43 protein-coding genes (1 of these 43 running past the window's edge) are annotated in these 57,671 nt (G+C 47.7%); 20 read left to right on the top strand and 23 right to left on the bottom strand.

Annotation, left to right across the window (positions count from 1 at the left end; genetic code table 11):
• The 3 genes from cmk to pfkA all read left to right on the top strand — a co-directional run.
• On the top strand, positions 1-397 hold the 3' portion of the coding sequence (cmk, locus tag RDN79_RS12250) for a (d)CMP kinase (RefSeq protein WP_298549657.1). Its footprint begins 302 nt before the window's first position; the window shows 397 of its 699 coding nt (coding positions 303-699); the start codon falls outside the window, past its left edge; the stop codon is at positions 395-397.
• Complete coding sequence (locus tag RDN79_RS12245; protein ID WP_298549656.1) at positions 394-1,266, top strand: 4-hydroxy-3-methylbut-2-enyl diphosphate reductase; 873 nt, start codon at positions 394-396, stop codon at positions 1,264-1,266. Before cmk ends, RDN79_RS12245 begins: the two co-directional genes overlap by 4 nt.
• A 96-nt stretch (positions 1,267-1,362) precedes the next feature.
• Complete coding sequence (pfkA, locus tag RDN79_RS12240; RefSeq protein WP_298549655.1) at positions 1,363-2,343, top strand: 6-phosphofructokinase; 981 nt, start codon at positions 1,363-1,365, stop codon at positions 2,341-2,343.
• 69 nt (positions 2,344-2,412) lie between these two features.
• Here the strand turns inward: pfkA and RDN79_RS12235 are convergent, their stop codons facing one another.
• From RDN79_RS12235 to RDN79_RS12220, 4 genes are all read right to left on the bottom strand, one after another.
• Positions 2,413-4,824: a PQQ-binding-like beta-propeller repeat protein gene (locus tag RDN79_RS12235; protein ID WP_298549654.1), complete on the bottom strand. Its 2,412-nt coding sequence runs from the start codon at positions 4,822-4,824 to the stop codon at positions 2,413-2,415.
• A gap of 85 nt (positions 4,825-4,909) precedes the next feature.
• A complete protein-coding gene (meaB, locus tag RDN79_RS12230; protein WP_298549685.1) occupies positions 4,910-6,010 on the bottom strand; it encodes a methylmalonyl Co-A mutase-associated GTPase MeaB in 1,101 nt (366 codons plus the stop codon).
• Positions 6,011-6,026: 16 nt separating this feature from the next.
• Entirely contained in the window at positions 6,027-7,142 is a 1,116-nt protein-coding gene (locus RDN79_RS12225; protein ID WP_298549653.1) for a DUF1573 domain-containing protein, read from the bottom strand.
• Between the two features lie 25 nt (positions 7,143-7,167).
• Complete coding sequence (locus tag RDN79_RS12220) at positions 7,168-7,545, bottom strand: DUF1573 domain-containing protein (protein ID WP_298549651.1); 378 nt, start codon at positions 7,543-7,545, stop codon at positions 7,168-7,170.
• Between the two features lie 40 nt (positions 7,546-7,585).
• Here RDN79_RS12220 and RDN79_RS12215 point away from each other — a divergent pair, with 40 nt between their 5' ends.
• On the top strand, positions 7,586-7,906 hold the full coding sequence (locus tag RDN79_RS12215; protein ID WP_298549650.1) for a hypothetical protein: 321 nt from the start codon (positions 7,586-7,588) through the stop codon (positions 7,904-7,906).
• On the opposite strand, the gene RDN79_RS12210 is transcribed toward RDN79_RS12215, so the two are convergent.
• The 3 genes from RDN79_RS12210 to RDN79_RS12200 form a co-directional block, all read right to left on the bottom strand.
• On the bottom strand, positions 7,893-13,577 hold the full coding sequence (locus RDN79_RS12210) for an alpha-2-macroglobulin (protein ID WP_298549648.1): 5,685 nt from the start codon (positions 13,575-13,577) through the stop codon (positions 7,893-7,895). The two genes, RDN79_RS12215 and RDN79_RS12210, sit on opposite strands and share 14 nt — an antisense overlap.
• 132 nt (positions 13,578-13,709) lie before the next feature.
• Positions 13,710-14,207 carry a dihydrofolate reductase gene (locus RDN79_RS12205; protein WP_298549646.1) on the bottom strand — a complete coding sequence of 166 codons (498 nt, stop codon included), beginning with the start codon at positions 14,205-14,207 and terminating at the stop codon, positions 13,710-13,712.
• Between the two features lie 55 nt (positions 14,208-14,262).
• Positions 14,263-15,057, bottom strand: coding sequence for a thymidylate synthase (locus RDN79_RS12200; RefSeq protein ID WP_298549644.1), 795 nt, complete (start codon positions 15,055-15,057; stop codon positions 14,263-14,265).
• Between the two features lie 137 nt (positions 15,058-15,194).
• On the opposite strand from RDN79_RS12200, the gene RDN79_RS12195 reads away from it, so the two are divergent.
• Positions 15,195-16,331: an aldose epimerase family protein gene (locus RDN79_RS12195; protein ID WP_298549642.1), complete on the top strand. Its 1,137-nt coding sequence runs from the start codon at positions 15,195-15,197 to the stop codon at positions 16,329-16,331.
• Between the two features lie 464 nt (positions 16,332-16,795).
• Positions 16,796-17,161 (top strand): hypothetical protein, encoded by a 366-nt coding sequence (locus tag RDN79_RS12190; RefSeq protein ID WP_298549640.1) that lies wholly within the window; start codon positions 16,796-16,798, stop codon positions 17,159-17,161.
• 207 nt (positions 17,162-17,368) lie between these two features.
• Here the strand turns inward: RDN79_RS12190 and RDN79_RS12185 are convergent, their stop codons facing one another.
• From RDN79_RS12185 to hemW, 4 genes are all read right to left on the bottom strand, one after another.
• Positions 17,369-19,615 carry an excinuclease ABC subunit UvrA gene (locus RDN79_RS12185; RefSeq protein ID WP_298549638.1) on the bottom strand — a complete coding sequence of 749 codons (2,247 nt, stop codon included), beginning with the start codon at positions 19,613-19,615 and terminating at the stop codon, positions 17,369-17,371.
• A gap of 125 nt (positions 19,616-19,740) precedes the next feature.
• Positions 19,741-19,911 carry a hypothetical protein gene (locus tag RDN79_RS12180; protein WP_005637232.1) on the bottom strand — a complete coding sequence of 57 codons (171 nt, stop codon included), beginning with the start codon at positions 19,909-19,911 and terminating at the stop codon, positions 19,741-19,743.
• Entirely contained in the window at positions 19,904-20,479 is a 576-nt protein-coding gene (locus tag RDN79_RS12175) for a zeta toxin family protein (RefSeq protein WP_008154394.1), read from the bottom strand. Before RDN79_RS12175 ends, RDN79_RS12180 begins: the two co-directional genes overlap by 8 nt.
• Positions 20,480-20,652: 173 nt before the next feature.
• The gene (gene hemW / locus RDN79_RS12170; RefSeq protein ID WP_298549632.1) at positions 20,653-21,780 is read right to left on the bottom strand and encodes a radical SAM family heme chaperone HemW; all 1,128 of its coding nucleotides are present in this window, start codon (positions 21,778-21,780) and stop codon (positions 20,653-20,655) included.
• Between the two features lie 213 nt (positions 21,781-21,993).
• Here hemW and RDN79_RS12165 point away from each other — a divergent pair, with 213 nt between their 5' ends.
• Entirely contained in the window at positions 21,994-24,150 is a 2,157-nt protein-coding gene (locus RDN79_RS12165) for a translation factor GTPase family protein (protein WP_298549630.1), read from the top strand.
• 106 nt (positions 24,151-24,256) lie between these two features.
• On the opposite strand, the gene RDN79_RS12160 is transcribed toward RDN79_RS12165, so the two are convergent.
• The 9 genes from RDN79_RS12160 to RDN79_RS12120 form a co-directional block, all read right to left on the bottom strand.
• Complete coding sequence (locus RDN79_RS12160; protein ID WP_298549628.1) at positions 24,257-25,540, bottom strand: O-acetylhomoserine aminocarboxypropyltransferase/cysteine synthase family protein; 1,284 nt, start codon at positions 25,538-25,540, stop codon at positions 24,257-24,259.
• Positions 25,541-25,603: 63 nt separating this feature from the next.
• A complete protein-coding gene (locus tag RDN79_RS12155; protein WP_298549626.1) occupies positions 25,604-26,932 on the bottom strand; it encodes an MATE family efflux transporter in 1,329 nt (442 codons plus the stop codon).
• Positions 26,933-27,020: 88 nt separating this feature from the next.
• The gene (locus tag RDN79_RS12150) at positions 27,021-28,763 is read right to left on the bottom strand and encodes a TonB-dependent receptor (RefSeq protein ID WP_298549683.1); all 1,743 of its coding nucleotides are present in this window, start codon (positions 28,761-28,763) and stop codon (positions 27,021-27,023) included.
• Between the two features lie 9 nt (positions 28,764-28,772).
• Complete coding sequence (locus tag RDN79_RS12145) at positions 28,773-31,772, bottom strand: tetratricopeptide repeat protein (protein WP_298549624.1); 3,000 nt, start codon at positions 31,770-31,772, stop codon at positions 28,773-28,775.
• Positions 31,773-31,852: 80 nt separating this feature from the next.
• Entirely contained in the window at positions 31,853-32,368 is a 516-nt protein-coding gene (locus tag RDN79_RS12140; RefSeq protein ID WP_298549623.1) for an NUDIX domain-containing protein, read from the bottom strand.
• Positions 32,369-32,471: 103 nt separating this feature from the next.
• The gene (locus RDN79_RS12135) at positions 32,472-33,434 is read right to left on the bottom strand and encodes an ROK family protein (RefSeq protein ID WP_298549622.1); all 963 of its coding nucleotides are present in this window, start codon (positions 33,432-33,434) and stop codon (positions 32,472-32,474) included.
• A 119-nt stretch (positions 33,435-33,553) separates the two neighbouring features.
• Positions 33,554-33,931 carry a VOC family protein gene (locus RDN79_RS12130; protein WP_298549621.1) on the bottom strand — a complete coding sequence of 126 codons (378 nt, stop codon included), beginning with the start codon at positions 33,929-33,931 and terminating at the stop codon, positions 33,554-33,556.
• A 41-nt stretch (positions 33,932-33,972) separates the two neighbouring features.
• Complete coding sequence (locus RDN79_RS12125; RefSeq protein WP_298549620.1) at positions 33,973-34,695, bottom strand: MBL fold metallo-hydrolase; 723 nt, start codon at positions 34,693-34,695, stop codon at positions 33,973-33,975.
• A 79-nt stretch (positions 34,696-34,774) separates the two neighbouring features.
• The gene (locus tag RDN79_RS12120; protein WP_298549619.1) at positions 34,775-35,164 is read right to left on the bottom strand and encodes a helix-turn-helix domain-containing protein; all 390 of its coding nucleotides are present in this window, start codon (positions 35,162-35,164) and stop codon (positions 34,775-34,777) included.
• A gap of 198 nt (positions 35,165-35,362) precedes the next feature.
• Between RDN79_RS12120 and RDN79_RS12115 the strand changes: the two genes are divergently transcribed.
• Complete coding sequence (locus RDN79_RS12115; protein ID WP_298549617.1) at positions 35,363-35,776, top strand: hypothetical protein; 414 nt, start codon at positions 35,363-35,365, stop codon at positions 35,774-35,776.
• Positions 35,777-36,068: 292 nt separating this feature from the next.
• Here the strand turns inward: RDN79_RS12115 and RDN79_RS12110 are convergent, their stop codons facing one another.
• Both RDN79_RS12110 and purT read right to left on the bottom strand, forming a co-directional pair.
• Positions 36,069-36,458 (bottom strand): helix-turn-helix domain-containing protein, encoded by a 390-nt coding sequence (locus RDN79_RS12110; RefSeq protein ID WP_186930084.1) that lies wholly within the window; start codon positions 36,456-36,458, stop codon positions 36,069-36,071.
• A gap of 182 nt (positions 36,459-36,640) precedes the next feature.
• Positions 36,641-37,822, bottom strand: a complete 1,182-nt coding sequence (gene purT, locus RDN79_RS12105; RefSeq protein WP_298549616.1) for a formate-dependent phosphoribosylglycinamide formyltransferase — start codon at positions 37,820-37,822, stop codon at positions 36,641-36,643.
• 421 nt (positions 37,823-38,243) lie between these two features.
• Here purT and RDN79_RS12100 point away from each other — a divergent pair, with 421 nt between their 5' ends.
• From RDN79_RS12100 to RDN79_RS12070, 7 genes are all read left to right on the top strand, one after another.
• The gene (locus tag RDN79_RS12100; protein WP_298549681.1) at positions 38,244-38,927 is read left to right on the top strand and encodes an ABC transporter ATP-binding protein; all 684 of its coding nucleotides are present in this window, start codon (positions 38,244-38,246) and stop codon (positions 38,925-38,927) included.
• The gene (locus tag RDN79_RS12095; RefSeq protein ID WP_298549614.1) at positions 38,920-40,185 is read left to right on the top strand and encodes an ABC transporter permease; all 1,266 of its coding nucleotides are present in this window, start codon (positions 38,920-38,922) and stop codon (positions 40,183-40,185) included. The genes RDN79_RS12100 and RDN79_RS12095 overlap by 8 nt, the downstream gene beginning before the upstream one ends.
• A 111-nt stretch (positions 40,186-40,296) precedes the next feature.
• Entirely contained in the window at positions 40,297-41,559 is a 1,263-nt protein-coding gene (locus RDN79_RS12090) for an ABC transporter permease (RefSeq protein WP_298549613.1), read from the top strand.
• 46 nt (positions 41,560-41,605) lie between these two features.
• Positions 41,606-42,727, top strand: coding sequence for an efflux RND transporter periplasmic adaptor subunit (locus RDN79_RS12085; RefSeq protein ID WP_298549612.1), 1,122 nt, complete (start codon positions 41,606-41,608; stop codon positions 42,725-42,727).
• Between the two features lie 14 nt (positions 42,728-42,741).
• Positions 42,742-44,094, top strand: a complete 1,353-nt coding sequence (locus tag RDN79_RS12080) for a TolC family protein (protein ID WP_374044514.1) — start codon at positions 42,742-42,744, stop codon at positions 44,092-44,094.
• Positions 44,095-44,261: 167 nt separating this feature from the next.
• Positions 44,262-46,256: a glycoside hydrolase family 97 protein gene (locus RDN79_RS12075; protein WP_298549609.1), complete on the top strand. Its 1,995-nt coding sequence runs from the start codon at positions 44,262-44,264 to the stop codon at positions 46,254-46,256.
• Positions 46,195-47,394 (top strand): glycoside hydrolase family 97 catalytic domain-containing protein, encoded by a 1,200-nt coding sequence (locus RDN79_RS12070; RefSeq protein ID WP_298549607.1) that lies wholly within the window; start codon positions 46,195-46,197, stop codon positions 47,392-47,394. The genes RDN79_RS12075 and RDN79_RS12070 overlap by 62 nt, the downstream gene beginning before the upstream one ends.
• On the opposite strand, the gene RDN79_RS12065 is transcribed toward RDN79_RS12070, so the two are convergent.
• Complete coding sequence (locus RDN79_RS12065; RefSeq protein ID WP_298549680.1) at positions 47,365-47,958, bottom strand: RNA polymerase sigma-70 factor; 594 nt, start codon at positions 47,956-47,958, stop codon at positions 47,365-47,367. The two genes, RDN79_RS12070 and RDN79_RS12065, sit on opposite strands and share 30 nt — an antisense overlap.
• A gap of 134 nt (positions 47,959-48,092) precedes the next feature.
• On the opposite strand from RDN79_RS12065, the gene RDN79_RS12060 reads away from it, so the two are divergent.
• From RDN79_RS12060 to RDN79_RS12040, 5 genes are all read left to right on the top strand, one after another.
• Positions 48,093-49,118, top strand: coding sequence for a FecR family protein (locus tag RDN79_RS12060; RefSeq protein ID WP_298549605.1), 1,026 nt, complete (start codon positions 48,093-48,095; stop codon positions 49,116-49,118).
• 234 nt (positions 49,119-49,352) lie between these two features.
• On the top strand, positions 49,353-52,619 hold the full coding sequence (locus RDN79_RS12055; protein ID WP_298549603.1) for a TonB-dependent receptor: 3,267 nt from the start codon (positions 49,353-49,355) through the stop codon (positions 52,617-52,619).
• Positions 52,620-52,624: 5 nt separating this feature from the next.
• Positions 52,625-54,256 (top strand): RagB/SusD family nutrient uptake outer membrane protein, encoded by a 1,632-nt coding sequence (locus tag RDN79_RS12050; RefSeq protein ID WP_298549601.1) that lies wholly within the window; start codon positions 52,625-52,627, stop codon positions 54,254-54,256.
• Positions 54,257-54,317: 61 nt separating this feature from the next.
• A complete protein-coding gene (locus tag RDN79_RS12045; protein WP_298549598.1) occupies positions 54,318-56,867 on the top strand; it encodes a GH116 family glycosyl-hydrolase in 2,550 nt (849 codons plus the stop codon).
• 4 nt (positions 56,868-56,871) lie between these two features.
• On the top strand, positions 56,872-57,438 hold the full coding sequence (locus tag RDN79_RS12040; RefSeq protein WP_298549596.1) for a hypothetical protein: 567 nt from the start codon (positions 56,872-56,874) through the stop codon (positions 57,436-57,438).
• The last annotated feature ends 233 nt before the right edge of the window (positions 57,439-57,671 follow it).

Here is a 57,671-nt window from a genome sequence, read left to right as displayed (position 1 = left end):
CCGGGTAAGCCCGATTGCCGCTTTAGGTTTTGTGCGCCGTGCGATGGTTGCCAAGCAGCAGGAGATGGGAAAAGCGAAAGGGATCGTGATGGATGGCCGGGATATCGGTACGGTTGTATTCCCGGATGCCGAATTGAAGATTTATGTGACTGCCAGCCCGGAAGTGCGTGCCCAACGGCGTCTGGACGAACTGAAAGCCAAAGGGGAGGCGGCTTCTTTTGAAGAAGTCCTCGAAAATGTCAAGACGCGTGACCATATCGATATGACGCGTGCCGAAAGCCCGCTCCGTAAGGCGGACGATGCGCTGGAGCTGGATAACTCGCATCTGACGATTGCCGAACAGAAGGCCTGGCTGTTGGAACAGTATGAAAAAGTAGTGGAGACGGATTCATTATGATAGAAGTCGAGATAGATAAAGGTTCCGGCTTTTGTTTCGGGGTGGTGACAGCTATCGAAAGTGCCGAACGTGAATTGAAAAATACGGACAGGCTGTATTGTCTTGGAGATATCGTGCACAACAGTCTGGAAGTGGAACGGTTGGAAACGTCGGGCCTGAGGACGATCGAGCACGACGAGTTTACCCGCCTGAAAGGCGAAAAGGTCTTGCTTCGGGCGCATGGCGAGCCGCCGTCGACTTACGAGATCGCCCGGCGGAACAACATCACGATCGTGGATGCGACCTGTCCGGTGGTGCTCCAATTGCAGCGTAAGATACATAAATGCTATGTGGATACGCGCGACAGCCATACGCAGGTCGTGATCTATGGAAAGAAAGGGCATGCCGAGGTAAACGGCCTGGTCGGACAGACGGAAGGTACTGCTGTCGTTATCGAGAAGGTGGAGGATCTCGACCGGCTGGATTTTAACCGGAATATCTGCCTCTTCTCACAGACGACCAAGTCGCTGGACGGCTTCCGTGAAGTGGTGGCTGAAATCCGGCGGCGTATTGCGAACGGAGTTCAGTTCGAGTATTTCGATACGATCTGCCGCCAGGTGGCGAACCGGTTGCCGAACATCAAGACGTTTGCCTCCAAGCATGATTGGGTGTATTTTGTTGCCGGAAAGAAAAGTTCCAATGGCAAGATGCTGTTGGAAGAATGCAGGAAGGCAAATCCGAATACGGTCTTTATCTCGGAAGCGAAGGAAATTACCGAGCCGTTGCCGGAAGGGGTGAGCAGTGTCGGGGTGTGTGGGGCCACATCTACCCCGAAGTGGTTGATGGAGGAAGTGGCTGTGCGTATCCGTGGGTTGAATGCCAACCGCTGACCTTTCGGGTTAAGATTTGATGAAGTTTTGGAAAATAGACAGCTTTTTGGCAAATAATTATTACTTTTGCCGCGAACATATAAAATATAAGACGCTATGTCTGCAGTTAAGTGTATTGGCATTTTAACGTCCGGAGGTGATGCTCCCGGAATGAACGCTGCTATTCGTGCAGTGACACGTTCCGCTATTTACAACGGAATGTCCGTTAAAGGTATCTATCGTGGATACAAGGGCTTGATAACCGACGAAATTGAAAATTTCAAGACTCAGAATGTAAGTAATATTATTCAGCGCGGCGGTACTATCCTGAAGACGGCCCGTTGTGCAGAGTTCAAGACACCGGAAGGCCGTAAGCAGGCTTACGACAAACTGATGGAGCACGGCATCGATGCTTTGGTTGCCATCGGGGGGGATGGGACGTTGACCGGCGCCCGCATCTTTGCACAGGAATTTAATTATCCGATTGTCGGCCTGCCCGGTACGATCGATAATGACCTGTATGGTACGGATATCACGATCGGCTATGATACGGCTTTGAATACAATCATGGAATGTGTCGATAAAATCCGTGACACGGCAACTTCCCATGACCGTCTGTTCTTTATCGAAGTGATGGGGCGTGATGCCGGATTCCTGGCTTTGAACGGTGCGATTGCGTCGGGTGCGGAAGCGGCTATCATTCCGGAGATATCGGTGGAGAAAGACCAGTTGGCCGAGATGATCGAAACCGGTTTCCGTAAGTCGAAGAACAGCAGTATCGTTCTTGTTGCGGAAAGTGAAGTGACCGGTGGCGCTATGGGCGTTGCCGAACGTGTGAAGAAGGAATATCCGCAGTTCGACGTGCGTGTTTCGATTTTGGGACATTTGCAGCGTGGTGGTTCGCCGACAGCGCAGGATCGTATTTTGGCTACCCGCATGGGAGTTGCCGCAGTCGATGCATTGCTGGACGACCAGCGTAATGTGATGATGGGAATTCAAAATGATGAAATCGTGTATGTTCCTTTCTCGAAAGCAATCAAGAATGACAAACCGATCAATCGTGATCTGTTGAATACGTTGCGTATTTCTTCCATTTGATTTGTTCTTGACAAGGATATAAAAAGCCCTGCGGAAGAGTTTCGCGGGGCTTTTTATATCCTTGTCCGACTATAATGATCCGTTACACCTGAATGCATAAACATTGCCTCCGAAGTCGGTAGCGAAGATCATGCGTCCGTCTGTTGCCAATGTCGAGAACAGAGGTGCGCCCGTTTTGTGTTTCCAGACCGTTTGCCCGTTTTCCGGATTGACTCCATAGATAATGCCGTCGGATGCACCGAAATAAACCGTTCCTCCGACAAACAGGGGACTTGTTTCGATCGTAGCGGCGGGATGGCGGGAGTAAGGAGCAGTATAAACCAGGGCCGGTGAAGTTTGAGCTTTCCATTTGACTTCAAATGTTTCACGATCGAGTGCTACCAGACCGTCCGTTTGTGTACCGAACATAATCAGGTTGTCCGTTATTAATGGAGTGGAGTTGACCTGTACATTGAATGGCAACTCTTTACGGACCACCACTTTCCCCGAACGGCTGTCGATGATAAATAAAGACTGGCGCGAAGCGACATAAAGCAGGTTGCCGGCATAGGCCGGTGTTGCGCCTCTGTCCGTGATCCCGTCTTTATCGAGTTTCCAAAGCAATTCTCCCGTTTGTGCATCGTTGCCGTAGAAGCCTCGCCAGTTTGCACCTGAAACAACAACTCCGTTTATCAGCAGGGGAGTCGATGTCGTGGCTTCTCCTTGCGGCCAGCCTTTGTTCAGCCAGACAGCTTCGCCCGTTTTCCCGTTATAGGCCCCGAATGCCTTTCCGCTTCCGGCATAGACGATGCCATTGGCGGCTGTCAGTCCGTCTACAAGGACAGGGAGGCCGGCGACATTCATCTTTATATCCCATTTCAGTTTGCCCGTCTGTGCGTCGATGGCGTATAAGTAACCTTCCGCATCTTGTGCGAAGACGGTCCCTTCGTCAACGGCAATCGTGTTTTTGATGGAGTTGCGTACCGGATACTTCCACTGTAATTCACCAGTCTTTGCATCCAGAGCAAATATCGCGCCTTCTCCCTTCAAATCCTCATCGAGAGAAGCGACATACACGTTGCCACCGGCAACGACCGGAGATGAAAAGTAAAGGTTGGCATTTACATTCCGGATCCACGCCAGTTGAGGAGTTTCGCCAATCTCTTCCGGCTGGTACAAAAATGAGGAACGGCTGACTGTTATTTCTCCATTGTCGAACAACGCTTTTGCTGTTATGAAAACCCGTTTGCCTTTACAATCTGCCGGGAGATTGGCCTTTCCGGACCAGTTCCAATCTGTATTTTGAGTAAGCTGTGTTTCCGGCTGGACAATCTTGCCGTCCACGGCACAACTATAAGTGACACGCACGGCAGGAGCAACCGCATTGTATGTGTTGACCGATACGGGAACCTTTCCGTCTGCCGTCATTGCACATGCCTCATTCGCGATCGAGGCGATTTCAATGGACTTATTTATATATGTATAGCGAAGGGAGGTCCGGATATCTCCTTTCCGGTCTACGTCCACCACGCGGAAGGCGGAAGTCGAGTGGTCGATTCCTCCTTTGTCAAGCGTTGCTGTCGATATCGTTAATACTTCTCCTTGTTTGCGAACGAAATGGTTATGCCAATGCCCGTATAACCAGGCTTTCAGGTTATGTTCGTTCAGGTTGATCTGTTCGTTTCCGTCGATACCGAAAACAAACTCGTTCCCGGAAGTCAGCAAATCGTGATTAAACACCATGATTGGTTTTCCGGCCGGAACCTGTGCCAAGTCGTTCTTCAGCCAGCGGTAAACGTCTTCTTTTGTATAGCCGGGCTGATGATCGCCTCCTGCCATCGGGGTAACGACATAGTGGACATTCCCGAAGTCGAAGGAGTAATAGACCGGGCCGTAAACATTTTCAAAAACTTCTTCCCCGTATTTTCCTTTTACAAGATCATGATTGCCGATACAGTAGAACATCGGGCAATCCATGTTCGACGTGTTCATCAGATGGATATGGTTCTTCAATCCGTTTTCATAGCAGATATCGCCGGTATGGATGATAAATGCGATGTTCTCATTGGCTGCATAATCCCGGACGTTATTCGCCCAGTCTTCCTGGTTCTCCGTGTTGAATATCTCGGTGTCGGAAATATGGATGAACTTGTGGCTGCCATCCGGCCTGATGCGTCCTTTCCAGGTTTGCAGGCCGAAATCGTATGTTTGCCCTGTGCCGTTGATCCGCCGGTAATATTGATTGTCTGTCCTGTAGCCGGAAGGAGTGGTGATGAAGATAAACCGTTCCCGTTCGTGTCCGGGAAGTGTGTAAAGACCTTCGGCATTCGTTTTGACAACGTTTAATCCGTCGGAAACCCGGATGTCTTTTAAGACTTTCTCTCCTTTGTCGTAGATTCCGTTCCGGTTGGAGTCTACATACACGCGGCCTTGGTAGGCTGCATGAGCCTCCGTGATTACCGCACAACTTAGCAATAGCAGTATAAGTTTTTTCTTTTCCATGATAATTCAGATAAAAAACGAGTGCCTCAAAATGAGCCTTTGAGACACTCGTGAACCGGATAAGACCGGTATTGTGTGTTTATATTTATTTCTTTGCAGACAGATTCTCCAAGAACAGATCCATCATCCGTTTGGCGGCAACGAACGAGCTGATCTCGTTATTCAATACCTGTTGCTCCGTGAAGTTCAACATGTTTTCTACCGCCGGATTGTGGTAGAACGTTTCGCGGAGCGTGTCGTTGATACTTTCGTACATCCAATACTTGGCCTGTTCGTTGCGCTTGTAATCGAAGTAACCGTTCTTTCGGGTGAATTCCATATATTCTCCGACCATGTCCCAGATTTCTTTAATCCCCAGGTTGTAGTAACCCGAATAGGTCAATACTTTCGGGAACCAGCCTGATTCGGGAGCCGGGAAGAGATGCAGGGCGTTACGGAACTGCGCGGCTGCCAGTTTCGCTTTTTCCAGGTTGTCGCCATCCGCCTTGTTGATGATGATCCCGTCCGCCATCTCCATGATGCCGCGCTTGATGCCTTGCAGTTCGTCTCCGGTACCGGCAAGCTGGATCAACAGGAAGAAATCGACCATCGAGTGGACAGCCGTTTCGCTTTGTCCGACACCGACTGTCTCGACAAATACCGTGTCGAACCCGGCGGCTTCGCAGAGCACGATCGTTTCGCGTGTTTTACGGGCAACGCCACCTAAAGAACCCGCCGATGGCGAAGGGCGGATGAAAGCGTTCTTTTCACGGGACAAGGCCTCCATTCGGGTTTTATCGCCGAGGATGCTGCCTTTCGAGCGCTCGCTGCTGGGGTCGATCGCCAGCACGGCCAGTTTACGTCCTTCCCCTATCAGATGCATACCGAACGCATCGATCGAGGTACTTTTACCGGCGCCCGGCACGCCGGTGATACCGATGCGGACCGACTTTCCTGCATGTGGCAAGCATTTTTCGATAATCTCTTGTGCCACTTGCTGGTGTTCGTATTTGGAGCTTTCCACCAGCGTCACTGCCTGGCTGAGGATCGTAATGTTCCCCTTCAGTATGCCTTCCACAAATTCGGCGGGCGTATATTCTTTACGTTGAATCCTTCTTTTCAGATAAGGATTTACCGTCGGCACATCGGCTACGCCTTTGTTCACCTTTAATCCTCTGTACAGATCGTCGTTTTCGGGATGTTCCATCATTTTAGACAATTGGTTATTTATTGGCGGTTACCTTCACAAGCCGTACCGGACCGTTCGGGTCGTTGCATACGAAATTGATGAGGGCTTCCAGTTTTGTTTTTATCTCTTTCGGGCGTACTGTCACTTTGAAAGTGGCTGTCGTGCCCGGTTTGATTTCTCTTTTGCCGCCGGAAACAGCGACACGTTCGTCATCGCAGGTCGCACTATAGATGACAAGCGGCGATTTCCCGGAGTTGGTGATTTCGATCGTCCCGCTCACCCTTCCGCCGACCAACGGGATAAAGCTGCTTTTATCGGGCAGTTTGCCGAAGTCGAGCAAGGTGCCCGATAGCTGGGCTACCGGAGCTTTCGCCTTCTCCGAGGCAGTCAGTTTGCTGAAGTCGTCTATGATATTGGCTGCAACATGCAGTTTGCCTTCTGTTCCTTTCTTCTGACCGATACTTTCGACCGTTACCGGAATTTCGGCTGTCATGCGGCCTTTCCGTTTTGCCTCTTTCGCATTCATCAGGATGGATATTTCGCCTGTTTCACCCGGAGCCAGTTTTGTAGGATTGGCTACGACGTTCAGATAATGAGGCGTTTTTCCTAAATGGATGTTCAGGGATGTTTTTCCTTCATTGATCAGGTTGATCTTTTCTCCCAATGTTTCTTCGGGGCGGATCGTGCTGTAAAGAATATTTTTTGTTTGCAGTTTCAGGTCGCCGATGCTATACGGATAAATCAGTATGGGTTGAGCTTCTTTAGGGGTTACGTTTCCTTTGATACCTAAGGAGAAACTGCCTTTTTTTCCGTTACTGTAGATCGCTATAGTTTTGTAAAAAGGGCCGGGACGTCCTTTCGGGTTGTAGGTTACTTTTACTTCTCCGGTCTTTCCCGGAGCGATGGGCTCTTTGGTCCATTCGGGCTGCGTGCAGCCGCAGGATGCCGTGATCCGCGTGATGACAAGCGGGCCGTTACCTGTGTTTTTGATCGTAAATACGTGACTTGCCAATCCATCGGATTCCCCTATCGTTCCGAAGTTATGGATCAACTCGTCTGCACTGATTTGGGCGTTATTTTGTGCCGATATACTGCTTATTGCAAACAGTATACCGGCAAGAATAAAGACCAGTTTGTTTCTGTTCAACATTCTTTATCGTTCAGTTTTCCTGTTATTATTCTACTTCTCCCCGGATTGTCAGGATAAAACTACCGGTTTTCCCGTTGCTGTATACGGAAATAGTCTTGACAAAGGGGCCGGGACGGTCTTTCGGGTTGTAAGTGATTTTAATATCGCCTGTTTTACCCGGGGCAATCGGTTCTTTGGTCCATTCCGGTGTCGTGCAGCCGCAAGAGGCGATGACACGTGTCAGGACCAACGGTGCTTCGCCTGTATTCTTTATTTTAAAAGTGTGCGACACATTGCCGTTCGCTTCCTTGATCGTTCCGAAATCGAAAGAGGTTTCATCTGCCGAGATTACAGCCTTGTTCTGAGCTGATGCCATTCCTGTTGCCAACAGGATCGCCATGAAAATAAAAATAATCTGTTTCATCTTCTCTTTTTATTTAGCTATTGTTTAGAATGCAAAGATAATGTTTACTACTGAATTAGTTTCTTTAAAAAATAAAATTCTGCTTCCGCCGGGAGCCGGGGAGGCCGGATTTGCGTGCAGCTACCGTCGCCGGGAGCCGGCAGAGCCGGATTCACATGCAGCTGGTTCCGCAGAGAGCCGGCGGAGGCAGATTCACATGCAGCCGGCTTTGCCGGGAGCCAGCGGAGGCAGATTCACATGCAGCCGGCTTTGCCGAGAGCCAGCAGGACCGGATTCACGTGCAGCTATCTTCGCCGGGAGCCGGCGGGGCTGGCTGCACATGCGTTGTCTTCTGCCGGGAGCTTCGCTTAATCCACCTTGACGATGTTTCCTTCCGTATGCGAGACGAATTCCGGCGCATAGAGGCATTGGATCGTACTGATTCCGCCTGCATATTCACCGGTGCGTGACACGTATACGGCATATTCCAGTACAAAAGTCCCCTGGGGCAGGCGGTCGAAGAAGAAATTCTCCGAAACATCTGTCGGCGACTGGTAATACCCGACTCCGTCCCTGTAGACAGAACCGGAAAGTTGGGCAGCCGGTTCAAAGCAGCCGGCACGAAGGTCTTTCAGGAAGACATAATCCATTTCGCGATCGGTACGGACCACAAGGCGGACGGTCACTTTGTCGCCGACACGAAGCGGTTCATCCGGGGTGACGGGACGAAGTTGTTGTTCCGTTCCGTTATTCGTTTCTACGAATAGCTTCTTTTCTACGTTCAGGATACCTTTCTGCTTTTTCACATCGTTGATATTCTGGAAATATTGCTCGTAGACAGCTCCCCACGCAGGCGCTGCTCCTTCCTTCCGGATGGAGATGGAATTTCCTTCGGATGCAATTCTTTTTTCATCCGATACGGTTACTTTCAGGTAGCCGGTGGCCGATTCTCCGGTTGTGGTGCTGTATGTTTGCTTGCCCCACTTGGCGGTACAGGTGTTGTTGGCGTCCAGCCAGTCGCTACCTGTCAGGAGTAAAGCATAAATTGCGTTGACCGTAGCCGGGACGGATTCCCAGTTCTGTGTCTGCTTCTGGCTGAGCAACCATTGTTTCATCCGGTCCGTTTTCTGTTTGTCGGGCGAAACTTCATTAAAGAGAGCCATCAGCAGGCAATGGGTGTCGATCGGGGAGACAAAGAAGTTTTCCCCTCTCCGGTTGTTTGCCCAGTACATGCCTTTGTCTGCTGAAGTGGATGCTGTTTTACGCAACCAGGCAAGGATGTTACCGGCGGTTTCTTTCTTCCCGTTGCGCCACATGAGCCACGCTATTTCTCCTTTTCCATAGATGGATTGTTTGCTCCATTGTTTTTCCGCCAGGTTCGTGTAGTAGCGGATCGCTTCACGTGCCGAACCTAACTCAGGGATGTCGCGGTACTGGCTGCGGACAAACAGGTATTCGATTTCCAATGGAGAAATTTCATTTTTCTGCCAGTTCTTGATCTTTTGTAATGCCTCATAATCGGACTGGATGTGTTTGTCCACGAATGTCAGGGCTTTTATCTGCATCTCTTTTTCCTGCTGGTTATATTCGACAGCATTCAACTCGGTCAGTTGGTTCATCCCTTTCAAAATATAAAGCGTGATCTCCTGGCTCGGATACATGCCTTTGAACCATCCCCAGCCTCCATCCGGCGTTTGCAGGTCGAGAAGATGGCGGAGGGCGATCTCCCGTTGTCCGGCTGCCCGGTTCAGATCGAAAAGGAGGGACAAACGCTGTTTTTGTTCCGTTTCATTGTCCGCTTCCAATACCCAGGGTGTTTCCTGTAGAAGGATGTTTTTCAGTTCTGCATTCTTTTCCAGGTTGGAATAGAGCGTAGAGGCGTTTCCGCCTTGTGCTTTCCATTGGCTGATGACCTGCTGGATGCGGGGGTGGGCGGTGGCGATGTAGCTTGCCAACGTATTGCTGTAATAAGAGGCGAACCAGGAAATGACGTTGTCGTTTTCCGGTTGGGTGAGAGTCGGCAGCGCCTGTACGGCATACCAGATCGGGTTGGCGGTCAGCTCCAGTGTCGTGCGGAATGGTCGGATACCTTTGTTGTCTTTCAGGCGGATCACTTCTTCGCTCTTGTCGAACAGGTAGAACGGGGTGCTTTCCGTCACTAATATCTCGTTCGAAAGAACCGGGATTAAATGCTGTTCGCCGTCACTTCCTTTATCCGAATCGGCCACGATACGGCAACCGATGACGCCGGCCGCAGAGGCCGGAACCTTGAATGACCAACTGACAGTCGTGGTGCTGTCTGCCCCCAAGGTGAAAGGTTTCTGCGATTTGGTGAGGCAGATCACCGGCTGGTCGTTGTCCGGATCGAATAGTTCCAGGCTGGCGCGTCCGTCCATAGTGGCGGAGGACTGGTTGCTGATTTGCGTCGTGATGGTCACTTCATCGCCCTGACGCAGGAAACGCGGTAGGTTGGGAGTTACCATCAACGGCTTATTGGTGATGATCTCGCGGGACAGGTAGCCGTATTTCAGGTCTTCCGTCTGTGCTAACAGTTGCATTTTCCAGGTCGTGTTGCTTTCGGGCATTGTGAAGCTGAACGCTACATCGCCTGCTTCGTCGGTCACTAATGCCGGATAGAAGAAGGCGGTTTCGGCGAAGTTTTCACGAAGTTCGATCGAGTTATTCGGGAAGAAAGGTTTTCCGCTTTCTTCCACCTCTTCTTCTGCAATGATATTAGCGACACCTTGGTCCGCTTTTATTGCCGATTCTTCCAACGGCGCACTGTCGTCGGTGATGCTGAGAACTTCGGCTACAGCCGGGGCGGCTGCCGATTTCATGACGGCTCCGGTTGCAAAGACCTGGTTGCTGCGTCCGTAGCGATATCCCAACGACAAAACGCCTTGCCAGTCGAGGCGGTCGTATTGGTATTGCGGGACGTTCAATCCTTTCCGGTCTCCTGTTTCGTACCGGCTACTGTTTGTGAATGCGGTTCCTTCCGAGAAGCGCGGTGCATGTAGGTAAATATCTCTTTTAGGAGAAAACGACCACTTGAAAGGCAACAGCTTATCCAATGAAGCATCGTACATGCTCGCCAATATCTCTGCGGAGACAGTCGAGGAATCTGCATCCGTAATACGGAATTTCCAGTTTTCCTTGCTTCCCGGCAATAAATGATCGCGGAATGTCTCGGTTTGGATCGTCAATCTCCGGTCCGGCTGGCGGCGGTAGACCGGGACTTGCGTCACATACGCCTTGCCGTCTTTGACAAACGTGAAAGACACGGTGAAACCTTCCCCGTCCGTTTCCTTGAACGGAATGCGGAATGTCCGGTTTTCATCGCTCAACCGGATCTGTTTACGTTCCATACACTTGTTGGTAGCTGAATATACTTCATATAATATATGGGTGTCTTTGTCGGAGGTCCCGAATATGAACGCAGCCTCTTCTCCCGGAGCGCAGGTCGTGTGCTCATTAATCAGCCAGGTGTGCATAAATACGGGCGGTCGTTTGTCCCGGCGGCTGTACAGGATGAAGTCTTGATTGGCGGAAACTTCTTTCCCGTTAGAGTCGGTCGATTTCACTTCCAGACGATAGCGTCCGGCGGGAAGTTTGCGGAATACGGTAGGTGATATTTCGTCTCCCGTTATGAAAGTTCCCACAGCTACCAGTTCATTGATTTTGTACCGGTCTGCACCGAACATATCCTTTTCCGGCTTTTCGTCCGACAGGGAGTAAATCGTGTAACTTCCTTCCGCAGATGTTTTCTGTCTGTTCACCGTATAGGCCGTTATCACTGCTTTGGCGGAATCGCTTTCCATTTCCTGTCCGGGCATTTGGATATCCAATAGGATACCTGTATCGCCGACGGAGAATGTATAGCTTGCTTCTTGTGTCTCTCCTTTGCTGTCGGTCAGGGTTGCCGTTACTTCGTAGCTCTGGAAGGCAGGGCGCATATCCGAAGTTCCCGGCCGTTCGGGTACGAAGGAAATCGTGAAATTGCCTTTGTTGTCAATCTTTGCCGTTCCATTCGCAACCTGTTTGTATGTGAAGTCGAACGGGTCCGGCATATAAAAACGTGCCCAGAACGGGCGGCGGGTGATTGTCCAGTTTACCTCGCCGGTCTGGAGGTCGATACCGGAGAAAGTCTGCGCCTCACCTGTGATCTTCACAGGATGGCCGAAGGAGACTTCTTCCTGGATTGGCAGGAAGCTGACTTTGAAAGTCGGGCGTTTATATTCTTCTATCCGGATGTTTGTGCGGGTCCGCTCCGAAACAAGCGTGAAGTTTCCGCTCAAGGTCTGTGCCGGGATGGTAAATTCTCCGTTGAAGGAACCGAACCGGTCTGTCTTGAATTCTTTGCTGGCCACTTCTTTGTAGTTGGCATCCCGCAAGGTGACGGTATAGGTTCGTCCGGCCACTACATGCGGGTTGTCCGTATCTTTTACATAAGCGATTCCTTTGAAGAATACGTTTTGTCCCGGCCGGTAGATGCCCCGGTCGGTGAAGAGCGACAAATCGACTTTTTCTTTTTTCTGGTCGGAGCGGGAAGTTCCGTACGGATATATATTTGTAATGATGGAAGAGGTGTCTTCGCGGAATACCGGACGTATGTGTTCGATCTTCTTTTGGGTGGGAAGGACGGCGATCCCTAACCGGTCTGTCTTGACTTCTCCCTGAGGCTGGATTGTTCCGTTCATCATATTGGTTTTGTAATAGATGACGGTCGCCCCTTCGATTGGTTTGCCGCTTTCGAGGTCGGTGACAAGTACTTCCGAATTGTTTGTCTGGCTACGGGTAAGGGCTGCCAGACGGCTGACGCTGAAACGGTTGGAAACGGACAGTTGTCTACCGGGAACCGTAATCACATATTCGTACAATCCCAATTGGTCCATCGGAATGGTCAGTGTGGAATCGGCTTCGGTGTATGAATTGGCGAGATCCATCTTGAATGTGACCTCTTTTACCAGCTTTCCCCGCATGCTTTTACTGTTCTTGTAGTAACTCCGCCAGGCATCTTCCGGTTGGCGAAGGCTTTTGTAGATGCGCACAACTAATTGAGGCGTGTTGACATACTTGATTTGCAACGTGAGATCCTTGCCCGGATACACATTGTTGTCGGATTGGATATTCAAGACCGGCGTTTCCATTTCGTTCAGTTGGTTCTTGAAAATGTTAACCCGGTCGTATTTGGGATATTGTGCAATGCTTTCTTTGCAAAGCGTATAAATGAGCGCCTGGATGGAATCCTGATGAGCCTTGTTGCCTTGATAGCGTTCCCGTTGGAGAAGGTTCATGCCGGCAATTCGTATTTCGGCGGCAAACGGTTCTTTTTCATATACCTTATATAGGCTGTCCAACGCGTTTCGGTAGTCGGTCGTATTTGCTGCCTGGTTGTCGTATTTATATTGCCAGTAGTCCAGTTCGTCCAGTAATAATGCTTTCTTATCCGGTTGTGTCCGGCGGAAAGCAATCAGATCCTCGTACCATATTGCAGACGGTTGTATGTCGATCGCCCGGAAAGCAAGGAAATCATATAGGGTAGGACGAAGTTGAGGCATGTCTTTTCCTTTCTTCAGGATCAGGTTATACTGGCTGACCGGTGTCTGTTGCAGCAACTGCGCCGGTTGGAGAGATAGTGTCAGTTCCTGTTTGATCTTTTCCTTGAAAAGGTTGGAAGTCCATTCCCGGATATCATCGGGGACGTAGCCTGCCAGTTCGGTCCGCTGGTTGATGTTCCAACGGTTTTGCATATAATAGTTGTTATACATCTCCGCAATCATGGAGTGGAGTACGGCCACGGATGCAGAATCGGGGCATGTACCGGCATAAGTCTCGATCTCTTTGATCAGTTCGGGGAATGTGTCGGCGTCTTTCTCCAGTTGGTTTTTCATCCGGGTGATAAGCGACTGGATCAATGCCGGGGTATTTTTTGTCTGGATGGCTTCTATGATAGCCTTTTCGTTGGTGGATACCCGATTTGCCTTCACGTAGGAGATAGCAGATACTATTCCGCATGCGATCAGGGTTAAAACAATAATTGCTCTTATCTTCATATCTTTCAGATTTATGATTCCAGATTTATGAAGTAGGACCGGTAAGTCAAAATCATAAATCCGAACCCGTTTCTTATATAGATACAAAGAAAGAGCAAAAAGTTGCAAAATTACCGTTAATTAGGAGTAATTTTATTTTTTACGAACGTAAGTCAGGAATGTGTAGGGGTACGGATTTTTCTCGTCGGCAGGAAATTCCTGTCGTTCCACCTCTTCCCACAGATCCCAGTTGACAACGGGGAAAAATGCATCTGCATCCGGAAACTCTCCATGAATGCGGGTCAGGTACATCTTGTCGGCAATCCCTAATCCTTGTCTGTAAACCAGAGAACCTCCGATGATGAAGATGTTTTCTTCTTTTTCACAGATATCCAGTGCGTCATGCATGGATTCGCAGGCAAAGCAATTGATGAAACCTGCTTCCGGCATGGTCGTCAGCACGACATTTTTACGGTTGGGCAATGGGCCTTTTGGTAAAGACTCGAAAGTTTTACGTCCCATTATTACGGCGTGGCCTGTTGTCAGGTCTTTAAAACGCTTCATGTCTGCCGGCATGTGCCAGAGCAGACCCAGATTCTTCCCAATCGCATTATTGTCGGAAATAGCTGCTACAATTGAAATAGTACTCATTGCCATTTATGATTTATAATTTATAATTTATAATTTATCATTTATCATAGATCTCTTATACGGCCACTTCACCTTTGATATGAGGATGAGGGTCGTATCCCGTCAGGTTGAAATCTTCGTACCGGAAACCGAATATGTCTTTCACTTCCGGGTTGATTTCCATCCGGGGAAGAGGGCGCGGATCACGCGTCAATTGCAACTTCACCTGTTCAAGATGGTTGGTATAAACATGTGCATCGCCAAGCGTATGGACAAAATCTCCGGCTTTCAGTCCGGTTACCTGTGCCATCATTTGTAATAACAATGCATACGAAGCAATGTTAAAAGGTACACCCAAGAAAATATCGGCACTGCGCTGGTACATTTGCAGGCTCAGGCGGCCGTTTGCCACATAAAACTGGAAGAAAGCGTGGCAGGGAGGCAGATTCATATTGTCCAGATCCCCTACATTCCAAGCGCTGACGATGATACGGCGCGAATCCGGATTATGCTTGATTGTCTCTACCGCCTCACTGATCTGATCGATGCTTCCGCCTTTATAGTCCGGCCATGAACGCCATTGGAAACCGTAGATATGTCCTAAATTGCCATCCGGGTCGGCCCATTCGTTCCAGATCCTCACTCCATGTTCCTGCAAGTATTTTGCATTTGTATCGCCTTGAAGAAACCAAAGTAATTCATATATAATGGATTTCAAATGCAGTTTCTTTGTTGTGAGCAGGGGAAAGCCGTCTTCAAGATTGAAGCGCATCTGATGTCCGAATACACTGTATGTACCGGTTCCTGTCCGATCTTCTTTCTTAACTCCTTCACGGAGGACACGATCGAGTAATTCTAAATACTGTTTCATTTTTCTTTATTATGACAGACAAAAGTACGAAAGTGATTTGTATTAAACAACATTATCCTACAGCATCGTTTGTTTTTGACAATAATAGCGTATATTTGCTGCCTATCTAACAAACATTTAATTTATTAGTATCGAAAATGAAGAGACTATGTATGGCTGTCATGGCAATGTGTGTTTTGTTGTCATGTACTGAGAAAAAAGAGGAAGCCACTCTTTCTGGACTGATGAAATCAGATTTCGTATCAGAAGTGCAGGGGAAACCGACTGCATTATATGTGTTGAAGAACCAGAATGGTGCGGAAGCCTGTGTGACGAACTGGGGCGGACGCCTGGTGTCGGTCATGGTTCCCGACAAGGATGGCAAAATGACGGATGTCGTCTTGGGATACGATAATGTCCAACAGTATGTGGACAATCCGAACAATAACTACGGCGGGTTGATCGGTCGTTACGGAAACCGTATCGCAAATGGCAAGTTCTCGTTGGACGGTGCTGAATACCAGCTACCGCAGAATAACAACGGACACTGCCTGCATGGTGGTCCGGAAGGTTATCATACGGTTGTTTGGGATGCCAAACAGGTAAATGACCAGAGTGTGGAACTGACGTATCTCTCCAAAGACGGTGAAGCCGGTTTCCCCGGAAATCTGAACCTCAAGGTTACATATACATTAACAAACGACAATGCCGTCGATATCAAATACGAGGCTACAACGGACAAGCCGACTGTCGTGAACCTGACGAACCATAGCTATTTCAACCTTTCCGGTGTTCCGGGTTCGCAGATACTGGATCATTCGATTATGATTGCGGCAGACACCTATGTCCCGGTTGATGAAACGTTGATCCCGACCGGTACGCTTGATCCGGTAGAAGGAACTCCAATGGATTTGCGTACGGCTGTTGCCGTAGGCGCACATATCGATGATCCGTTCGATCAGCTGGTGAGAGGCAAAGGCTACGATCATAACTGGGTGTTGAATAACAATTGCGACATCAATGTCCTGGCTGCAAAAGTTGTTTCTGCAAAAAGCGGTATCGGCCTCGAAGTGTACACGAACGAGCCGGGTATCCAGTTCTATGCCGGAAATGCAATGACGAAGGATGGAGATAAAGGAAAGTTAGGCGTGATCTATCCGCATCGCGGTGCTTTGTGTCTTGAAACACAGCATTATCCCGATTCTCCCAACCAGCCGGGCTTCCCAAGCGTAGTGCTGCGTCCGGGCGAAAAGTATTTCAGCGAGTGTCTTTATAAATTCACGGTTGAAAAGTAAGATACATATTATTTTTAGGGGGACTTTCCGGCAATCGGAATGATGGGAAGGGGCGGCTGTAAGAGGCCGCCCTTTTTGTTATCAAAAATCTTTGATTTATATCTGTTAATGTTTCTTTGTAAACAATATAGTTTGCCGTTTTTGTATATCTTTGCGATTGACATAGGGCTGCCGGAACTTTGACTTTTCGGCTGTCCTGTCGATGGATAACGTTAAGCGTTTAAGATATTATCTTTGGAACTGAAAATCGCCAACTTTCAAGTCGGACAAAGATAATAGACAACTGGACGCTCACGCTTGTTATATATACCCGTGTATATAGAATAGAGCGTGGGCTGTTGTTTATTATTTGTCCGATGGGTGTTTGGCGATACCTCAGTTTCAAATAGTAAATTAACAGTTCCCACGCTTTTTATTATATAGATGCCAAACATCGGGGAGCAGGGCGGCACCATAATTTGAGTATGAGCTCAGGAGAATCGGAAAGAATTGCAATCTGTTGTGTATTATTGGATATAGTGGAAGCTATGGGTACAAGTGCCGATATAAAGAGCTGCCGCCACTATCAATCGTTGAGAGATAAAACGGATATTACCGATTCTGACTTTGAAGGGGCACGTTCCGTGTCTGTATTGTCCAGTCTGGTAACTTTGAAGGGAATGCATTACAACAAAAAGATGTTGCTGGCATTGACCGTATGTGATCTTTATTCCGGGCACACGCCTGTCTCCCTTAGTTTAAGGATTGCATTCGAAACATTGATGAATGCCATCGAATGGCCGATCTCGTTTTCCGAGATATTGACGATCAGCCGGACGGAGCAAAGGTGATTTAATTACAATTTGTTAGTATGAAAAGACTCTGTGCATCCGGGTGTAGCCGTCCCGAACATCCGGATGTAGGAAGCGGCAACATCCGGGTGTAGGAAGCCGGAAGATGGGCGTGTTTCTGAACATTTCTGCTTGCTTTCCGCTCTTTTCCTGCTTGCTTTCTTCCACTTTGGGAACTTAAACCTCGTTTGTCTTAGGGAACATCGGTTAAGGCAATTCTTTCTTTAGATATTCCGCCGTAACGGACTGTCCACATACAAGCATGTCTGCCGGAATTCCGGAAAAGAGCAGTTCGCCACCCATTTGTCCACCGCCCGGACCCAGTTCGATCACATAATCGGCCGCTTTCAGAACATCCAGGTTATGCTCTATCAGGAAGACGGAGTTGCCTTGGTCTACCATCGAATCGAAAAGATGGATGATTTGATGTATGTCTTTGACATGAAGCCCGTCGGTCGGTTCGTCCAAGATAAAGATTTTACCCTTGTTGTCGAGGTAGGAGGCCAGTTTGACGCGTTGCAGTTCGCCACCGGAAAGGGTGGAAAGAGCCTGGTTGAGGTGCAGGTAACCCAATCCGACTTTCATCAGGGGTTGCAACTTCTTTTCTATCTCTGTTCCGGCAAAACGGAGCGATGCTTTCCGTACGGTCAGGTCCATCACTTCTGCGATATTCAGTCCGTCGACGGTATATTGCAGCGCTTCTTGTGAATAGCGTAATCCGCCGCAGGCTTCACAGACGGTTTCGATCGAATCCATAAAGGCCATGTCCGACACGATCACGCCTTTTCCACCGCATACCGGGCAGCCGCCTTTTCCGTTAAAGGTGAACATGCTCAATCCGGCTTTGCTATTCCGGGCAAAGAGTTTGCGTATATCGTCCGCTACCCCGATATAAGTGGCGGGGGTGGAGCGCAGGCTGATACCGATATTTTTCTGGCTGATGTAAATCACATCTTCTCCACAGGCTTGACGGAAGCATTCCATCAAGGAGCTTTTTCCCGAACCGGCAACTCCCGCGATCACCGTAAACAGGCCGAGCGGAAAGCGGACTGTCAGATCCTTTAGGTTATGCTCCCTCGCATGTTCGAGTGTAAACCAGCCGGACGGCCTACGGATTTCCGTTTTCAGTGGCGATTTCTCTGCGATCATCGATCCGGTTTGCGTGCCGCTTTCCAATAACCCCTTATAGCAGCCTTCATACAGGATATTGCCGCCGTCCATGCCGGAGCCGGGACCCATGTCGACGATATGGTCTGCGATCTGGATCATTTCCTTGTGATGCTCTACTAAGAGAACCGTGTTGCCGTGGTCGCGCAACTTCCGTACGGATGCTTTGAGCAGGCGGATGTCGTGGCTGTGCAGTCCGACACTGGGCTCATCGAGCACATACAGCATGTCGGACAGGGCTGAATTAATATATTTGGCTATCTTGCAACGTTGCGCTTCGCCTCCGGAAAGCGTTCCCATATTACGGTCGAGTGTCAGGTAGCCCAACCCGATCTCTTCGAGGGCGGACAGGCGGTTTCCGATGGCCTGCTTCAGGTCATCCGCCAAAGGATCGTCGATATCCTGCAGCCAGTCAAGGATATCGGGAATGGCGAGACGGGTGACTTCGGCAATGTTTTTCCCTCCGATCCGGCAGGAAAGGACGGTCCGGTTGAGTCGCGAGCCTCCGCAATCGGGACAAACGCCCATCGTTACCATCGGTTCCAGTAACTTCTGATGCAATTTCCCCTCTTCCGAATTGATGATGCTGCGGTACATACGGGTTACCAGTCCCTCGTACTTGGCGGTCCGGGGCCAGTCGGCCGGCGGGTTCTTGAGCCGTATCTGGGGGGAATAGAGAAATAGTTCCAACTCTTCCGGCGTATAGTCTTTAATCTTTTTGTCCAGATCGAACAGACCGCTGCAAGCATACCGTATCCATCGCCATCCGCCCCGGTGGAAAGCGACGTAATGGATCGTGTCTTCATCATTCAATGATTTGTTGAAGTCGACCAGTTTGTGGACATCCAATTCGCGCACTTCTCCCAATCCGTCGCAGCGAGGGCATCTCCCTTGCGGATGGTTGAAAGAGAATGTGTCGGAATAGCCGACAAAGGGTTGCCCGACACGTGAGAACAGTAGCCGGAGCAGGGAATAGATGTCCGTATAGGTTCCCACGGTAGAGCGGGCGTTGGGCGCCGGTTTCTTTTGGTCTATCACGATGGCAACCGGGAGATGCTCGATCTTGTCTACATGCGGGCGACCGTATTTCGGCAGATATTGTTGGACGAAACTGGGAAAAGTCTCATTCAGTTCACGCCGGGAACTGGCGGCGATGGTGTCCAGCACCAGAGACGATTTACCGGAACCGGAAACTCCGGTGAAGATAGTGATCCGTTTCTTGGGAATTTCCAGTGAGATATGCTTGAGGTTATTCTCGTAAGCACCTGTTACTTTGATATTTTCCATATTTCTAATTCTTCCTTTTGGGCAGAGTCAAAAGTAATCATATAATTTGGAAGGGGAAACGTCCGGATACAAAAAAGGCTGATGAATCTGATTCACCAGCCCCTTTCGTATATCCAATATGATAGTTAAAACATTCCTTTTTCTAAATCAGCAGCTTTTACGCGGAAGATGTATCCGTTGCGCGAGAAGACTAATTCACCGTCTTCTTTCTTTTTCTGGTTGACTAATCGCTGGAAAGCGATATTGGCACCTTTAACTATATTCTCTTCAAATTCTCTAACTTCTTGTTCACTCATGATGCTCAAGTTTTGTATAAATATCCGAATTATATATCTCTTTTTTATCACTCCTGAAGCCTTTGGCGATTACTTCCATCGGCGACATAGAGTTGTCTGCAATCATCCAATAATCACAAATGGGGATATATAGTTCAAAGAGATTGTGAATACCTGCCTCGTAACGACGGCGTATAGTACTTTCCGGAATGTTATGTCCTCCGGCGGCCACTCTCATCTTAACTCGTTCCACTGCCAAATCCGGTGTATTCAACCAAAAATATAACAATGTCACATAATATCCTTCCCTTTGTGCTTCCCGGATCAGGTTTGCACCTGAACGGGTGGCCAGTGTAGTCTCCATTGCGAACGTTTCGCCCGAAGCGATCAGTTCTTTGATGCGTTTATACATAATACGACTGGCTTCAACGGCTACCGCGATACTATCAGAATTAAAAGGGGAAAGCCCCTTAGCAATCTCGTCGGAATTAACAAACTCTTTACATTTCAACATCTCTGGAAGAATTGTAAAGGAAGCTGTCGTTTTCCCTGCCCCGTTGCATCCCGATATTATGTATAGATATGGCACTACTTACTGTCTTTTGTTGGGGCAAATATAGAGAATAGTTTAATACGTTGGTTAATTTTATTCTCAAAAATAGTAAAAATGTGCAGAAAATGTACGGATAACCCCTCGGTTCGTTGTGAAAACAGGCTGTTTGGTGTAATTTAATGGCTTTGTCAAACGTCTGCAACATACCTTTATATCCATAAAAGGTCGCTCATTATGCCGTCGGAGATGAAAATGCCTTCCTTCGAGAGCCTTAAAGTGTCGTTTTCACGGATAAGCAACCCTTTATGTAGATAAGCGGCGGCCTGCCGTTCGAGATAGGCTTGCTTTTCTTCTCCGAACCGCTCCCTGATGTCGGTTGTCCGGATTCCCCACATCGTGCGTAGTCCGGTGATAATAAAGTCGTTGTATTTTGTGTTGATATCCAATTCTTCTCTCTCCATATCGGGAATGCCTGCCCTGATCCCTTGTAAGTAGCGGGGAAGGGAAGAAATGTTCCATTGCCGGCTCTCTCCATCATAAGAATGGGCGGAAGGTCCGATGCCCAGATATTTCTTGCCGGTCCAATAGGAACTGTTGTGCCGGGATAGGTGGCCGGGGCGGGCGAAATTGGAAATCTCGTAATGGAGATATCCGGCTTCGTTCAGCTTATAGATTAATGTAGAGAAAAGGGCGACGCTCAACTCTTCTTCAACAGGAGTGACTTTTCCGGTTTCCATCAATTTATATAGGGCTGTCCCTTCTTCATATATTAAATGGTAGGCGGAGATATGGGGAATATCCAGGCGGATCGCGTCATCCAGATTCTCTTGCCACTCTTCCAAGGTCTGTCCGGGCAACCCGTATATCAAGTCGATGCTGATGTCTTGGATGCCGTTTTCTTTGCAAAGCCCGACTGCACGCAAAGCCTGTTTGCGGTCATGGCGTCGGTTCAGGAAACGGAGGTCTTTTTCTTTGAAGCTTTGTACCCCCATGCTGACCCGGTTGAAAGGCAGGTTGCGGAGGGAGGCCACATATTCCGGCGTCATATCGTCGGGATTGGCCTCGAGCGTGATTTCCCTGCAGTCACTTGTGTCGAATAAACGGTTTGCCGCCTCGAATATCCGTTCGAAGTCCCCGGCTTGTAATTGCGAAGGTGTGCCGCCTCCGAAGTAGATCGTTTTGACCGGCTCCTTTCCTATATATTCCTGTCGCAATTCCATTTCCCGGATAATCGCATTGATATACGGCTCCTTGAACTTCATCTCCGTATTGGAAAAGAAGTCGCAATACAGGCACCGTTTGGCGCAAAAGGGGATGTGGATGTATAAGCCTGCCACTTTGTTCTGCTTTTTATGGAGACAAAGATAGCAACATTTTATCTCTATCTCTCTTTCTTTCCGCTCTTTATCTTTGAACTGTTAAATAACATAGTTCTCAAACACTGGGCTTGAAATTGCTTTTCTCCTTTACAATCTCTAATTTGCGGTCCCGTGAATAAAGGGTTTGCGGGGCGATCTTTATTGTTAAACACAAATTAATACCTTGATATCATGAAAGTATACCAAACAAACGAAATCAAGAACATCTCTATCTTGGGAAGTTCGGGCTCTGGGAAAACCACTCTCGCTGAAGCGATGCTTTACGAGGGTGGAGTTATAAAACGTCGCGGAAGTGTGGAATCCGGAAACACTGTGAGCGATTATTTCCCGGTTGAGAAGGAGTATGGTTACTCGGTATTCTCGACCGTTTTCAGTGTAGAATGGCAGGACAGAAAGTTGAATTTCATTGATTGCCCGGGTTCAGACGACTTTATTGGCGGGGCGGTTTCTGCTCTGAACGTGACAGACACGGCGCTGATGGTACTGAATGCGCAGTATGGCGTGGAAGTCGGTACGATCAACCAGTTCCGGTATACAGAACAATTTCATAAGCCGGTTATTTTTGTCGTAAACCAACTGGATAACGACAAGGCTGATTATGACGGGACAATTGCCCAACTGCGTGACCAGTGGGGAGGTAAGATCGTTCCCATCCAATATCCGGTTTCTACAGGTGCGTCTTTCAACGCGGTTGTCGATGTGTTGAAGATGAAAATGTATCGTTGGAAGCCTGAAGGCGGTGTCCCCGAAGTATTGGAAATTCCGGCGGAAGAAATGGATAAGGCGATGGAGCTTCACAAAGCGTTGGTGGAATCGGCAGCCGAACATGACGATATGCTGATGGAAAAATTCTTTGAAGAAGGTACATTGAGTGAAGACGATATGCGTGCCGGTATTCGTGCCGGTCTGGTTATCCGGGGAATGTTCCCGGTATTCTGTGTATGCGCAGGCCGTGACATGTGCGTCCGCCGTACGCTTGAATTCTTAGGTAATGTCGTCCCTTGTACGGATAAGATGCCGCGCCCGGTTACAACAGAAGGGGTGGAAGTGACTCCCGACTCCAACGGACCGACCAGTTTGTTCTTCTTCAAGACGACTGTAGAACCGCATATCGGTCAGGTTTCTTATTTTAAAGTGATATCAGGTAAGGTAAAAGAAGGTGACGATTTGCTGAATGCCGATCGTGGTTCGAAGGAGCGTATTGCCCAGTTGTTCTCCGTTGCCGGACAAACCCGCAATCCTGTGACCGAGATGGTCGCCGGTGATATCGGTGCCACCGTTAAGCTGAAAGATGTTCGTCGTGGTAATACATTGAACGGTAAAGGATGCGATTATCGTTTCGACTTTATCAAATATCCGGACCCGAAATATCGCCGTGCCGTGAAGCCGGTCAATGAAGCAGACGCTGAGAAGATGATGGAAATCCTGATGCGTATGCGTGAAGAAGACCCGACATGGATGATCGAACAATCCAAAGAATTGAAACAGACAATCGTTTCAGGCCAGGGAGAATTCCATCTCCGTACATTGAAATGGAGAATCGAGAACAATGATAAATTGCCGATCGAGTTCTACGAACCGAAGATCCCGTATCGTGAAACGATCACGAAGGCTTCCCGTGCGGACTACCGTCATAAAAAACAGTCCGGTGGTGCAGGGCAGTTCGGCGAAGTTCATCTGATTGTCGAACCGTATTACGAAGGTATGCCGGCACCGGATACATATCGTTTTGGCGGACAAGAATATAAGATCAGCGTACGTGATACGCAGACTATAGATCTGGACTGGGGTGGAAAGCTGGTATTTATTAACAGTATCGTGGGTGGAGCCATCGATGCCCGTTTCCTTCCGGCTATCCTGAAAGGTATTATGGCTCGTATGGAGCAGGGACCGTTGACCGGTTCGTATGCCCGTGACGTGCGCATCATCGTCTATGACGGAAAGATGCACCCGGTAGACAGTAATGAAATTTCTTTCATGCTGGCAGGCCGTAATGCTTTCAGTACCGCCTTTAAAGAAGCCGGTCCTAAGATCCTGGAACCTGTTTATGATGTGGAAGTATCGGTTCCGGCTGATTATCTGGGCGACGTGATGAGTGACCTGCAGGGACGTCGCGCCATCATTATGGGTATGAATAGTGAAAAAGGCTACGAAAAGCTATTGGCTAAAGTGCCTTTGAAGGAGATGTCTTCGTACTCGACATCTTTGAGTTCCATCACAGGTGGACGCGCTTCGTTTACCATGAAGTTCTCCAGCTATGAACTGGTTCCGTCGGATGTCCAGGATAAGCTGTTGAAAGCTTACGAGGCAACTCAGGCAGAAGATTGATTTGGATTTTCTATAAATTGAATGAAGGCTGCCCCTGTGAAGGAGTGGCCTTCATTATTTTCGATGCGGCTACGGCAAAATGAGCCGGTTGGCGGTGATTTATCCGTTACTTTTCTTTCAACGCCTGCTCGATATCCGCAATAATGTCGCCTGCATTTTCGATGCCGACAGACAAGCGGATCAGGTCGGGAGCTACGCCTGCTTCGATCAGCTGTTCGTCCGTCAACTGGCGGTGCGTATGGCTGGCAGGGTGGAGGACGCAGGTACGGGCATCGGCTACGTGGGTCACGATGCAGATCATCTTCAGGTTATCCATAAAGCGGATCGCATCTTCACGGGATCCTTTCAGGCCGAAAGCGATTACGCCGCAAGTCCCGCCCGGCATATATTTCCGGGCCAGTTCATAATACTTATTGCTCTTCAAGCCGGGGAAGTTCACCCAGGCGACCTGCTCGTTTGCTTCGAGCCATTCGGCAACCTGCTGGGCGTTCTTGCAATGTTGCGGCATACGCAGGTGCAAGGTTTCAAGCCCTAAATTCAAGAGGAAGGCGTTCATCGGAGCCTGGATAGAACCCAGGTCGCGCATCAACTGTGCCGTTGCCTTTGTCATATAAGCCATCTTGCCGAAAGCCTTTGTATAGGTCAGGCCGTGATACGATTCGTCCGGAGTGGTCAGGCCGGGGAATTTGTCGGCATGCGCGTCCCAGTCGAAGTTGCCGCTGTCCACGACCGCACCGCCTACGCTTGTCGCATGACCGTCCATGTACTTGGTTGTTGAATGCGTCACGATATCGGCTCCCCATTCGAACGGGCGGCAGTTGATCGGCGTCGCGAATGTGTTATCCACGATCAGAGGCACGCCATGACTGTGGGCGATACGGGCAAACTTCTCGATATCGAGTACGCTCATGCCCGGATTGGACAAGGTTTCGCCGAACAAAGCCTTTGTGTTCGGACGGAAAGCGGCCGATATTTCTTCTTCCGAAGCATCCGGATCGACGAATGTCACTTCGATGCCCAACTTCTTCATCGTCACGCCAAACAGGTTGAACGTCCCGCCGTAGATCGTGGACGAGCAGACCATATGGTCGCCGGCCTGGCAGATATTGAATACGGCATAGAAATTGGCTGCCTGACCGGAGGAAGTCAGCATCGCGCCTACGCCCCCTTCCAAAGCGGCGATCTTGGCTGCGACAGCATCGTTTGTCGGGTTTTGCAGGCGGGTGTAGAAATATCCGCTCTCTTCCAGGTCGAACAGCTTGGCCATCTGTTCGCTGGTGTCATACTTGAATGTCGTACTCTGATAGATGGGCAGGACGCGCGGTTCTCCCTTTTTCGGTTGCCAGCCTCCCTGCACGCAGAGGGTTTCCGGCTTTAATGAATTGTTCATTATGATAATGTTTTACTATGTATTTGTTATTATCCGGCAAAAATAAGGAATAGTTTGTTTGTATCACAATATCTTCTTCTGTAAAATACGGAACCAGACGAATGCAACGATTCCTTTCAGCATACTGGAGATACTGATCGCCCACCAGACGCCGGCCACGCCCAGCCCCATTGCCGTCAGTCCGATCGCCATCGGGATGCGCAGGCTGTTGAACGTGATGCTGATGATGGCGGGCGGAATCGTACGGCCTGTACCGTAGAACAATCCCTGCATCGTTATCTCCAACATCATGAACAGCATCGAGTAGCCGTCGATGCGGAGGAAAACGCCTCCTGCCTCATAAGCCTCTTTTTCGGGTATGATCAACGAGAACACTTCGCTGCCGAAGAACACGAAAAGCAGTGTGCAGAAAACTCCGAACAGGGCCGTCATTTTCAGTGTCGTATGGTAGGCGCCTAAGACACGTTCTTTTTTCCGGGCGGCATAGTTCTGCGCCACAAACGTGCTTAGAGCCGTGCTGAATCCTTGCGAGGTGTTCCAGGCGATCGCTTCGATCTGTCCGCCGGCCGTCATCGTCATCAGCCCGATATGCCCCCCATAGGTGGATGCCGTGCGGGCCATCATCAGGTTGATAACGGCAAACAGGCTGTTCAGCAATGCTACGGGAAGTCCTAACTGGAAGATCCGTTTGCTATAGCGTCTTTTCAACCGGACGAGGAACGGGAATCCTCCGAACAGCCGGTTTTTCTTTTTCAGATAGTAGATAAAAATGGCCAGCACAGTCGCTTCCGACAGCCAGGTCGCACAGGCCGCCCCGTTCGTCCCCATCCCGAATCCGAATATAAACAGCGGGTCGAGCACCATATTCATAATCAATCCGCTGCCGCTGACATAGAACGGGATTTTGCTTAATCCCGCCGCATTATAAATTCCTGTGCAGGCAGCCGACAGGAAAATGAGCGGAAATCCTGTCGCCACAATCCTGAGATAAGACACTGCTTGGGTGGAAATCTCCGTGTCGAGCTTGAAGAAACCGATGACGGGATGTGCCAGGACGAACAGCAACAAGCCCCAGCAGATGGAGAGTATCAAGGCAATCGTCAGGTTATGGGAAGCAAAAGCACGCGCTTCTTCTTCCTCACGGGCTCCGATGCTTTGTCCTACGCTGACTTCCGAACCTACTTTATTCAGATAGGAGATCGAAGTCGTCATCCAGGTCAGGATCCCGACTGCCCCGATAGCGGCTACCGCTTCGCTGCCCAGACGTCCCACCCAGGCCATGTCGGTGATGCTGTAGGCCATTTGGATAAAAGAGGTTCCCATGATGGGAAGCGCCAAGTTGAACAGTTGCTTTTTTATAGGCCCTTCCGTCAGATTTTTTGTCCCTTGCATATTCATTTGTTTTATCGGGGACAAAGATACGATAAATAAAAACAGCCTGTCGCGAGGGCGGCAGGCTGTTCAATTGAAAAAAGTAGTATCAGAAATTGATGTTCACTCCGATCATCGCGCTGAAACTCTGCAGCGGATAGCCGTAGTAGAGTTCGTATTTCTGGAACAGGACGTTGTTCAGCTTCAGATACAGCCCGAAAGTGTCGTTCAGGGTGTAAGTCCCGGTCAGGTTGAGTTCGTTGATGTTTTTCATCTTTTCACCCTCCGGTTTCCCTAAGAAAGTCTTGCGCCCGGTTGCTAAATAATAATCCAAGGAAGCGGTAATCTGGCTGATCGGGCGGACGGTGACACCGGCTGTCAATTCCATTTCGGGTTTGCCGTAAGCATCTCCGATATCATCGACGTTCCAATTATTGTAAACGCCTTTCAGGTTGATGTCGAATAATTGCTGGTAACTATATTTCAGATTGACACCGCCGAACGCATGTTTCGCGTTTGCTTGCAAAGCCAGACTGGTGTTGGCAAAAGAACCATCTTTCTCTGCAATGGTCGGGACGAAGAAAACTTCATCGTTCGTGATCTTATAACCGCCGAATACATCGAACCAGAAACCGGGAGCGATACCGCTTCTGATGCCGACCGTTCCATCCAGGTAGTTACGGGAAGGAAGCAGCTCCATCGTCGGGTTGATATAGCGGTTGACCTGCGAAATATCGTACATGCTGTTTGAGTAGAGCTTGCCGCCGGCAACAAGGTAAAGCTCGGTTTTATCGGCAACTTCCACGTCAGCCGTAATATTCGGGGAAGCCATAAATTTGCTGTTGTCACCGGTCACGAACATGATGTTCGCACCTAACTTCAAATTCCAGTTGTCTCCCGATACCTTGTAATAAGGCGAAAGGGTTGCTTCGGCATGGTTTTCAAATTCCAGATATTCCTGTCCGCCCATTGTCGGCAAGCTGTAATTGAAGTATTCCACGTTACCCCCTAATCCGATGCGTTGCTCACCGCCGAAACGGGCGTTCAAATCGAACTTGACATCGAACGTATGTTCCGTAGGCCCGTCCTGTTCCTTGCTTAACGCGTATTTATGGGAGAAGTTGGTATAGCCGAGATCAAGCAGATAGCCGACAGGAGCGTCTTCTTTCGATTCGACTCCGATCTTTGCCTGGATAGCCTGGTTTACCTGATTGGTCTCACGGTCGAAATTGTGCATTCTCATTTCTATCAGTCCATCTGTATCTAAGTAAGGCAATCCGTAGTAGTTGAACGCAGAGTATCCGTATTTGATCCCCATATCCAGCGACAGCTTTTCAAACGCATGTTTGAAGTTGAGGCCACCTAAGTTGTCGTTCAATTTGGCCTTAACCTTTTTGAAGTCCGTATCGATATATTTCACCTTCCCGTTCGTCGAACGATGGGAGAACCAGATGTTCAGCTTGTCCTTGTCCGTGCTCAGGATATGGTAACCCAAGTCGCCGTTCAGGTTCAGATACGTGCCGCCGCCGAAGTTGAAATAACCGCGGCGTTTGTTGTACTGGATATCCGTCATGATATTGCCTGAAGGCAGGAGGCTGATCTCCTTCTCCGGATCGGCCGGGACGGTGAAAGTCGCATAGTCGATCGGCATCTTCTTGACAACCGGTTCTTTGATGACCGGAAGCGTGTTCACTTTGCTGGCGTCCTGCACGGTCGGGTCATATTCGCGTTCGAGCGTCATTTCCCGGTTCAGGTCTTTTTCCTTCGTTTTGTCTTCCTGTGCGCTGACGGTTGCGACGCTCCCCAACAGGGCCATCACACACAATGCTTTGATGTTGTATATTGTCTTCATCACTTCTTCTTAGTTCTTAAGTTTACCCAATCTATTTTCTATCATACCGGCGATATCGTCATCCCCCTTATAATTGTTCTGCAGGCTGGTGAGGTACTGGCGAGCCTGGAAGTCGTCACCTTGGCGGATATAGACATCGGCCAGCAGGATAAATCCGCGAGCCAGCCAGTATTGGTGAGGCGTACCGTTCTCGATGAAGTTCATCAGCACCTTTTCGGCATTCTTGTCATCGTTGGTGTCGTAATACAGTTGGGCCAACAGATATTTGGCTTCCGCGCCGTGTACCGTACGGGTGTCTTTGCTCAACTCTTTCAGGTCGGCAAGCGCCTTGTTCGCCTGTTTCTGGTCGATATAGGCTTTAGCGCGTACGTAACGGGCTTCGGCTTCCAGTTCGGGAGACAGCTTCGGTTCTTTCAGCAACTCGTCTGCCGCCAAGAGGGCCTCCTTCTGCTGTCCCGTCTGCAAGGCGCAACGCATGATTCCTAAACGGGCGGCCTGTTTGTTCTCCGGATTCTCGGCTACGATCTGCAAGCGTTTGAAGCTTTCCAATGCTGCCGGGTAATCTTTACCCAGGTATTCGATTTCGGCCGTGCGGGCAACCGATTCTTCGAGGAACTTGGTGTCGCCACTGGCAATGACCGATTTGAACCGTTGGATGGCTTCGTCGAACTCTTTCTTGGCGAAAGCGATGCTACCTAAGTAGAAGTTGGCATTCGAACTGAACGCTCCTTCGGGGAATGTTTGCAGGTAGCCCGCCAGACTGCGGCGAGCACCGTCGTTATCACCGCGCATGAAGAGTTTTTCGGCCGCGATATAGGTCAGCGAATCCTGTTCGCCCACTTCCAGACGGATGTTGCCGCCTATGGAGTTCACGTAGTTGGCATAAGCATTGATATCGTTGAGGTCGATATAGACGGATTTCAAATCCTGCAAAGCGATTTTGGCCTCTTCGCTGCCCGGATAATTGCTGATCACCTGCTTGTAGGCGGCGAGCGCCTTTTCCGGTTGGTTGTCATTGTAATAAAGCAGACCGAGCTGGATGCCGGCTTTACGTGCCAGGCTGCTCTGAGGAAATTCGCGGATCAGCTTTTCGAACGCCTGTGCGGCGGAAGAGCTGTTTTCGAGCAAGACATAGGAACGCCCTTTCTCGAACAACGCATCGTCTACATATTGCGATTCCGGATATTCGCTGATCAGGCGGTCCATTGCGCTGATCTTGCCTCTGTAGTCTTTCTGCAACCCTAACAGGAATCCCTTCTGGTAGATCGAGTAATCGCCTGCGGAAGGAGACAACTGCGCTGCGCGTGAATAGTTTTCTTCGGCCAGGCTGAACTGGCGGTTCTGATACAGGCAGTCGCCGATACGGTTATAAGCGTCTGCCAGAGAAGCGGCCTGTCGGTTACTTTCCAGGTCGGCATACTGGCGGAAGCGGTTCAGGGCCGCACTGTAGTCCCGCAGTTTGAAATAGCTGTAACCCAAGTTATAATAAGCCAGGGCATACATGTCCGTATTGCGTTGGCGCGTATTGTTCAGATAGGTGCGATAGTCCGATATCGCGTTTTCATATTCTCCCATGCGGTAGTACGACTCGCCACGCCAGAAATAAGCGTCGTTGCGAGCTTCCATATTATAGGAACCGAGCTGGATTGCCTGGCTGAACAGGCTGACGGCTTCGTTGAGCTTGACATTGGCAAAGGCCTGTGTCCCGAGTTGGAAAAGGATGTCCTGTTTGGCTTCCAGTATCTTGGTGCTCGGATGTTTGATCTTGTTGATCGATTTCAGGGCGGCTTCGTAGTTCTTGGTGGTCAGGTAGACTTCGACCAGGTAGTCGTTCACCTTGTCCGCATATTGCGAATTGGGGAAGTCGTTCAGGAAATCTTCGAAGATCGTCACCGACTCGCCGAATCCCGTAAAGGCTGTTTCGTGGATCAGCAATGCGTAGTTGTACATGGCGACTTCCTTTATCTGCTTGTCGAAAGAAGAGGTGGCGGCTGCCTCGAATGCCATGCGGGCATTGTTTTTGTCGCCTAACTTCAGGTAAGACTGTCCGAGGTAGAGATAGGCGTTCTGCGTCAGCTCGTCGTTCTGGCGAACGGTCCGGCTCAGGGCGTTGACCGCACTGCTGTAATTCCCTTTATTGAAGTAGCATACACCTAAGATGTACAAATCGCTGCGGAGCGGATTTTCCGTAGATGAAACATATTTGCTCAACATCCGGATCGCTTTCTCCTGGTCGCCCAAATGGTAATATGAATCACCGACAATCCGGTACATCTCGCTGTTGTTTTTGCTATCGGGATAGAGGGAGAGAAGTTCTTCACCTTCTTTCACCACCTTTTCGTATTTGCTCTGGATAAAATAAATCTGTGCGATGTAATATTGCGACTGTTCGCGGTATTTCGGGCTCTCTTTCAGGCGGGAGAACTCGATCAGGGCATTGTTGTAATTTCCCATCGCATAGTCGATGTAGGCGACATAATAGGTTGAGGCTTCCTTGTATTTGTCTCCGATCTGTTCGATCCGTGCGAAGTAGCCGCGGGCCTTTTCCATATCGCCGGTCTGCAACAGCGAATAAGCCAGGCGGAAAGAATAAGCCTCCTGCTGTTCGGGACTCAATACGTCGATGTCGGCTTCGTTGAACCAGAAGATCGCTTTTTCATATTCTCCGCGTTCGAAATGCACGGAACCGATCATATAATCGATCTCGTCGCTATGGCGGGAAGCCGGATATTCTTCCAGATAGTCCTTTAGCAACTCGTCTGCATTGGGACGTCCCTGTTCATAAGCGGCATAGACCAGCATATAGTCTGCCTCCTGGATCAGGTCGGCATCCGTGGAATGCTGCTTGTAAGCCTCCAACTTGTCGATGCAACCGGCATAATTTTTTAAACTAAACAACTCTTTTCCTTCTACAAATAGGCGATCCGGTGCATCAAACTGGTACGACCGTTGCCCGTATGCGACATGACTCCCTACCACTATGCACAGTGGAATAAGTATTCTTTTCATCACTCCTTAGCTTTTATGATACAGATATATGTAAATATAACTGTATATGTTGGTTCTAAGTTGCAAATATAAGAAATATATTACTTTATATAGCGCCCTACTGCTTTTTTGATAGATTGCAATCCGAAATCGTCCGGATTTAGTTGGTTAGCTGGCAGGATAATGATCTCGGCGGCATCGTCTTCCGCTTTGGCTCCGTTGAAGGATACGGCGAGGCATTCGAAAAACATATCGACGGTGTGGACATCGAAACCGCAATAAGGATAGATGTTGGGAATGGAGAAAAGGTAACGGCAATCCGTCAATTCAAGGCCGGTTTCTTCCTTTACTTCCCTGTGGGCGGCTTCTTCGGCCGATTCATGCATGTCGACAAAACCGCCGGGCAGGTCGAGCGTCCCTTTGGCCGGTTCTTTGGCACGGCGTACCAATAATAATTCTCCTTTGGGATTACGGATAAAGCAGGCTACGGCGGCGGAAGGATTGAAGTAATAGACGAAGCCGCAAGTGGTGCATTGTTTCGCTTTCTCGTTGCGCTCCACAAATGTCCTGGCTCCGCATTTCGGACAATACGTAAATTGATGTAAAGGATGGGACATGATATTTTATATTTAATAGTCAGGCACGGATTACACGGATTTCACTGTTCTAACAAACCGTGTAATCCGCGAAATCCGTGCCTGAAATAGCTTTGTGTCTTTATTATTTCACTTCCCAGCCCAGTGCGCTTGCGCCCAATACGGCGGCATCGCTTTCTTTCAATTGGGAGAACAACAGTTTTGTCTTGCCTTCGAACACTTTCAACATGTTCTTTTCCATTGAACGTTTGATCGGATTCATGATCAGATCGCCGGATTTGGTCAGGCCACCGAACAGGATGATCGCTTCAGGACTTGAGAATGCAACGAAATCAGCGAATGCTTCACCTAAGATATTACCCGTGAATTCGAAGATTTCCAAAGCCAGCTTGTCGTTCTTCATGGCTGCGTCATACACATCTTTTGATGTGATTTCGTCCGGATCCAGTTCGCGAAGCAAGCTGTCGTCCTTGCGGATTTCCAGGAATTCGCGTGCTGTACGGGCAACACCTGTAGCAGAAGCATATGCTTCGAGGCAACCTTGGCGACCGCAACCGCAAGGACGTCCGTTGTTACGACGCATGATCACGTGACCCAGTTCGCCTGCAAATCCGTCGTGCCCGTAAACCAGATTGCCGCCGATTACGATACCGCTGCCGACACCGGTTCCCAGTGTGATCACGATAAAGTCTTTCATACCGCGTGCAGCGCCGTACGTCATCTCACCGATAGCAGCCGCATTCGCATCGTTTGTCAATGCTACGGGCACGCCATCCAGCTTTTCACTGATCAGTTGGGCCAAAGGAATTTTACCTTTCCAGGGAAGGTTCGGAGCAAATTCGATACAACCGTTAAAGAAATTCCCGTTAGGAGCTCCCACGCCTATACCTTTTATTTTGTCCACGCCACCGGCCTGGTCGATCACTAATTTCAAACCATTGGCAAGTTCGCTGACATAATCGTCGACGTCAGTGTACTTTCCGGTTTTAATTGAACTACTGTACAAGATTGTTCCTCTTGCATCTACTACGCCAAAAACAGTATTGGTACCACCTATATCGATACCTACTACATAAGGCTTCTCCATGATTTTATATTTTAGATTAATAATGCTTTTCTGGAAAGCAAATATAAGAGGAATCTGGTAAGGCGCAATGATTTTATTCAAAAAAAACCGAAATAGGCGTGAATATGTTACCCGATATGTTATTTAGCAGGTAAAATCTCGATCCAATAATCGTCCGGGTCATTGATGAAGTACAATCCCATCTCGTTATTTTCGAAACAGATATACCCGAGTTCACGGTGATATTCGCGTACCTCATCGTAATTGCCGGCTACACGGAAACAGAGATGACTTTCATTGTCTCCCAATTCGTATGCTTCTTTCCGGTCGCGCAGCCAGGTCAGTTCCAGCAGGAACCCTGTCTCGTTGTCTGTCAGGTAAACCAGAATGAATGAACCGTCTGCCGCTTCCTTGCGGTGATGCTCTTTCAAGCCAAGCGCTTTTCCATAAAACGCAATACTTCTGTCCAGATCCAGGACATTGATATTAAAATGATCAAATCTGCTCTTTATCTCCATCCCTCTTTATTTTTTAATTTTTAATTCTTAATTTTTAATTCTTAAATCTCCGTCCCTTCCCCCGGAACAGAAATCAACACGTACCGGCAACCGCGCGACTCAGCGTAAGGCCCGAAAGCCGCCGCCTCGGCCGGGTGATCCCAGAAATGCATCGGCACAAAGATATTGGTTTTGATGCGGTCTACAAACTGTTGTGCACCGCGCATGAAATCGGTCCCGATACGCGGATCGACCGGGAACATGGCGACATCCAGTTTGTCGGTAACCTTTACCAGGTCGTCCAATTCTTTCAGATAATTCTTTTCCGCTTCTGCGACTTCCTCTGGGGTCGATTCGTCTTTCCAGTGCCAGTTGTTCAGGTCGCCGGCATGGAAAAGGCGTTTCCCTTCGGCTTCGATCAGGAAGGATATGCCGGAGTCCGTCGATCCGAATGCCTCGATCCGCAGGTTATGATCCTCGTAGGTATCTCCTTTCTTGAGATAGATCGCGTCTTCTTTCTTTGCCCGGTTCCTTTTCAAAATATCTTTGCCGAAAAGATAGACGATATCTTTTTTGTATGCTTTCCACTTCAAAACCTCCGGATTGAAATGATCCGGATGGAAATGGGAGGCCAATACATATAATGTACCCGCGCGATTCAACAGTTCCTCATGCACGAATCCCTTCTCCGGCGACTTACCCGTGTCTTTGTAATAATCGATCAAAATGGCAAATCCGTCTGCCTCGATCGCAAAACCGCTATGATAGATATATGTCAGTCTCATTTCTATTATCCTTTCTTTTTATAAACAAAACACGGAAGGCGGCATTCTTGTTGTGCAAAAGTTTTATCTATGGCCCATGCTATTTCTGATCCTGTATTGTTTCCTGCAGAATGGCGACTTTCTCTTGTTCCGATTTTAACAGGCGCTCGTAAAGCTCGATGACTTTTTCCAAAGGATTGATATTGGTTACATAACCAGAAACATAAGCATTATCTTTCCACGTGCCGGAAAAAATATTAATGGAAGTTCCGTCATCCATTTCTGTAATAGCTTCCACTGGAATATCTAATGCTTTAGCAATTTTCTCTAATATTTCAGGTTCCAGTTTGTCTTTTTTCTCGTATCCGGAAAGGGTCGCTTGTGACACGCCGATCTTTTCAGCCAATACATCCTGATTGATGTTTCGCCATTCCCGCCAACGTTTTACGTTTGCACCATGATTGCTCCTTCTTGCTGCTGTTGTTTCCATAAGACTTTATTATTTAAATTTCTTTGGAACAAAAATAAGCAATAATATCCGATTACTGATTATTCTGTAGACAAATATCAAGACAAAGCATTTGCTGATATTATTATGGCGCATTCTGATATTTTATTAATCGAACTGATAGGTGGCATTGCTTTTATTTCAATTCTTTGCATATGAAACTCAAATTAAATATATATTATGGCTCATACATCATTGTTATTTGTTTCGGAAGGTGAATGTGCAGAACAACTTTGTTCCGCCTTCAAAGTAATCGGTCTTTCTTTGGATAAGCTTCCTCCGTTATTTGAAAATAAAGAAGTTTGTATTATGGAATATCTTTGTAAGAGGGAGAAGAACAGTGCTGTTGAAATTCGTTTTAGGAACGCTACGCTCAGTTGTTTGTTTGATGGAAACACTTTGTGTGATAGTTCGTATTTATTTTTAGACGATCAGAAGGACTTGAAAGATTATATCGAATATTGTAACCGGACGTATGCTTATAATTATTTAATGAGCGCCTGGGTCACGGAGAAACTTTGTCTGCAAGTCAAATATGACGATGGCGATTATTTTTTTATCGCCTCATCTGCATCAGCGTTGTGCCGAAGCTGAAATTTGCACAAAGGACCGGTCAGTGAAAGTATGTACAAAGAAGGTGTCAAAATATAAAATAGAACGCAGATGACACAGATTCAACAGATAACCGCAGATTTTTATTTTATTGATTTACTATAATCAATCTGTGTGAATCTGTCTCATCTGTGTTCTAATATACAGATTAATGACACACCCCCAAACATGAGATAAAAATAATATGGATGATAAATCGAGACATCTGATAGAGCAACCGTTACCTGTATTACCGGCTGTTGGAAACAGTGAAATCGGGTGAGATCATCCGTCGCTATTTCTGATCCTGTATTACTTCCTGTAGAATGGCGACTTTCTCTTGCTCCGATTTTAACAGGCGCTCGTAAAGCTCGGCTATTTTGTCTATTGGATTAAAAGTCGGATAGTAGTTTACTCCGGATGCGTGATCGTTGAATGTGCTTGAAATAATATTAATGGCCGTATCGGAGTCCATTTCTGTAATGGCCTCTTCCGGAATATTTAATGCATCACAAATCTTCTTTAATATTTCAGGTTCCAATTTGTCTCTTTTTTCATATCCGGAAAGAGCCGCTTGTGACACGCCGATCTTTTCAGCCAATACATCCTGATTGATGTTTCGCCATTCCCGCCAACGTTTTACGTTTGCACCATGATTGCTCCTTCTTACTGCTGTTGTTTCCATAAGACTTTATTATTTTAGTTTCTTTGAAGCAAAAATAAGCAATAATATCCGATTACTGATTATTCCACAGAGAAATATCAAGACATGGCATTTGCTGATATTATCAAAGCCCATTATAACGATGGCGATGATGTCTCTATCGCTTCACCTGCATCGGTGTCGGGTTAAAACCGCCTTGAATATTATAACTTTATCTCCAACCGCTCCATCATCACCCCGGTTTTCCGGCGTGCATCGGCCACATCCAGTCCGCGAGCCAGCAGCACGGCCATACGGCGATGTCCGTGGACTTCCGGTTTGCCGAAGAAGCGCATTTGGGTGTCCGGCTGTTCCAGTACCTTATCGAGGTTGCCTAACGCGAGTCGGTTGCTGTCCCCTTCGACCACGACGGCACGCGAAGCGCCTGCACCGTGGAAGGCGATGTTCGGGATCGGCAAGCCCAATACGGCACGGGCATGCAAGGCGAACTGCGAAAGATCCTGCGTGATCATCGTGACCATTCCCGTGTCGTGCGGACGGGGAGAGACTTCGCTGAAAATGACATCTTCGCCCTTGACAAACAATTCGACCCCGAAGATACCGCGGCCGCCAAGCGCCTCCGTGATCTTGCCTGCGATCTCGCGTGCCTTTTCTTTGGCAACCGGACTCATCGCCTGCGGCTGCCAGGATTCGCGATAGTCGCCGTCGACCTGTACGTGTCCGACCGGTTCCAGGAATGATGTGCCTCCGATATGACGGACAGTCAACTGGGTGATTTCGTAATCGAAATCGACAAACCCCTCGACGATCACCTTCCCGGCACCGGCACGTCCGCCTTCCTGCGCATACTGCCACGAGCGGTCGATGTCTTCCTCTTTGCGGATGACGCTCTGTCCGTGTCCGCTCGAACTCATGATCGGCTTGACGACACACGGCATCCCGATCGCTTTGACGGCCTCGATAAACTCTTCTTCCGTCTCGGCAAAGCGATAAGGAGAGGTCGGCAAACCCAATTCCTCGGCAGCCAGACGGCGGATGCCTTCGCGGTTCATCGTCAGCCAGGTGGCACGGGCGGTCGGGATGACATGGAATCCTTCTTTTTCCAGCTCCATCAACGTCCGGGTCGCAATGGCCTCCACTTCGGGAACGATATAATCCGGCTTTTCTTTTTCTACAATCTCGCGCAAGGCATCTCCGTCCAACATCGATACGACATACGAACGGTGGGCGACCTGCATGGCCGGAGCATCTGCATATTTGTCCAAAGCGATCACTTCCACTCCGTAACGTTGCAATTCGATTACAAACTCTTTGCCTAATTCGCCGGAACCGCAGAGCAAAACCTTCGTTGCGGTAGCCGACTTCGGTGTTCCTATTGTTACCATATTTGTCGAATGTATTATATTTTCTTTGTTTGCAGGCGCAAAGGTACAGGAATATTGGCAATTGACAAATGGTTCCCGATGGGGGATTTCCGAATAGATGCAAGTGTAATTTGTTTTCGGCATTGTCGAGAATATAATTGAGGTTGTCAAGAATATACACGACATTGTCGAAAACATATACGGTATTGCAGAGAATAAAATAGATGCAAGTCTGATCAAACTTCCGTGCAGATGTAAAGATCGTTTTCTGCAAAGGAATATAAACTTTTGTGAGGTTAATTTGGGTTAAATATAAGTACCTTGTGATACAAGGTATTTTGGTAAAGCATATATTTGTGGCAGTTAATGACAAAATATTTTACTATTTGTGTAACGATTTGGCAAAATGTTCGTCTAATAGATAAAAGCAACAATAAATATGATGATTCATCTGGAAGGAATTAACAAAACGTATTTCAACGGTGCGCCGTTGCACGTTTTGAAAGGCATAGACTTGGACATAGAGAAGGGAGAGATGGTCTCTATTATGGGTGCGTCGGGATCGGGAAAATCCACATTATTGAATATTTTGGGAATACTGGATACATACGATACGGGCACTTATACCCTGAACGGGCAGTTGATCCGCAATCTGAGCGAAACACGCGCGGCGGAACTGCGTAACCGCATGATCGGATTCATCTTCCAGTCCTTTAACTTGATTTCATTCAAAAATGCGATGGAGAACGTGGCGTTGCCCCTCTACTATCAAGGCATAGGCCGTAAGAAGCGCAACGCTATGGCGCTGGAGTATTTAGACATGGTCGGGTTGAAAGACTGGGCGGAACACATGCCGAACGAAATGTCCGGCGGACAGAAGCAGCGTGTCGCCATTGCCCGTGCCCTGATTGCCAAGCCGCAGGTGATCCTGGCGGATGAACCGACCGGAGCGTTGGACAGCAAGACGACGGTCGAGGTGATGGAACTGCTCCGCAATGTGAACCTCGAAGGGCTGACGATGGTGATCGTGACGCACGAACCTTCCGTGGCCGAGGCGACCGACCGTATTATCCGCGTGAAGGACGGTCTGATAGAAACAATAGAAAAAGGATTGGGACATGTTTGACTTTGATAATTTCCGAGAAATATGGAGTACGATCCAAAAGAATAAACTCCGTACCTTCCTGACCGGCTTCTCCGTGGCATGGGGGATCTTCATGTTGATTGTCCTCTTGGGGGCAGGCAACGGGATGAAGAACGGGATCATGTCGAACTTCCGCAATTTCAGCCTGAACCGGGTGGAGACATGGCCGCGCTACACGAGCAAGCCGTATAAGGGGATGCAGATGAACCGCAGGATCGAATACAAGGATGAAGACCTGATCGCCATCCCGCGTGAAAATCCCGAAGTAGACTTGATTACGGCAAGTATCAGCCGGAGCGATACGCTTTCCTACGGAGACGAATATAACGCCTATTCCCTGAACGGCGTGCATCCGTCGAAGGCGGTGATCGACAATATCGAAATGACGGTCGGGAACGGCCGTTTTATCAATGATATAGATGTGAAGGAAAAAAGAAAGGTGATTGTCCTGAGCCCCCGCATGAAAGAAGTGCTTTTCAAAGGGGCGGACCCGCTGGGCAAATATGTGAATGCCGGAAGTGTCGCCTACCAGGTAATCGGCGTCTATAAGGCGGAGGACAACGACAACAATGCGCCCGCCTATATCCCTTTCAGCACGGCGCAGACCTTGTATAACGCCGGCTACGGGCTGGACGAGATCGTCTTTACGGTGAAAGGTATTTCCACACAGGAAGAATTTGACGCTTTCGAGAAGCGTTTCCGCCAGCAGATGGGAATGCGGCATAAGTTCGATCCCGAAGACCTGCGGGCGATCGGTATGTGGAGCACGCTCGAAAATTTCATGATGTTGAACGGGATGATGAACGGTATCGCCCTCTTTATCTGGGTGATCGGTATCGGGACACTGACTGCCGGCATTGTCGGCGTGAGCAACATCATGCTGATAACGGTACGTGAGCGGACGAGGGAGTTCGGCATCCGGAAGGCGATAGGGGCGACTCCGTTCTCCATCCTGAAACTGATCATTGTCGAATCGATCCTGATCACGGCGGTATTCGGTTATTTGGGCATGATCTTAGGTATCGGGCTGACGGAAGGAATCAATTCGGTCATGGAGATGATGAATGCCGGAAAGGATGTTTCGCAGGATGACATGAGCATCTTCCTGAACCCGACGGTGAACCTCAGTGTGGCGCTGTCCGCTACGGCCCTGATCATCGGGGCAGGCGTGCTGGCCGGCTATTTCCCTGCCCGCAAGGCGGTCAAGATCACGGCGATCGAGGCCATGCGCAATGAATGAAAAATTGAGAATTGAAAATTAAAAAATGATGGTGGCAGTCGCAATTTTAGTATTTAATTCTCAATGTATTATTTTTCAACTTTCAATTTCTAATTTTTAATTTGAAAAAAGATGTTTGATATAGATCGTTGGGTGGAGATATGGGTGACGATCACCCGTAATAAAACCCGTAGCCTGCTGACCGGCTTCGGAGTGTTCTGGGGCATCCTGATGCTCGTGATCCTGTTGGGCTCCGGCAACGGGTTTAAGAATGGCGTGTTGAAGAACGTCGACGGTTTTTCGACGAACTCTGCCTTCTTCTTTTCCGAACGGACGGGCGAGCCCTATAAGGGGTATAAGAAAGGACGCTACTGGCAGATGCGCAACCGTGACTTGGAGACGATCCGCCAGCGTGTGAAAGGCGTACGTTTTCTTTCGCCGATGATCATGCAATGGGGCGGACAGAACAATGTGGTGAGAGGACAGAAAGCGGGTACGTATAACGTGCGTGGCGTCTATTCCGAATATTTCAATATCGAAACGCAGCATATCCTGGCGGGACGTCTGTTGAATGAAATCGACATGATCGAAAAGCGTAAGGTGTGCCTGATCGGTAATATCGTGCGCGAAGTCCTTTTTGCTCCGGATGAAGATCCGATCGGGCAGTACATACGGGTGAACGGCATCTATTACCAGGTAGTGGGTGTGATCAAGCCGAAGCCGCGTGCCCAGATCGGCGGGCGTACGGAAGAGAGCGTGATGATCCCGTTCAAGACGCTCCAGCAGGCTTCCAACCAGGGAGATAAGTTCTGGTTCCTCTGTGCGACGGCCGACGACGGTTACTCTTGTGACAAGATGGTGGAAGACATAAAGACGGTCCTGCGTTCGCAGAACGAGATTTCCCCGACGGACGAACATGCCATCAGCAGCTTTACGATAGCCAAGCAGTTCGAAACATTCAACATGCTGTTCACCGGTATCAATATTCTGGTCTGGCTGGTCGGTATCGGCACTCTGCTGGCCGGCATCATCGGGGTGAGTAATATTATGATGGTGACGGTGCGGGAGCGGACACGCGAGATCGGGGTGCGTCGTGCGATCGGCGCGAAGCCTTTCGATATTATTTCGCAGATCATGAGCGAGAGCCTGCTGCTGACCTCCCTTGCCGGGTTGATCGGGCTTAGCGCAGGGGTGTTCCTGCTCGATGTGGTGAACAATGCGATGGCAAGTGGCGGAGCTTCGTCTAACGAAACGTTCTTCTCCAATCCCGAAATCCATATCGGGACAGCGGTCTCCGCTACCGTAATCCTGCTGTTCAGCGGTCTCCTCGCCGGGTTGATTCCCGCCTGGCGTGCAATGCAGATCAAAGCGATCGACGCGATCAGGGAAGAATAGGGATAATTGAAAATAGAGAATTGAAAATTAAAAATTAGATATAGTTATGAAGAATCGTATCGTAAAAAAAGTCCTGCGGATCATCTTTTTGGTATTAGTGGGAGCTGCTGTTGTCGGCACTTTCTATTTCTTATGGAAGAAAGCGCAACCCGTCATTACCGTCTATGAGTTGGTTACTCCTGCACGTGACACGATTGAGACGAAGACCGTGGCGACCGGAAAGGTCGAACCCCGCGACGAAGTCCTTATCAAACCGCAGATGTCGGGGATTATCTCCGAATTGTTGAAAGAAGCCGGACAGATGGTGAAAGAAGGGGAGATCATTGCCCGTATCAAGGTCATCCCCGAAATGGTTCAGTTGAACAGCGCCGAATCGCGTGTCCGGGTGGCGAAGATCAGCCTCGAACAGATCAGCGCCACGTTCAAACGGGATGAAGAATTGCACAAGCAGGGGGTTATCTCCAAAGAAGACTATGAGACTTCTCTTGCCAACTATAAGAAGGCGCAGGAGGAGGCTGAGAATGCTCAGGATGCTCTTGAGATCATCCGCGAAGGTATCTCCAAACGGTCTGCCGCTTCCAGTACGACACAGGTCCGTTCCACGATCACCGGCATGATCCTGGATGTGCCTATCAAGGTCGGTAACTCGGTGATCCAGTCGAACACGTTCAACGACGGTACGACGATCGCGACCGTTGCCGATATGAACAATATGATCTTTAAGGGGAAAGTGGACGAGACGGAAGTCGGCCGTATCCACGAAGGGATGCCGATCAAACTGACGGTCGGCGCTATGGAAAGCCGCACGTTCGATGCCGAACTGGAGTATGTGGCTCCTAAGGGAGTGGAAGAGAACGGAGCCGTCCTGTTTGAGGTGAAGGCGGCCGTACACATGCCCGGCGATGCCTTTATCCGTGCCGGCTACAGTGCCAATGCCGAGATCGTGTTGAAGCGTGCGGAGAATGTTTTGTCCGTGCCGGAAAGCTGCGTCGAGTTTAGCGGCGATTCGACCTTCGTGCAGGTGGTAAAAGCGGAAAAGCCGGAACAGAAGTTTGAAAAGCGTGCCGTTAAGGTAGGCTTGTCCGATGGAATCAAGATCGAGATCAAGGAAGGCCTGTCCGAAAACGAAAAGGTACGCGGGGCGATTGTCGATCCGAATAAGAAATAATTGTAAACAGTAAAATGATGAGACACCAATTAATAATCGCTACGACTTTGTTTCTTTCCGGTTCTTTGGCTTGGGGGCAGGAACCCGCCAGACAATGGTCCCTGGAAGAATGTATCCGCTATGCAATCGAGCATAACATCGAGCTGAAGCAGAGGGAGCAGGACCAGGAAAGCCGGAAAGTGGAATTGAACACCAGCAAATTCAGTTGGTTGCCCGACCTGAATGCCAATGTCGGACAGAACTTCGATTTCGGACGCTCTCCTTCCAAATCGGGGGTGATTGTGGATCAGAACTCGGCCAATACCTCGGCGTCCGTCTCTTTGAGTATGCCGATATTCGACGGTTTGCGTATTCCGAACGATATCGCTGCCCGCAAGCTGGACTTGAAAGCGGCTGTCGAAACGTTGAATAAAGCGAAGGAAGACTTGTCGATCAATGTCGCTTCCTACTATTTGCAGGTTTTGTATAATAAGGAAGTCCAGAAGATTGCCGAGTTGCAGGTCGCGCTGAGTAATGAACAGGTCGTGAAAACCGAAGCATTGGTAAAGAACGGGAAAGTTCCCCTTTCCCAGTTATACGATATGAAAGCGCAGCTGGCGAAGGACGAAGTCTCGCTGACCGAAGCACGCAACAATGTGAAACTGGCATTGCTCGACCTGACGCAAAGCCTCGAACTGGAGCGCGACGGCGAGAATTTCGACATCGTGGTCCCTCAATTCGAAGATGCCGTCGAACGCTATATGAGCAGCATCCTCCCTCCGGACAATGTCTATGACCATGCCGTCGCCTTCAAGCCGCAGATCAAGGAGCAGGAATATCTCTTGGAAAGCCAGAAGAAGATGCTGAAAGTGGCGCAGTCCGGTTACTATCCGAAACTGAATTTCGGCGCCAGCTACAGCAACGGCTATTACCATTATTCCGGCGATGGCGACTATACGAACCTGGCTTTTAACGACCAGTTGAAGAATAACGGGCGTAAGACGATCGGCTTCAGCCTGAGCATCCCTTTGTTCAACCGTTTCCAGGTTCGCAACAGTGTCCGCTCCGCCCGTATCAATATCCGCAACCGCGAGTTGATGATGGAGAATACGAAGAAAGTGTTGTATAAGGAAATCCAGCAAGCCTATTACAATGCGACCGCCGCCCAGGATAAATATACCGCATCCGACAAATCGGTCATAGCCAGCAAAGAAGCTTTCTCTTATGCCGAAGACCGTTATGCCGCCGGCAAGAGCACCGTTTTCGAGTATAGCGAGGCCAAGACGAAGTACGCCCAGAGCTTGTCCGAGCAGGCACAATCCAAGTATGACTTCATCTTCCGTACCAAAATCCTGGACTTCTATAACGGCACACCAATAACACTATAACATATTTAAGTTAGACACATTTGTTTAAGAAAAAGAAGGTCTCTGTGATGGAAACCTTCTTTTTGTTCTTATATTTGTCCGATAGATTATGATTTACAATTCAAGGACCATGAAAGTATAATCGTTTAATGGAAAGGATCTACTATTAATACCTACAAAAACATATTATGAATACAAGATTTGTGACATTAGTTTTGCTGCTGTTCGTTTGGCTGGAGGGGGGCGGCGTTTGGGCTCAATCCGAACTTTATCAGGTTTTCTCTCCCGACAAAAAGTTGGTGATGGCTATTCAGCGACATGACGACGGTTTGTTGACCTACACTTTTGCAGCCGATAGAGAAATATTGATCAAAGAATCTCCGCTGGGTTTCAAATTGGAATCACAGGAGACGGTTCCTTCTTCCGGTTGGAAAATAGAGAAAGTATCCGACCGGAAAGTACGGGATGAATGGAAACCGCTCTGGGGAAAACGGGCTGTGGTCGAAGATCATTTCAATGAATTGGTGATCGGTTTGGTGAATCCGGCCGGGCAACCGGAGCGGATGCAGTTGGTGGTCCGTGGATATAATGACGGCTTTGCGTTCTGTTATAAAATACCGGATGGCGAAGGACCGCGTGTAAATGTGCAGTCCGAATTGACGGCCTATCACTTTGCCGGAGATTATACGGCATGGTTCTATAATGGCGAGAATCATAATATAGGACCCGAAAAGTTGACCGAAACAGATGGAACCCGTTTGCCGGTGATGACGGTGAAGGCGGGTGATAGACATTATATGGCGATCCATGAAGCCTGCCTGGAAACGGGAGCGCCTCTTGTCTTACAATCCAAAGGGGGAGAATCGCTCTTCTCGGTCGCTTCCAAGCCGGCCGGTCTGTCGCCGGGATATACTTCAGCCTGGCGCGTCGTTATGTATGGGGCGACGCCTGGCGCGTTGACTGATTCCCATTTGTTGGAGTTGCTGAATCCGGACCCCGATCCTCGCTATGACTTTTCGTGGGTAAAACCGGGATTGGCTGTCTGGGACTGGCGTATCAACGGGGCTGTGTGGGATGGATTTACATATGGAATGTCATATCCTTCTTGGGTGCGGATGGTCGATTTTGCCGCCGAGCAAGGTTTTAAATACCTGGTGCTGGATGCCAATTGGTACGGGCCGGAATTCGAATCGGATTCCGATCCGGTAGAAGGGGAAAAAGCGCAGGATGTGCAACGGCTGTTGAAATATGGAAAAGAGAAAGGTGTCGGAATCTGGCTTTATCTGAATGATGTCGGAGGCCGGAAATATCCGATAGAAAAGACCTTGAAACAGTATGGCGATTGGGGAGCAGCCGGGGTTAAATACGGTTTTATGAGCGGAACGCAGGAAGAAAAGAACCAATGGACGAAAAAGATCACGGAGCTTTGCGCTCAAAATCACTTGTTGGTCGATTTCCATGACGGTCCGGTTCATCCATACGGACAGATGCGTACCTGGCCGAACGCCGTGACACGCGAATATTGCCATGCCCAATTGGACGGACATCATGTGTTCGAGCCTAAAACATTTGTGACAACCGTTTTCGTCAATATGGTTGCCGGTTCGGTCGATATGAACAACGGGATGTTCGATCTTCGCCAAGGGCATACGACACGTGTGGACGAGAGCCAGCCGGTTCCTTCCACACTGGTGTCGGAAGCTGCCCGTACGCTGATTGCTTTTTCTGGCGTGACTATTTTGCCGGATATTCCGGAATACTACCGGAAGTACCCGGCTTTGTTGAACTTCCTGTCTGCCCAGAAGATGCCGTGGAAAGAGAGCCGTACCCTGGCCGGTGAAATCGGGGAGTATATCGTGATGATGCGTGAAACGGAGGATGCTTACTTAGTCGGTGCGGCCACGAATGAGTCCGGAAGGACGATTGATCTGCCTCTTTCTTTCTTGGAAAAAGGGAAATATACTGTTGAAGTCATCGAAGACGGCGACGATGCCCACTATCTGACAAACCGGGAAAGCTTGAAAGTTACGACCCGGCAACTGACAAACAATGATAAACTGGCATTGAAATTGGCTCCGGGCGGTGGCGCGTGTCTTGTTATTAAGAAAACTCCGTCCATGCGTGTTGGTGAGCAAGCGGCTTTTCCGCTTGTCAGCCCTTCCGGGAAAATTGGTCGAAAATAATTACTTCGTCCTTAACCTGAATGAACCTAATCAGATAGCGAATACCAGCTGGATCAAGCCTGGACAGGTGATTCGTGAAGTTACGTTGACAACGGCAGGCAGTATGGCTTGTGTTGATTTTGCAGCAGAAAACAATATTGCTTATGTGCTGTTTGATGCCGGTTGGTATGGGGCGGAGGAGGATGTAAAGTCGGACGCGACCACTGTTACGGTCGATCCGGCCCGTTCAAAAGGTCCGCTCGATCTGCCTGAGGTAATAGAATATGCCAATTCAAAAGGAGTTGGCATACTGGTCTATGTGAATAAAAAAGCGTTGCATCAGCAATTGGATGAAATCCTGCCTTTATATAAGAAATGGGGGATCAAAGGTGTAAAATATGGTTTTGTGAATGTGGGCGACCAGTACGCTACGGCGTGGTTGCATCAGGCAGTGCGCAAAGCGGCCAAATATGAATTGATGGTGGATATCCACGACGAGTATCGTCCGACGGGCTATTCACGCACGTATCCGAATTTACTGACTCAGGAAGGTATCCGCGGTGACGAAGAAAGTCCGTCGCTGGATCAGGCTGTCTATACATTCTATAATCGCATGATCTGTGGAGCGGGTGATTATACCAACTGTTATTTTGCGGAAAGAGTCACGGAAAAGATGGGTGGACGTGCTGCCCAATTGGCTAAATTGGTCGCTATTTACAGTCCCTGGCAGTTTGTCTATTGGTATGACCGTCCCGAAAAATCACCGAGACGGGCCGGTGGTGCAGGCTCTGTCGAATCAGTGATTAAAACAGATGCGGCAACCCGTTTTTATAATTCTATTCCGACCGTATGGGACGAAACCCGTTTTCTGGAGGGAGAAATGGGGAAATACGCTGTGGTCGCCCGCCGTTCAGGTTCCGATTGGTACGTAAGCATGTTGAATGCCGGAGACGAGAAGCAGGTCTCCTTACCTCTTGATTTTCTGAAAAACAAGAGGGATTATACCGCCACACTTTATTACCAGGCTTCCGAGAAGAAAAAGGATGTTGTCGATATCAAGAAGATCAAGTTGGACAACCGAAATGAGATAACCATCGGCCTGATCGGGAATAGCGGATGTGTGCTGCATTTACGACAGGATATTTCTGGGCAGCAATAACAGGATCAACGGCAGATAATCTTTCAGCGTTATCCGTAATTGCTTTAATGCCTGTTGTATCCGATAGTCGACGGTTTTAGGGGATACTTGCAGGACTTCGGCAATTTCTTTATAGCTTTTATTATCGAAGCGGTGCATGACGAATGCCTCCCGGTAAGCGGGGGGCAAAGCATCTACCGCTTCCCTGATCCTTTTTTGCAACTCTTCGAGTTGGTAGAAATCGGTGTCCTGTAGCATCTCCTGCATATTTTCGTAGAAAAGGGTATCGGCTCTTAGTTGGGATTGATGGCGGACAATCAGGTTGATGGCGCGATGATAGACCGCTTTGAACAGATATTGGCTAAGTGACGTTTCGAAGATTTGCCTTTCCCGGTTTTCCCATAACCACAGCATCACATCCTGCACGACCTCCTCGGCATCTTTCAATTCTACAAACTTTGTCGCATAAGCACAGAGCATCGGATAGTATCTCCTGAACAAGACACCATAGGCTTTTAGATCTCCATGTTGCATGGCTGAAAGTAAAAAGCGTTCTTCTGTGGTTTGTAGTTTCTCTCCTTCCATATATCTGTTCACAAAGATAAGAAACTGTTTTGACTTTTGTATGGTAGCAAAAAAATATTGAAAAAAGATGGTTTTTCGTTTAGGAATCCGTTCGACTTCTCTTGTCTAATAGGTAAACAAGGATAAATATACACATGGAAACACCGAATACAGATATAATAGAATACCTTCTGCCCCGCTATTGTTCCGGCGAAGCGACAGTCGAGGAATGCCGGCGGGTCGAGGAATGGATAAAGCAATCGGATGAAAATTACCGGGTTGCCAAGCAGGTCCATACGCTTTATCTGGCCACGGATACGATGCAGGTATTGTCGAAAGTGGATACGGAAAAAGCATTGTCTTCTGTTTGTCAAAAGATGAGCAAAGACAGTGTTCGTCCTAAAGTAACCCTGGTTACTTGGCTGCAACGTGTTGCAGCCATCCTGTTTATGCCTCTGTTGATAGCTTTCGGCATACAGAATCTGAAACCTCGCCCGGTCGAAATAGCCCAGACGATTGAAGTAAAAACGAATCCGAGCATGACGACTACGGTTCATCTGCCGGACGGTTCTGTTGTCCATCTTAATTCGGAATCGAAACTGTCTTATCCGTCTTTCTTCGATAAGGACAAAAGAAGGGTGACTTTGCAGGGAGAGGCTTTTTTTGAAGTGCAGAAAGATCCGGAACACGGCTTTGTCATCTCTACTCCCCATGAAACGAAAATAGAGGTGTTGGGCACTTCTTTCAATGTCGAAGCATTCGAAAAAGACGCTTTTGTCTCTACTACCTTAATTGAAGGAAAGGTGCGCTTCGATTATATGAAAAACCGGCAGTCCACAGCCGTACTGATGAAACCCGGACAGAAACTGACCTATGATTCTTCTTCTTCCCGGATACAACTGACCGAAACGAATGGCGAGTCGGAAATTGCCTGGAAAGACGGAAAGATTGTTTTCCATGCGACTCCTCTGCCTGAAGCCTTGCGGATGCTGGAGAAGCGGTTTAATGTAACTTTCGTATTATCCAATGACCGTCTTAGGAGTGAAGCGTTTACCGGATCTTTCAGCCATCAACGGTTGGAGCGCATATTGGAAATCTTCAGGATATCATCCAATATCAAATGGCGTTATCTGGATACACAAGATACCATGAATGAAAAAACGAGAATAGAAATCTATTAAACAATCAAAGTAAACATGAAAAACAGACCTCCTTAAAGAAAAACATCCGGAAGAATATTGGCGTATTCTACCGGATGAAATGAGTTAACTTTATAACGCTTGTTTGGCGACAAGCAGTAATAAATCATTTTTTATTAAATACATCACAACAAAGTTATGCAAAAACATTTTAATACCCAACTGTTTTGGGTACCAGAGTCGCTTTGGTTTACCTTAAACAAAATTCCAAGAGTTATGAAGCTATACATCTTCTTACTATTCTGTTCGATCGGTTTGGCGCAAGCTACGAACAGTTATGCTCAAAAAGCCACTGTCAGTTTGAACATCCGGAATCAAACGGTCCAGTCGGTTTTAGACGAAATTGAAAACCAATCGGATTTTTCGTTCTTTTTCAATACGAAACATGTCGATCTGAACAGGAGGGTTTCGGTGGATGCCAATAAGAGTAATATTTTTAAGGTATTGGATAATATCTTTGCCGGCACGAATGTTCGTTATTCGGTGGTTGATAAGAAGATTATTCTTTCGGCTGAAAAGAATGATTCTTCTATTGCACAACAGAAACAAAAAACTGTGACAGGTAAGGTGAAAGATCAGAATAGAGATCCTGTAATTGGTGCCAATGTATCCATAAAAGGAACTACCAATGGTACGATTACTGATATTGACGGTAATTTCAGCTTGGAAAATATATCGGATAATGACATTATTGTCATTTCATACATCGGTTATACTCCACAAGAAATCAGAGCCGGAAAACAAACCAGTCTGAAAGTCATTCTAAAAGAAGATACACAGGCTATCGATGAAGTTGTCGTTGTCGGATTCGGTACACAAAAGAAAGTAAACCTGACCGGATCGATCGGAACTGTTAAAGCAGACGAGGTTTTAAAATCCCGCCCTGTAACGAATGTACAAGAGTTGCTGGCCGGATCTGTACCGGGCATGGTAGTCACTAAAGGAAGTGGTGCAGCCGGTTCAGGGGCAAACATCAATATTCGTGGAACATCTACTATCGGCAATAGCTCCGGTGTACTGGTGCTTATCGATGGTATACCCGGTAATATTTATACGTTGAATCCTAATGATATAGAAAGTGTATCCATTTTGAAGGATGCTGCTTCGGCAGCTATCTACGGTTCACGTGCTGCCAACGGTGTTATTTTGGTAACAACCAAGGGTGCGAAAGCGACAGAACGTCCTACCGTTGAATTTTCAAGTAATATCGGTATACAAAATCCACAGTTTAAACTCGATTTCGTAGGTGCTGAAGATTTTATGCGCTTGTATGACCAAGCCATGATAAACGACGGAAAACAGGCTGTCTACGGTGAACAAGGTATCCAGGATTTACATGCGGGCAAATATGTCGATAACAAATGGTATAAAGAAATCTACAAGAAGAATACCGTTATCAACAATACCCATGTAGCACTGTCCGGAAAAGAAAAATCAATCTCTTACCGTTTCTCTATCTCTAATGACTATCAAGACGGCAACTTACCGAATAACAATTATAATCGATTGATATTCAAACCGGATATGCGTTTTCAGGTTTTAAAGAACTTGGAAGCCCGTGCCAGTCTGCAATATACACAAACCAATATCAAGAATCCGAATGGCGGAACAACAATCTGGCAGACACAAGCAGCACGTATCTCTCCGGTTACTCCTATCTATAATGCAGACGGTTCTTATGCTACAGGTGGTGCCATGGGGGGGAATCCCATTGCCGGTGTCAATGAATCGGGATATTCCAAAGAAAGACATAAAGAGATGATGGCTATTTTCGATGTCAGCTATTCTCCGTTAAAAGATTGGAATATCAAAGGTAATATTGCAACTTACTCCCATAATACGACATACAAGGACCGTAAGAATACTTACTATCTGTATGACAATGATGGGAATATTGCAAAAACCGAGAATCAGGTTTCTTCTTTGAAAGAAACAAATACTTACAATTTCCGTACGCAATTACAGTTCACAAGCGACTATTCATTCAAAATTGCAGCGGATCACAATTTTAAAGTATTGGCCGGTTATTCACAGGAATATTACAAATCCGACGGTTTCTGGGCTTCTCGTGACAAACTGCCGTTTGTCGGCATAGACGTATTGAACACCGGTAGCGACAACAAACAGAACGGCAGTGCCGATGGCAATGGCAATGAATATAGTAATGATGTAGCCGTACAATCCTGGTTCGGCCGTCTAAATTATGATTATCAGGGTAAATATCTGTTTGAAGCCAGTTTGCGTGCTGACGGTTCCTCTCGTTTTGCCAAAGGACACCGCTGGGGTGTATTCCCTTCTTTTTCAGGAGGCTGGAATATACATCGTGAAGCTTTTATGATGCCTGCAAGCAATTGGTTGTCAGAATTAAAGGTGAGAGCTTCCTGGGGTATATTGGGAGATGCGGAAAAGGTTGGTTATTATCCGACTGCACAGATTTTATCTTACGATCCTAAAATCTACGCTTGCAACGACAAACTGGTAGGTGGTGCCTATAATAATATAGCCGTAAACCCCAACATCACTTGGGAAGAGTCTAAATATACAAACTTCGGTTTAGATTTCGGAGTATTGGATCAGCGTATTAAATTGTCTGCCGACTATTTTATCAATCTGAGAGACAATATTCTATATCGTCCGCCCGTACCAAGCGAGTTCGGTTTGAATGCACCTTATTCAAATCTGTTGAAGATGAAGAACCAAGGTATGGATATACTGGCCAGTTATCAGGATTCGAAGGGTGATTTCCGTTGGGGTGTCGATGTAAACCTTAGTTATTCTAAAAATAAAGTGCTGGAAATGGGGGATTCGGAAAGATGGATTGAAGACAACAATAAAGTAACTTATCTGAATGACCGCTATCAGTTGCCATACGGATATGAGGCTATCGGCTTGTTTCAAAGCGAAGAAGAAATTGCCGGCTCACCCGATCAGGGAAATGTGTTACCTGGTAACATCAAGTTCAAAGATCAAAATGGCGACAATGTAATTGACGAAAAAGATCGTGTCGTGCTAAACCGCAAGACTCCTGTAAACTTCGGTATGAATCTTTCGTTCGGCTATAAAGATTTCGACTTCTCCATGAATATGTACGGAAAGCTGAACTTCAAAAAATATCTTCAAGGTTATGAAGGATGGGCTTTCTACCTGACAGACAACGCACGTCCTATGCACTTGGATGCATGGAGTGAAACAAACAGGGATGCTTCCTACCCGCGTTTGACTTTGTCGAACACAGCCAATGATTACGATTCCAGATACAACAGTTTCTGGTTACGTACAGCCGATTATCTGAAAATACAAAATATACAGATCGGTTATACAATTCCGAAAAGCGCATTGGAACGTGTCAATATTCAATACTTGAGATTGTATCTTTCCGGACAGAACCTGGCAACCATCACCGGTTACGACGGTTTCGACCCGGAAGGCGGCTGGTATCCACTGGCAAGAACATTCTCATTCGGTTTTAATCTTCAATTTTAAGAATCATGAAAAAATATAGTTTAGCTTTTTTATTAGTTTCAGCACTCACATTGGGGAGTTGTTCAGATTTTCTGGATCGTGATCCTCTTTCACAAGCATCCGAAAATACGTTCTGGCAAACAGAAGCAGATGCTTTGGCCGGAGTAAACGCTTTATATCCGTTATTGCCAAACTCACGCGATTTCTGGAGAGATTGCCAAAGCGACAACTCATTGATGACAAATGCTTGGGGAGAAAGTGGTTTAGGATATATTTGCCAAGGAGCCCACAATGCCGGTACCGGTTATCTGAAAGAAGAATGGAAATACGATCATATCCGCAGAATATTGTATTTTCTGGATCGCTTGGAAGGTATGAATATAGATGAAACCAAAAAGCAGCAGTATGAAGGAGAGGCTCGCTTTATCCTGGCTCTGCGCTACTACCGCATGACACGTCATTTCGGTGACATACCTTTAATCAAGGAAAAACCGATCGACCTGGAGGAAGCAGCACTGCCACGTTCACCTAAGCAGGAAGTTTTGGATTACGCACTGGAAAATATCAACAAAGCAATCGAATATCTGCCGGAAACTTATTCGGGCGACAACATCGGTCGCATCACCAAGGGAGCTGCCCTCACATTAAAAGCGGATATGTATTTGGATATGGCCAGCTATGCCAAATTTCACAACGGACAAGACGCAACCGATTTATGGAAAGAAGCGGCCAATGCAGCCAAGCAGGTTATAGATTTAAACCTGTACGGCCTGGAAGACGATTTCGCGTATATTTTCAAAGCTGAATCCAATAATAACAATAAAGAAGTTATATTGGCCTACCAGTACAAAGAAAATGAAATCACTCACATGTTACCAATCCTGGCTTCTCCGGCCGGAACAGGGATAACCGGACAGGGATGGGCCAGCTTCTGCCCGACTCGCCAGTTAGTAGATTCATACGAAATGACGGATGGAAAGAGTATTTATGAGTCAGATGCTTATGACAAGAATAACCCTTGGGAAAACAGAGATGCTCGTTTAAAAAAGACTTTCTTCTTGCCAGGTTATGAATGTTTACGCCCGAATGGTTCTCACGAACCTTACATGCCTCATCCGGCTTATAACAAAGACGAAAGAATCAATCATGAAGGTGGTGGCATCACAGGCTATATGTATTTGAAATATAATGATCAGGAATTAATTAAACCGGATGCTTCATGGACTAACTTCAGCTTGTACAGATATGCGGAAGTTCTTCTGATTTATGCAGAAGCACTCAATGAATATGATCCGAACAATTCACAAATAGCATGGGCGGTCAATCAAGTACGCAAACGTGCTGAACTGCCGGGTGTAGATCAGTTAGTCGGTAATCAAGAAGCCATGCGTGAAAAGATTCGGGAAGAAAGACGGCATGAATTTGTTACCGAGCATAAACGCTATTTCGATATCCTACGTTGGAAAATTGCCGAAAAAGTATTGAACGAACCGGGATATGGTATTAATGAAGATGAAAATGCCCCTATCGGAGATTATACGGTGAAACAATTCTTAGGACAAAACCGTACTTTCGATCCTGCAAAACACTATTTGTGGCCTATTCCACAATCAGTACGAGACAATAACCCCAATTTAGGGCAAAACCCGAATTGGTAATCTAAGTGAAACTGAAAGGCCGGTTATAGATCCGGTCTTTCAAATAAACTATATTTTACACATGAATAAACTATATTTAATCGTGGTCGGAACAGTATTTTCCGGTATCATAGCGGCTCAGACCCAGGAATGGAAACCGCAACAATGGCCGGTATTAAAGAACTACGGCCAAGAACATCTTTACCAGATAGCATTGCCGTTAGGCGGCATCGGGACAGGAACCGTGTCATTGGGTGGCCGCGGAGAACTTCGGGATTGGGAAATCATGAATGTCCCGGCAAAGAAATACAGTACGGTAACAACCGGAAACAATGCTCCCTTCTTTGCAATCTATGCCAAACCGCAAAACCGGGAAGCAACCACAACCCTACTGGCCGGCCCTTTATATCCACAGGAATATCTCCATTATGAAGGACGCCCTGTCAATCATCACGGCCTTCCGCGTTTTGCCGAAGCCTCGTTCGACGCAGCCTATCCTTTCGGACAAGTCTCTTTATCAGACAAAGATTTACCCGTAAAAGTCAAAATAAAAGGTTTTAATCCATTCATTCCGGGCGATGCCGATGCCAGCGGATTGCCTGTCGCTGTCCTCTCTTATGAGGTGGCCAACACAACCGACCAACCGATGGACGTTGCCATCTGTGGTTCCATGCGCAATTTCATTGGTAAAGACGGAAGCCAATTCCGTACAGACTGGAAAGGAGATTACATTCCCATCGGAGTAAAAGACAACAAAAACAAATACATCGAAAGTAACGGAATAAAGGGAATCTACCTTTACTCGGACGGTGTAGACAAAAACGACCCGGCATGGGGAACTGTTGCCCTTACGACTCAGGCAACCGGAAAAGTAACCTATCGTACTTCATCCAAAGCCGACAGTTGGAACAACGGCATACTAAACTTCTGGGACGATTTCAGTGCAGACGGCATATTGACGGAACGGAACATACAGGAAGACGAAGACCCGATGGCTTCCCTGTCCGTAAAAAAAACAATAGCTCCTCAGAGTACGGAAACATTTACATTCTATATTACCTGGAATTTCCCGAACCGAAAAGCCTGGTCTTCTACTGTAGTCGGCAACTATTATAGCAACCAGTATCCGGATGCCTGGAGAGCCGCAGAAATGATCATCCCACAAATACCTGTACTGGAAAAGAAGACATTATCATTCGTAAATGCTTTGCTCAATACTTCTTATCCGGATGTCGTAAAAGAAGCTGCCCTGTTTAACCTTGCCACTTTACGTTCACAGACCGTATTTCGTTTGCCCAGCGGGCATATGATGGGTTGGGAAGGTGTCATGGACCGTTTCGGTTCATGTGCCGGTTCATGTACGCATGTATGGAACTATGAAGTGGCAACTCCTTATCTTTTCGGAGAACTGGCAAAAACCATGCGTGACGTAGAATTCAATTATGCCACCAAAGAAAACGGTTTGATGAACTTCAGAGCCTCTCTCCCACTCTTGGAAGCAAACAAAGGTAATAGTGCAGCAGCAGACGGACAAATGGGTTGTATCATGAAAATATACCGCGAATGGCAGCTTTCCGGAGATACTGATTTCCTGAGAAACAACTGGGAGCAGATAAAGAAAGTCCTTTCCTACGCCTGGACGGAAAAAGGATGGGACGGAAATCAGGATGGTGTCATGGAAGGTTCCCAGCATAATACCATGGACGTAGACTATTATGGTCCGAACCCTCAAATGGGCTTCTGGTATATGGGAGCATTAAAGGCTGCGGAAAAGATGGCTACAGCCATGAAAGACAAAGTCTTTGCGAAGAAATGCCATACACTGTTCGAAAAAGGAAGCAGTTGGATGGACAAAAACCTGTTCAACGGTGAATATTATGAACATAAAATCACCGATCCGAAAACATTCGGATACCTGGACATGAATGAGCCGAATGTCAAAATCCCCGCCTTCCAATTAGGTCCCGGTTGCCTGGTAGACCAGTTGGTCGGTCAATATATGTCCCATCTATGTGGATTAGGTTATTTGGGTAACAAAGAACATATCCGGACAAGCATGAACAGCATCATGAAATACAACTATGTTACGGACTTCAGCCGTCATTTCAATAATATGCGTTCCTATGTAATGGGCAATGAATCCGGACTGCTTATGGCCTCCTGGCCTAAAGGTCGCCTGGAAGTTCCATTCCCCTATTTTGCAGAAGTAATGACCGGATTCGAATACTGTGCGGCTGTAGGTATGATCTACGAAGGCATGGAAAAAGAAGCCCTCACCTGTATCCAATCCGTACGCGACCGTCACGACGGTGCTAAACGGAATCCTTTCAGCGAACCGGAATGCGGACACCATTATGCCCGTTCGATGGCAAGCTGGTCTGCTATTATCGCTTTAAGCGATTTCCAATACTCGGGTGTCGATAAAAGTATGAAAATTACAGACCGTCCTGGCAACTATTTCTGGAGTAACGGTTACGCATGGGGAACTATCCAGGTTACCGATAATGATGTAACCATCGAAGTCATCGACGGCTCACTCCAATTGAAATCGCTTACTGTCGGCAATAAAAAAGAAATGAAATTAAAACATTTTGACTTAAAGGATGGAAATAAACGAACGATAAAACGATAGAATTATGAGTAAATTTATTATATATCTTTTGTTCACTTGTTTGTTCTTATTGGAAAGTTGTATTCAAAAAGATACTGTTCAGAATCAAACGATCTGGCAAACTGTATTAAAGGAAAAACTTCCTTTATTGGGACATCGTAATTGGATTGTAGTGACAGATATGGCCTATCCGTTACAAGCAAAAAAAGGGATCACCACTTTATATGCACAAGAGTCTTATGTGGATGTTTTAAGTGCTGTGAAAAAAATGCTTGATCACTCTCCTCATGTGTATGCCCATATCTATCAAGATAAAGAATTATCGTATCTGGATGAACGTTTTTGTTTAGGAATAAATCAATTAAAAAGAGAAATAGAAGAAGTTATCCTTTCTTCAGAAATAAAAAGTATAAAACATGATCATCTTATAGCACGTTTGGATAGTATAAGTGATTTGTATGAAGTAATTGTCATCAAAACAGAACTGACAAAACCTTATACTTCTACATTTTTTGAACTTGACTGTAAATATTGGGATAATAATAAACAGACAGAACTAAACAAGAAAATCTCAAGTGCCGATACGGAATAATCTATCGGCTTGTTCTGGTCTTGTAAAGTGCGATAATTTGGAGCAGTTGACCAAGTTGCGGTAGTCGTTGTAAGTGATGAAATGGTGTCTCTATATTATCAGCTACAGATGAGAATCTATTGATTGAAGTTATAAGAGTGGAGGTAAAAGTTCCCCCTCATATTTTCGGAAAACAAAAGGAGGTGTGTCAAAACTCCTTTATCACGATCTTTAAGGCACGGATTACGCGGATT

Origin of the sequence: uncultured Parabacteroides sp. (assembly GCF_902493135.1) — a bacterium.
Lineage (GTDB): Bacteria > Bacteroidota > Bacteroidia > Bacteroidales > Tannerellaceae > Parabacteroides.
This window is presented reverse-complemented; position numbering and strand designations above follow the sequence as displayed.

Excerpts from the sequence above, each read along its gene's own strand:
- RDN79_RS12245 (WP_298549656.1), top strand. The coding sequence starts at position 394 with ATGATAGAAGTCGAGATAGATAAAGGTTCCGGCTTTTGTTTCGGGGTG.
- pfkA (WP_298549655.1), top strand. The coding sequence starts at position 1,363 with ATGTCTGCAGTTAAGTGTATTGGCATTTTAACGTCCGGAGGTGATGCT.
- RDN79_RS12235 (WP_298549654.1), bottom strand. The coding sequence starts at position 4,824 with ATGGAAAAGAAAAAACTTATACTGCTATTGCTAAGTTGTGCGGTAATC.
- meaB (WP_298549685.1), bottom strand. The coding sequence starts at position 6,010 with ATGGAACATCCCGAAAACGACGATCTGTACAGAGGATTAAAGGTGAAC.
- RDN79_RS12225 (WP_298549653.1), bottom strand. The coding sequence starts at position 7,142 with ATGTTGAACAGAAACAAACTGGTCTTTATTCTTGCCGGTATACTGTTT.
- RDN79_RS12220 (WP_298549651.1), bottom strand. The coding sequence starts at position 7,545 with ATGAAACAGATTATTTTTATTTTCATGGCGATCCTGTTGGCAACAGGA.
- RDN79_RS12215 (WP_298549650.1), top strand. The coding sequence starts at position 7,586 with ATGTTTACTACTGAATTAGTTTCTTTAAAAAATAAAATTCTGCTTCCG.
- RDN79_RS12210 (WP_298549648.1), bottom strand. The coding sequence starts at position 13,577 with ATGAAGATAAGAGCAATTATTGTTTTAACCCTGATCGCATGCGGAATA.
- RDN79_RS12205 (WP_298549646.1), bottom strand. The coding sequence starts at position 14,207 with ATGAGTACTATTTCAATTGTAGCAGCTATTTCCGACAATAATGCGATT.
- RDN79_RS12200 (WP_298549644.1), bottom strand. The coding sequence starts at position 15,057 with ATGAAACAGTATTTAGAATTACTCGATCGTGTCCTCCGTGAAGGAGTT.
- RDN79_RS12195 (WP_298549642.1), top strand. The coding sequence starts at position 15,195 with ATGAAGAGACTATGTATGGCTGTCATGGCAATGTGTGTTTTGTTGTCA.
- RDN79_RS12190 (WP_298549640.1), top strand. The coding sequence starts at position 16,796 with ATGAGCTCAGGAGAATCGGAAAGAATTGCAATCTGTTGTGTATTATTG.
- RDN79_RS12185 (WP_298549638.1), bottom strand. The coding sequence starts at position 19,615 with ATGGAAAATATCAAAGTAACAGGTGCTTACGAGAATAACCTCAAGCAT.
- RDN79_RS12180 (WP_005637232.1), bottom strand. The coding sequence starts at position 19,911 with ATGAGTGAACAAGAAGTTAGAGAATTTGAAGAGAATATAGTTAAAGGT.
- RDN79_RS12165 (WP_298549630.1), top strand. The coding sequence starts at position 21,994 with ATGAAAGTATACCAAACAAACGAAATCAAGAACATCTCTATCTTGGGA.
- RDN79_RS12160 (WP_298549628.1), bottom strand. The coding sequence starts at position 25,540 with ATGAACAATTCATTAAAGCCGGAAACCCTCTGCGTGCAGGGAGGCTGG.
- RDN79_RS12155 (WP_298549626.1), bottom strand. The coding sequence starts at position 26,932 with ATGCAAGGGACAAAAAATCTGACGGAAGGGCCTATAAAAAAGCAACTG.
- RDN79_RS12150 (WP_298549683.1), bottom strand. The coding sequence starts at position 28,763 with ATGAAGACAATATACAACATCAAAGCATTGTGTGTGATGGCCCTGTTG.
- RDN79_RS12145 (WP_298549624.1), bottom strand. The coding sequence starts at position 31,772 with ATGAAAAGAATACTTATTCCACTGTGCATAGTGGTAGGGAGTCATGTC.
- RDN79_RS12140 (WP_298549623.1), bottom strand. The coding sequence starts at position 32,368 with ATGTCCCATCCTTTACATCAATTTACGTATTGTCCGAAATGCGGAGCC.
- RDN79_RS12135 (WP_298549622.1), bottom strand. The coding sequence starts at position 33,434 with ATGGAGAAGCCTTATGTAGTAGGTATCGATATAGGTGGTACCAATACT.
- RDN79_RS12130 (WP_298549621.1), bottom strand. The coding sequence starts at position 33,931 with ATGGAGATAAAGAGCAGATTTGATCATTTTAATATCAATGTCCTGGAT.
- RDN79_RS12125 (WP_298549620.1), bottom strand. The coding sequence starts at position 34,695 with ATGAGACTGACATATATCTATCATAGCGGTTTTGCGATCGAGGCAGAC.
- RDN79_RS12120 (WP_298549619.1), bottom strand. The coding sequence starts at position 35,164 with ATGGAAACAACAGCAGCAAGAAGGAGCAATCATGGTGCAAACGTAAAA.
- RDN79_RS12115 (WP_298549617.1), top strand. The coding sequence starts at position 35,363 with ATGGCTCATACATCATTGTTATTTGTTTCGGAAGGTGAATGTGCAGAA.
- RDN79_RS12110 (WP_186930084.1), bottom strand. The coding sequence starts at position 36,458 with ATGGAAACAACAGCAGTAAGAAGGAGCAATCATGGTGCAAACGTAAAA.
- purT (WP_298549616.1), bottom strand. The coding sequence starts at position 37,822 with ATGGTAACAATAGGAACACCGAAGTCGGCTACCGCAACGAAGGTTTTG.
- RDN79_RS12100 (WP_298549681.1), top strand. The coding sequence starts at position 38,244 with ATGATTCATCTGGAAGGAATTAACAAAACGTATTTCAACGGTGCGCCG.
- RDN79_RS12095 (WP_298549614.1), top strand. The coding sequence starts at position 38,920 with ATGTTTGACTTTGATAATTTCCGAGAAATATGGAGTACGATCCAAAAG.
- RDN79_RS12090 (WP_298549613.1), top strand. The coding sequence starts at position 40,297 with ATGTTTGATATAGATCGTTGGGTGGAGATATGGGTGACGATCACCCGT.
- RDN79_RS12085 (WP_298549612.1), top strand. The coding sequence starts at position 41,606 with ATGAAGAATCGTATCGTAAAAAAAGTCCTGCGGATCATCTTTTTGGTA.
- RDN79_RS12080 (WP_374044514.1), top strand. The coding sequence starts at position 42,742 with ATGATGAGACACCAATTAATAATCGCTACGACTTTGTTTCTTTCCGGT.
- RDN79_RS12075 (WP_298549609.1), top strand. The coding sequence starts at position 44,262 with ATGAATACAAGATTTGTGACATTAGTTTTGCTGCTGTTCGTTTGGCTG.
- RDN79_RS12065 (WP_298549680.1), bottom strand. The coding sequence starts at position 47,958 with ATGGAAGGAGAGAAACTACAAACCACAGAAGAACGCTTTTTACTTTCA.
- RDN79_RS12060 (WP_298549605.1), top strand. The coding sequence starts at position 48,093 with ATGGAAACACCGAATACAGATATAATAGAATACCTTCTGCCCCGCTAT.
- RDN79_RS12055 (WP_298549603.1), top strand. The coding sequence starts at position 49,353 with ATGAAGCTATACATCTTCTTACTATTCTGTTCGATCGGTTTGGCGCAA.
- RDN79_RS12050 (WP_298549601.1), top strand. The coding sequence starts at position 52,625 with ATGAAAAAATATAGTTTAGCTTTTTTATTAGTTTCAGCACTCACATTG.
- RDN79_RS12045 (WP_298549598.1), top strand. The coding sequence starts at position 54,318 with ATGAATAAACTATATTTAATCGTGGTCGGAACAGTATTTTCCGGTATC.
- RDN79_RS12040 (WP_298549596.1), top strand. The coding sequence starts at position 56,872 with ATGAGTAAATTTATTATATATCTTTTGTTCACTTGTTTGTTCTTATTG.